General features: G+C 72.6%; 45 protein-coding genes. 23 read left to right on the plus strand and 22 right to left on the minus strand.

Annotation, left to right across the window (positions count from 1 at the left end):
• Positions 1-98: 98 nt before the first annotated feature.
• From ABZW17_RS16750 to ABZW17_RS16765, 4 genes are all read right to left on the minus strand, one after another.
• A complete protein-coding gene (locus tag ABZW17_RS16750; RefSeq protein WP_354814199.1) occupies positions 99-1,241 on the minus strand; it encodes a serine hydrolase domain-containing protein in 1,143 nt (380 codons plus the stop codon).
• A gap of 2 nt (positions 1,242-1,243) precedes the next feature.
• Entirely contained in the window at positions 1,244-3,925 is a 2,682-nt protein-coding gene (locus tag ABZW17_RS16755) for a GNAT family N-acetyltransferase (protein ID WP_354814201.1), read from the minus strand.
• Positions 3,926-3,927: 2 nt separating this feature from the next.
• Positions 3,928-5,097 (minus strand): acetoin utilization protein AcuC, encoded by a 1,170-nt coding sequence (locus ABZW17_RS16760; RefSeq protein ID WP_354814203.1) that lies wholly within the window; start codon positions 5,095-5,097, stop codon positions 3,928-3,930.
• Positions 5,098-5,413: 316 nt separating this feature from the next.
• The gene (locus ABZW17_RS16765; protein ID WP_354814205.1) at positions 5,414-6,259 is read right to left on the minus strand and encodes a sulfurtransferase; all 846 of its coding nucleotides are present in this window, start codon (positions 6,257-6,259) and stop codon (positions 5,414-5,416) included.
• A gap of 198 nt (positions 6,260-6,457) precedes the next feature.
• Here ABZW17_RS16765 and ABZW17_RS16770 point away from each other — a divergent pair, with 198 nt between their 5' ends.
• From ABZW17_RS16770 to galE, 3 genes are all read left to right on the plus strand, one after another.
• Positions 6,458-7,174, plus strand: a complete 717-nt coding sequence (locus ABZW17_RS16770) for a metal-dependent transcriptional regulator (RefSeq protein ID WP_354814207.1) — start codon at positions 6,458-6,460, stop codon at positions 7,172-7,174.
• Complete coding sequence (gene galK, locus ABZW17_RS16775; RefSeq protein ID WP_354814209.1) at positions 7,171-8,355, plus strand: galactokinase; 1,185 nt, start codon at positions 7,171-7,173, stop codon at positions 8,353-8,355. Before ABZW17_RS16770 ends, galK begins: the two co-directional genes overlap by 4 nt.
• Positions 8,356-8,454: 99 nt before the next feature.
• Entirely contained in the window at positions 8,455-9,435 is a 981-nt protein-coding gene (galE, locus tag ABZW17_RS16780) for a UDP-glucose 4-epimerase GalE (RefSeq protein ID WP_354814211.1), read from the plus strand.
• Between the two features lie 62 nt (positions 9,436-9,497).
• Here the strand turns inward: galE and ABZW17_RS16785 are convergent, their stop codons facing one another.
• Together ABZW17_RS16785 and ABZW17_RS16790 are read right to left on the minus strand one after the other, a co-directional pair.
• A complete protein-coding gene (locus ABZW17_RS16785; RefSeq protein WP_354814213.1) occupies positions 9,498-10,550 on the minus strand; it encodes a DUF4192 domain-containing protein in 1,053 nt (350 codons plus the stop codon).
• Between the two features lie 205 nt (positions 10,551-10,755).
• On the minus strand, positions 10,756-11,610 hold the full coding sequence (locus ABZW17_RS16790; RefSeq protein WP_354814215.1) for a M23 family metallopeptidase: 855 nt from the start codon (positions 11,608-11,610) through the stop codon (positions 10,756-10,758).
• A gap of 98 nt (positions 11,611-11,708) precedes the next feature.
• On the opposite strand from ABZW17_RS16790, the gene ABZW17_RS16795 reads away from it, so the two are divergent.
• A complete protein-coding gene (locus ABZW17_RS16795; protein WP_354814217.1) occupies positions 11,709-12,812 on the plus strand; it encodes a histidine kinase in 1,104 nt (367 codons plus the stop codon).
• On the plus strand, positions 12,809-13,450 hold the full coding sequence (locus ABZW17_RS16800) for a response regulator transcription factor (RefSeq protein WP_354814571.1): 642 nt from the start codon (positions 12,809-12,811) through the stop codon (positions 13,448-13,450). The genes ABZW17_RS16795 and ABZW17_RS16800 overlap by 4 nt, the downstream gene beginning before the upstream one ends.
• Positions 13,451-13,454: 4 nt before the next feature.
• Here ABZW17_RS16800 and ABZW17_RS16805 read toward each other — a convergent pair whose 3' ends face one another.
• The 3 genes from ABZW17_RS16805 to ABZW17_RS16815 are packed head-to-tail and all read right to left on the minus strand — an operon-like array spanning position 13,455 to position 17,366.
• Positions 13,455-14,852: an FAD-binding oxidoreductase gene (locus ABZW17_RS16805; RefSeq protein ID WP_354814219.1), complete on the minus strand. Its 1,398-nt coding sequence runs from the start codon at positions 14,850-14,852 to the stop codon at positions 13,455-13,457.
• 55 nt (positions 14,853-14,907) lie between these two features.
• Entirely contained in the window at positions 14,908-15,570 is a 663-nt protein-coding gene (locus ABZW17_RS16810; protein WP_354814221.1) for a YdcF family protein, read from the minus strand.
• Positions 15,570-17,366, minus strand: coding sequence for a Xaa-Pro dipeptidyl-peptidase (locus tag ABZW17_RS16815; RefSeq protein WP_354814223.1), 1,797 nt, complete (start codon positions 17,364-17,366; stop codon positions 15,570-15,572). Before ABZW17_RS16815 ends, ABZW17_RS16810 begins: the two co-directional genes overlap by 1 nt.
• A gap of 84 nt (positions 17,367-17,450) precedes the next feature.
• Here ABZW17_RS16815 and ABZW17_RS16820 point away from each other — a divergent pair, with 84 nt between their 5' ends.
• From ABZW17_RS16820 to ABZW17_RS16855, 8 genes are all read left to right on the plus strand, one after another.
• On the plus strand, positions 17,451-19,001 hold the full coding sequence (locus ABZW17_RS16820; protein ID WP_354814225.1) for a DUF4139 domain-containing protein: 1,551 nt from the start codon (positions 17,451-17,453) through the stop codon (positions 18,999-19,001).
• 239 nt (positions 19,002-19,240) lie between these two features.
• A complete protein-coding gene (locus ABZW17_RS16825; RefSeq protein WP_354814227.1) occupies positions 19,241-20,695 on the plus strand; it encodes a type IV secretory system conjugative DNA transfer family protein in 1,455 nt (484 codons plus the stop codon).
• Between the two features lie 27 nt (positions 20,696-20,722).
• A complete protein-coding gene (locus ABZW17_RS16830; RefSeq protein ID WP_354814229.1) occupies positions 20,723-21,406 on the plus strand; it encodes a VWA domain-containing protein in 684 nt (227 codons plus the stop codon).
• On the plus strand, positions 21,406-22,491 hold the full coding sequence (locus tag ABZW17_RS16835) for a protein phosphatase 2C domain-containing protein (RefSeq protein WP_354814231.1): 1,086 nt from the start codon (positions 21,406-21,408) through the stop codon (positions 22,489-22,491). The genes ABZW17_RS16830 and ABZW17_RS16835 overlap by 1 nt, the downstream gene beginning before the upstream one ends.
• Positions 22,481-24,145 (plus strand): hypothetical protein, encoded by a 1,665-nt coding sequence (locus ABZW17_RS16840; protein WP_354814233.1) that lies wholly within the window; start codon positions 22,481-22,483, stop codon positions 24,143-24,145. Before ABZW17_RS16835 ends, ABZW17_RS16840 begins: the two co-directional genes overlap by 11 nt.
• 24 nt (positions 24,146-24,169) lie before the next feature.
• Positions 24,170-25,393 (plus strand): glycoside hydrolase family 3 N-terminal domain-containing protein, encoded by a 1,224-nt coding sequence (locus ABZW17_RS16845; RefSeq protein WP_354814235.1) that lies wholly within the window; start codon positions 24,170-24,172, stop codon positions 25,391-25,393.
• A 19-nt stretch (positions 25,394-25,412) separates the two neighbouring features.
• Positions 25,413-25,979, plus strand: coding sequence for a hypothetical protein (locus tag ABZW17_RS16850; RefSeq protein ID WP_354814237.1), 567 nt, complete (start codon positions 25,413-25,415; stop codon positions 25,977-25,979).
• The gene (locus tag ABZW17_RS16855; protein ID WP_354814239.1) at positions 25,976-26,323 is read left to right on the plus strand and encodes a hypothetical protein; all 348 of its coding nucleotides are present in this window, start codon (positions 25,976-25,978) and stop codon (positions 26,321-26,323) included. Before ABZW17_RS16850 ends, ABZW17_RS16855 begins: the two co-directional genes overlap by 4 nt.
• 13 nt (positions 26,324-26,336) lie before the next feature.
• Here ABZW17_RS16855 and ABZW17_RS16860 read toward each other — a convergent pair whose 3' ends face one another.
• The 3 genes from ABZW17_RS16860 to ABZW17_RS16870 all read right to left on the minus strand — a co-directional run bounded on the left by ABZW17_RS16860 (position 26,337) and on the right by ABZW17_RS16870 (position 28,723).
• A complete protein-coding gene (locus ABZW17_RS16860) occupies positions 26,337-26,768 on the minus strand; it encodes a CBS domain-containing protein (RefSeq protein ID WP_354814241.1) in 432 nt (143 codons plus the stop codon).
• 102 nt (positions 26,769-26,870) lie between these two features.
• The gene (locus ABZW17_RS16865; RefSeq protein WP_354814243.1) at positions 26,871-27,317 is read right to left on the minus strand and encodes a hypothetical protein; all 447 of its coding nucleotides are present in this window, start codon (positions 27,315-27,317) and stop codon (positions 26,871-26,873) included.
• Positions 27,314-28,723 carry a PLP-dependent aminotransferase family protein gene (locus tag ABZW17_RS16870; protein ID WP_354814245.1) on the minus strand — a complete coding sequence of 470 codons (1,410 nt, stop codon included), beginning with the start codon at positions 28,721-28,723 and terminating at the stop codon, positions 27,314-27,316. Before ABZW17_RS16870 ends, ABZW17_RS16865 begins: the two co-directional genes overlap by 4 nt.
• 83 nt (positions 28,724-28,806) lie before the next feature.
• Between ABZW17_RS16870 and ABZW17_RS16875 the strand changes: the two genes are divergently transcribed.
• Complete coding sequence (locus ABZW17_RS16875) at positions 28,807-29,376, plus strand: TIGR03086 family metal-binding protein (protein ID WP_354814247.1); 570 nt, start codon at positions 28,807-28,809, stop codon at positions 29,374-29,376.
• Here the strand turns inward: ABZW17_RS16875 and ABZW17_RS16880 are convergent.
• Positions 29,369-30,343, minus strand: a complete 975-nt coding sequence (locus tag ABZW17_RS16880) for a neutral zinc metallopeptidase (RefSeq protein ID WP_354814249.1) — start codon at positions 30,341-30,343, stop codon at positions 29,369-29,371. The two genes, ABZW17_RS16875 and ABZW17_RS16880, sit on opposite strands and share 8 nt — an antisense overlap.
• A gap of 112 nt (positions 30,344-30,455) precedes the next feature.
• Between ABZW17_RS16880 and ABZW17_RS16885 the strand changes: the two genes are divergently transcribed.
• Positions 30,456-32,468, plus strand: a complete 2,013-nt coding sequence (locus ABZW17_RS16885; RefSeq protein WP_354814251.1) for a prolyl oligopeptidase family serine peptidase — start codon at positions 30,456-30,458, stop codon at positions 32,466-32,468.
• Here the strand turns inward: ABZW17_RS16885 and ABZW17_RS16890 are convergent.
• Entirely contained in the window at positions 32,458-32,772 is a 315-nt protein-coding gene (locus ABZW17_RS16890) for a multidrug efflux SMR transporter (protein ID WP_354814253.1), read from the minus strand. The two genes, ABZW17_RS16885 and ABZW17_RS16890, sit on opposite strands and share 11 nt — an antisense overlap.
• Before the next feature lie 66 nt (positions 32,773-32,838).
• On the opposite strand from ABZW17_RS16890, the gene ABZW17_RS16895 reads away from it, so the two are divergent.
• Entirely contained in the window at positions 32,839-33,387 is a 549-nt protein-coding gene (locus ABZW17_RS16895; protein ID WP_354814255.1) for a helix-turn-helix domain-containing protein, read from the plus strand.
• Between the two features lie 351 nt (positions 33,388-33,738).
• Here ABZW17_RS16895 and ABZW17_RS16900 read toward each other — a convergent pair whose 3' ends face one another.
• The 3 genes from ABZW17_RS16900 to ABZW17_RS16910 all read right to left on the minus strand — a co-directional run bounded on the left by ABZW17_RS16900 (position 33,739) and on the right by ABZW17_RS16910 (position 38,080).
• The gene (locus ABZW17_RS16900) at positions 33,739-36,552 is read right to left on the minus strand and encodes a vitamin B12-dependent ribonucleotide reductase (protein ID WP_354814257.1); all 2,814 of its coding nucleotides are present in this window, start codon (positions 36,550-36,552) and stop codon (positions 33,739-33,741) included.
• 32 nt (positions 36,553-36,584) lie between these two features.
• On the minus strand, positions 36,585-37,079 hold the full coding sequence (gene nrdR / locus ABZW17_RS16905; protein WP_103351568.1) for a transcriptional regulator NrdR: 495 nt from the start codon (positions 37,077-37,079) through the stop codon (positions 36,585-36,587).
• 539 nt (positions 37,080-37,618) lie between these two features.
• A complete protein-coding gene (locus tag ABZW17_RS16910; RefSeq protein ID WP_354814260.1) occupies positions 37,619-38,080 on the minus strand; it encodes a LysM peptidoglycan-binding domain-containing protein in 462 nt (153 codons plus the stop codon).
• A 360-nt stretch (positions 38,081-38,440) separates the two neighbouring features.
• Between ABZW17_RS16910 and lexA the strand changes: the two genes are divergently transcribed.
• Entirely contained in the window at positions 38,441-39,100 is a 660-nt protein-coding gene (gene lexA / locus ABZW17_RS16915; RefSeq protein ID WP_051736098.1) for a transcriptional repressor LexA, read from the plus strand.
• Between the two features lie 76 nt (positions 39,101-39,176).
• Here lexA and ABZW17_RS16920 read toward each other — a convergent pair whose 3' ends face one another.
• The 3 genes from ABZW17_RS16920 to ABZW17_RS16930 are packed head-to-tail and all read right to left on the minus strand — an operon-like array spanning position 39,177 to position 42,243.
• Positions 39,177-40,196: an esterase-like activity of phytase family protein gene (locus tag ABZW17_RS16920; RefSeq protein WP_354814262.1), complete on the minus strand. Its 1,020-nt coding sequence runs from the start codon at positions 40,194-40,196 to the stop codon at positions 39,177-39,179.
• Positions 40,197-40,248: 52 nt separating this feature from the next.
• Positions 40,249-41,697 carry a GTPase HflX gene (hflX, locus tag ABZW17_RS16925; protein WP_354814264.1) on the minus strand — a complete coding sequence of 483 codons (1,449 nt, stop codon included), beginning with the start codon at positions 41,695-41,697 and terminating at the stop codon, positions 40,249-40,251.
• 42 nt (positions 41,698-41,739) lie between these two features.
• On the minus strand, positions 41,740-42,243 hold the full coding sequence (locus ABZW17_RS16930) for a winged helix-turn-helix domain-containing protein (RefSeq protein WP_354814266.1): 504 nt from the start codon (positions 42,241-42,243) through the stop codon (positions 41,740-41,742).
• 64 nt (positions 42,244-42,307) lie between these two features.
• Between ABZW17_RS16930 and ABZW17_RS16935 the strand changes: the two genes are divergently transcribed.
• The 5 genes from ABZW17_RS16935 to ABZW17_RS16955 all read left to right on the plus strand — a co-directional run bounded on the left by ABZW17_RS16935 (position 42,308) and on the right by ABZW17_RS16955 (position 49,264).
• The gene (locus ABZW17_RS16935; RefSeq protein WP_354814268.1) at positions 42,308-43,561 is read left to right on the plus strand and encodes an MFS transporter; all 1,254 of its coding nucleotides are present in this window, start codon (positions 42,308-42,310) and stop codon (positions 43,559-43,561) included.
• Between the two features lie 9 nt (positions 43,562-43,570).
• Positions 43,571-46,096, plus strand: coding sequence for a valine--tRNA ligase (gene valS, locus ABZW17_RS16940; RefSeq protein WP_354814270.1), 2,526 nt, complete (start codon positions 43,571-43,573; stop codon positions 46,094-46,096).
• A 132-nt stretch (positions 46,097-46,228) separates the two neighbouring features.
• Complete coding sequence (locus ABZW17_RS16945) at positions 46,229-47,566, plus strand: hypothetical protein (protein WP_354814272.1); 1,338 nt, start codon at positions 46,229-46,231, stop codon at positions 47,564-47,566.
• A gap of 19 nt (positions 47,567-47,585) precedes the next feature.
• Positions 47,586-48,341: a hypothetical protein gene (locus ABZW17_RS16950; protein WP_354814274.1), complete on the plus strand. Its 756-nt coding sequence runs from the start codon at positions 47,586-47,588 to the stop codon at positions 48,339-48,341.
• Positions 48,338-49,264 (plus strand): RimK domain-containing protein ATP-grasp, encoded by a 927-nt coding sequence (locus ABZW17_RS16955; RefSeq protein ID WP_354814276.1) that lies wholly within the window; start codon positions 48,338-48,340, stop codon positions 49,262-49,264. The genes ABZW17_RS16950 and ABZW17_RS16955 overlap by 4 nt, the downstream gene beginning before the upstream one ends.
• Here the strand turns inward: ABZW17_RS16955 and dapF are convergent.
• Positions 49,259-50,086, minus strand: coding sequence for a diaminopimelate epimerase (gene dapF / locus ABZW17_RS16960; protein WP_354814278.1), 828 nt, complete (start codon positions 50,084-50,086; stop codon positions 49,259-49,261). The genes ABZW17_RS16955 and dapF overlap by 6 nt on opposite strands.
• Positions 50,087-50,096: 10 nt before the next feature.
• Positions 50,097-50,999, minus strand: coding sequence for a tRNA (adenosine(37)-N6)-dimethylallyltransferase MiaA (gene miaA / locus ABZW17_RS16965; protein ID WP_354814280.1), 903 nt, complete (start codon positions 50,997-50,999; stop codon positions 50,097-50,099).
• 217 nt (positions 51,000-51,216) lie between these two features.
• Here miaA and ABZW17_RS16970 point away from each other — a divergent pair, with 217 nt between their 5' ends.
• Positions 51,217-52,530, plus strand: coding sequence for a DUF349 domain-containing protein (locus ABZW17_RS16970; RefSeq protein WP_354814282.1), 1,314 nt, complete (start codon positions 51,217-51,219; stop codon positions 52,528-52,530).
• Positions 52,531-52,656: the final 126 nt, after the last annotated feature.

Consider the following 52,656-nt stretch of genomic DNA (forward strand, 5'->3'; position numbering starts at 1 on the left):
GGCCGACCTGCCGACCCTGGAGCTGCCGGACCTGACCGAGGGCGTCGACGTCGCCGCCCTCTACGACCTGGTAGGCGGGTTAGAACCCGCCTAAACACTCACGACCCGCTGGGGGCCGCGTGGGTCCAGAACTCCGTCATCAGCGGGGTGGGGGCGGGGCTGGTCAGCTCGACCTGGGTGAGCAGCACCGTGATCGTGCCGGTCGACGGGACCAGGTGCAGGGCCGTGCCCGCGCCGCCGAGCCAGCCGTAGCGGCCCGGGACCTCCCAGGGTTCCGTCGGGTCGACGTCGACCGAACCACCGAACCCCCAGCCCTGGCCGTGCAGGAACAGCCGGGCGGCCTGGCGCTGGGCCGGCGTCAGGTGGTCGGTCGTCATCCGGTGCACCGACTCGCGCGCCAGCAGCCGGTGGCCGTCCGCCGTGCCGCCGTCGCGCAGCAACCGGGCGAACGCCAGCAGGTCGTCGGCCGTCGAGACGAGCCCGCCGGCGCCCGAGGGGAACGGCGGCGGCGCGCTCCACCGGCCCTCCGGCGAGTCGATCAGCCGCAGCCCCTCCTCGCCGCGGCGGTAGGCGCTGGTGAAGCGGCCCAGCGCCGCGGTCGGCACGGTGAACCCGGTGTCGGCCATGCCGAGCGGCTCGAACAGCCGCTCCGCCAGGAACTCCGGCAGCGGGCGGCCGGCGACCCGCGCGATCAGCACGCCCTGGATGTCGGAGGCGGTGTCGTAGAGCCACGCCGCGCCCGGCTGGTGCAGCAGCGGCACCTGCGCCAGCGCCGCCAGCCACGCGTCCGGCGCCAGCGCCCGCGGCGACGCGGCCGGGTGGCCCAGTACCTGCAGCAGCAGGTCGACCGCGGGCAGCGTCAGGTCGGCGGCGAGGCCGTACCCGCAGCGGAAGGTGAGCAGGTCGGCCACGGTGATCGGGCGGACGGCCGGCACGACGTCGTCGACCGGGCCGCCCGGCGTCCGGACGACCACCGGCGACGCCAGTTCCGGCAGCCACCGTGCGATCGGGTCGTCCAGGGCGAGGTCGCCGTCGTCGACCAGCAGCAGGACGGCCGCGGCGGTGATCGGCTTGGTCAGCGACGCGATGCGGAACAGCGAGTCCCGGGCCATCGGCACGGTGCCCGGGGCGTCGGCCGAACCGGCCGCCGCGGCTTCGACGTGGTCGCCGTGCGCCACGAGCGCCACCGCGCCCGGGAGGTCGCCGGTGTGCCGGGTCAGCAGTTCGGACAGTTCGGACACGGTCAGTCCAGGGGGTTGATCGCGCGCAGCCGGCGCGGGCCGGTGTCGGGCCGCGACGGCGGCGGCCCCAGTACCAGGCGGGCGTTGGCGACGAAGGCCCCGTCCGGCGACGCCAGGATCGGGTCCAGCACCAGCGACCGCACCTCGGGGTTGTCCTCGGCCAGCGCGGCCACGCGCAGCACCATGTCCTGCAGCGCGGCCAGGTCGGCGGGCTCGTCGCCGCGGTAGCCGGTGAGCAGCGGCGCCGTCCGCGGCTCACGCAGCAGGGTCGCGGCGTCGACGTCGGTGAGCGGCACGGCCCGGTAGGCGCGGTCGCCCAGCAGCGTGCTGACCAAACCGGACAGCCCGAACGAGACGAGCGTGCCGAACGACGGGTCGTCCTGCAGCCCGATCACGCACGACAGGCCCTTGGGCGCCATCCGCTGGACGTACACCTCGTCGTCGCCGGAGACCTCGCGCAACGTCTCGTAGGCGTTCCGCACCGAGTCCTCGGACGCCAGGTCGAGCCGGACACCGGCCAGGTCGGGGCGGCCGCGCAGCCGTTCGTCGACGGCCTTGAGCGTCACCGGGTAGCCCAGCTCGCCGGCCGCCGCGACCGCTTCGTCCACAGTGGACACGATGCGGAAGGGCACCACGTCGACGCCGTAGCAGTCCAGCAGCCGCACGACTTCGGCGTCGGAGAGCAGCGTCGTCTTGCCGCCGTCGGCGTCGAGAAGCTCGCGCACGATGCCCTGCGCCTGTTCGGTGTGGATGCCCTGCGGCCGCACCAGCGTGCCCTGCGGGCGCTGCCGCCACGCGGCGTACCGCACGACCCGGGCGAGGGCGTTCACCGCGCGTTCGGGGCTCGGGTACGACGGGATCGAGCCCCGCGTCGGCACGCCGTCTTCCGTGAAGACCGCGAGTTCGTCCGGGACGCCTTCGGCGGCGAGGAACGTCGAGACGATCGGCTTGCGCTCCCCCGGTTCGACGACGGTCTCCCGGAGGGCGCGCGCGTACGCGGTGCCGGGGATCGCCACCGGCGGCGCGAACACGACGACCAGCGCGTCGGTCTCCGGCGAGGTGAGGGCCTCGCGGACGGCCTTGGCGAACTCCTCCGGCCCGGCCTGCGGCCCGACGTCCACCGGGTCCGACGCCAGCCGCAGCCCCTGCATCCGCGCGGTGTCGGCGGCCAGCAGCCCGATCGCGCTGGAGTTGCCGACGATGCCGACCCGCGGCCCGGCGGGCAGCGGCTGGTGGGCGAACACGAGCGCGGTGTCGAACAGCTGCGCCAGCGACTCGACGCGCACGACCCCGGCCTGCTCGAACAGGGTCTGGACGCTGGCCTCGTCGATCTCCGTCGACGTCGCCGCCAGCTGCGGCCGGACCGCGTGCCGCCCGGACTTGACCGCGACGATCGGCTTCGTCCGGGCCAGGCGCCGCGCCAGCCGCGCGAACTTGCGCGGGTTGCCGAAGGACTCCAGGTACAGCAGGACGAGGTCGGTGTCCGGGTCGGTCTCCCAGTACTGCAGCAGGTCGTTGCCGGAAACGTCGGCGCGGTTGCCGGCCGAGACGAACGTCGAGAGGCCGAGGCCGCGCGACTCGGCGTCGGCGAGGATCGCGGTGCCCAGCGCGCCGGACTGGCAGAAGAACCCGGTGCGCCCACGGCCGGGCAGCCGCGGCGCGAGGGTGGCGTTGAGCCGGATGCCGGGCGCGGTGTTGAGCACGCCGAGGGCGTTCGGGCCGACCACGCGCATGCCGTGCGCCCGGGCCTCCCCGACCAGCCGCAGCTCGGCGTGCAGGCCGTGCGGGCCGGCTTCGGCGAACCCGCTGGACAGGATCAGCAGCGTCTTCACGCCCTTGGCCAGGCAGGCGTCCAAAACGGACTCGACGGCCTCGGCGGGCACCGCGACGACGGCCAGGTCGACCGGGTCCGGGATGTCCAGCACGGACGGGTACGCGCGGACGCCGCGGATCGCGCGGTGCTCCGGGTTGACCGGGTAGACGGTGCCGGTGAAGGCCGCGGCCAGGAGGTTCACGAAGGCGACGTGGCCGACCTTGCCCGGCTCGGCGGACGCGCCGATCACCGCGACCGAGGCGGGGTGCAGCAGATTGTGCACGCTGCGGGCCTCGGCGGCCTGCTCGCGCGAGCGCGCGACGGCGAGGGACTCCTCGGTCGGGTCGATGTCGAACTCGAGGTGCAGCACGCCTTCCTCGATCTCGCGGCTGACCTGGTAGCCGGCGTCGCGGAAGACGCGCACCATGGCCGCGTTCTCGGCGAGCACCTCGGCGACGAACCGCCGCAGCCCGCATTCCGACGCGGCGGCGGCGAGGTGTTCGAGGAGGATCGAGCCGAGCCCGCGGCCTTGGTGGGCGTCGCTGACGACGAAGGCGACTTCGGCTGACGGCCCGTGGTCGAGCCGTTCGTACCGGCCGACCGCCACGATGTCGTCGCCCAGGAAGGCGGCGAACGCGACCCGGTCGTGGTGGTCGACGGTCGAGAAGCGCTTCAGGTCCTTTTCGGGGATCCGCGGGTAGGCGCCGAAGTAGCGGAAGTAGCGGGTGCGCTCGGAGAGCTTCGCGTGGAAGGCGACCAGGCCGTCGGCGTCGGTGGGGACGATCGGGCGCAGGTGGACGGTGCCGCCGTCGGACAGGACGACGTCGGCCTCCCAGCCGCGGGGGTAGTCGAAGGGGTCCCGTCCGGCCATGGTCAGTCCCTGGGGTCGTCCGGGTCGAGGCCGTGCAGCGGGAAGACGGCGCGGCGGGTGTCCCGGACGGCGATGTCGACCGGGTCGTCCTCGCCGTCGCCCCACGGCTTGAACCCGGTGTCGCGGTCGTCGGACATGGTGCGCGGGAGTTCGGCGTGCGGCGCGGCCCGGGTGACGGTTTCGACCCAGCCGGGCGGCAGCGGCGTCGCCGGGTCGACGTCCCGGTCGAGGACGGTGGCGATCAGGTGCGTCCACGAGCGAGGGACGACCCGGATGAGCTGGTAGCCCCCACCACCGACGGCGATCCACTTGCCGCCGGCGTAGGTCTCGGCGAGTTCGCGGAGGGTCGCGTAGATGGTGCGGTGGCCGTCGACGGACAGCGAGAGGTCGGCCAGGGGATCTTCTTCGTGGGAGTCGACGCCGCACTGGGTGAACAGCAGCTGCGGTTCGAAGTCGGCCAGGAGAGAGGGGACGACGGCGGTGAAGGCCCGCAGCCACCCGGGGTCTTTCGTGCGCGGGGGCAGCGGGACGTTGACGGCGGTGCCGTCGGCCTTCCCGCGGCCGGTCTCGGCGGAGTAGCCGGTGCCGGGCCAGAGCGTGAAGGGGTGCTGGTGCATCGAGATGGTCAGGACGCGCGGGTCGTCGTAGAAGGCGGCCTGGACGCCGTCGCCGTGGTGGACGTCGGTGTCGATGTAGGCGATGCGCTCGAAGCCGTGGTCGAGCAGCCACGAGATGGCGACGGCGCAGTCGTTGTAGACGCAGAACCCGGCGGCCTGGTCCCGCATGGCGTGGTGCAGGCCCCCGGCGATGTTGACGGCCCTTCTGGCTTCCCCTTCGGCGACCTTCCGCGCGGCGAGCAGCGTGGACCCGACGACGAGGGCGGAGGCGTCGTGCATGTCGGAGAAGACGGGGTTGTCGGAAGTCCCGAGCCCGTGCCCGACATCCCACCCGACAAGCGGAGCCTCGCGGACGGCGGCGAGGTATTCGGGGGCGTGGATCCGGAGGAGCTCTTCGTCCCCGGCGGCGGCGGGAACGAGCAGTTCGACGTCTCGGAGCACGCCGAGCTCGGTGGCCAGCCGGACGGTGAGCTCCAGCCGGACGGGATTGAAGGGGTGCTCCCCACCGAGGTCGTAACCCAGCAGAGCACGGTCCCAAACAACGGCCGGCGACATACCACCCGACTGTAGTGCGAACGGCGGCGATCCGTGGAGTGAGAAAGCCCGGCGGGTTGCCGATCAGACCACGGCGGACGGCCGGTGGCGACGCGGCTTGCCCCGGCTTGGCTGGGGCGTGATGCGCGCCGGAGCCGCCCCGGCTCAGTTCGGCCGAGCGCGGATCGCCATGCGCGCCGGAGGTGCCCCAGCTCAGATCGGCTGAGCGCGGGTCACCCAGCGCACCGGAACCGCCCCAGCTCAGTTCGGCCGAGCGCGGGTCGCCCAGCGCGCCGGGGCAGGCGCAGCTGGGCGGGCGCGGCTCGGCCGGTGCTGCTCAGCCGGGGAGGGGGCCGGTTGCTGCCGGGCGGTGGGGGTCGCGGGACCAGTGGGACCACGAGCCCGCGTACAGGCCCGCTGCCGGGTGGCCCGCCAGCTCCAGGGCCAGCACCACCGAACTCGCCGTCACCCCCGAGCCGCAGTACGCGCCGACCGGCTCGCCCGGGCGCAGGCCCAGCTCCGCGAACCTCGCCGCCAGCTCCTCCGGTGTGCGCCAGTGACCGCCGTTGTCCGTGTGGGCCGCAAACGGGGCGTTGACCGCGCCCGGGATGTGGCCCGGGCGGGGGTCCACCGGTTCCGTCTCGCCCGTGTAGCGCTGGGGTGCGCGGGCGTCGAGCAGGAGGCCGTCGCGGGCGAGGGCGGCCGCTTCGTCCGCGTCGAGGACCGGCATCCCGCCCGGGCGGACCGTGATGTCGCCCGGCTCCGGGTGCACCTCCTCCGTGCTCACCGGGTGGCCGCCGGCCGCCCACGCCGCGTAACCGCCGTCGAGGACCGCCACCTCGTCGTGGCCGGCCCAGCGCAGGAGCCACCACGCGCGGGCCGCCACCGAACCGTCCGCGTCGTCGTAGGCCACCACCGGCGCGCCCGCGCGGACGCCGGCCGCGCGCAGGTCGCGCTGCAGGTCCGCCGGGTCGGGCAGGGGGTGGCGGCCGCCGTCGCCCGGCTCGGCCGCCAGCACGCGGTCGAGGTCGGCGAACACCGCGCCGGGCACGTGGCCCTCGCGGTGGGAGTCGGCGCCGGGCGGGCCGGCGAGCCGCCAGCGGACGTCGAGGACCACGGGCCGGTCCCCGGCCGGGCCGGCCAGCGCGGTGGCCAGGTCGGTGGTGCTGATCAGCGGACGCATGCCTCCATCTTCCAGCGGCCGCCCGCCCGGCCGCGCCGGGGTGCGGACCCTCCCCCACCGGCCGGTCGCCGATCCGGCCGGGAGCAGGCCGTCCCCGCTCGGCACGTGACCGTCGCCGCGAAGCCGTCCGGCCGGGTCGGTCACCATGGGCGTTGTTACGCCCGAGGCCCGCCGCCGCTGCCGGGGTCAACGACTACGATGAGCAACGCGGACGAAGGGGACAGCGTGAACGATCTCATCGACACCACCGAGATGTACTTGCGTACCATCTACGAGCTCGAAGAAGAAGGTGTCGTTCCGCTGCGCGCCCGCATTGCCGAGCGCCTGCAGCAGAGCGGCCCGACCGTGAGCCAGACCGTCGCCCGGATGGAGCGGGACGGGCTGGTCGTGGTCGCCGACGACCGGCACCTCCAGCTGACCGACCACGGCCGCGAACTCGCCATCGCGGTGATGCGCAAGCACCGCCTCGCCGAGCGTCTCCTCGTCGACGTGATCGGGCTCGAGTGGGAGCACGTGCACAACGAGGCGTGCCGGTGGGAGCACGTGATGAGCGAGGCCGTCGAGCGCAAGCTGGTCAAGCTGCTCGACCACCCGACCACCTCCCCCTACGGCAACCCGATCCCGGGCCTGGACAAGCTGGGCGACGGCGACCCCGCGCCGCCCGCGGAGGCCGACCTGGTCCGGCTCGACGAGTTCGCCCGCACCGGCGGCGGCCGCGTCGAGATCCGGCGCATCGCCGAACACGTCCAGCTGGACGAGTCGCTGATGACCGAGCTCAAGTCCGTCGGCATCGTGCCGGGCGGCACCGTCACCATCGGCAAGGCCAGCGGCGGCACCATCGAGGTCACCGGCGGGGACACCACCGCCCAGGTCGCCAGCTCCGCGCTGCACGCCGTCCTGGCGCAGGCCCGATGAGCCCCGCTTCGGACGCCGTGGCGGCGTTCCGCACGGTCCACGGCACCGCGCCGGCCGGCGTCTGGTCGGCGCCCGGCCGGGTGAACCTGATCGGCGAGCACACCGACTACAACGACGGCTTCGTGCTGCCGTTCGCCCTGCCGCACCGGCTGGCCGCGGCCGCGTCACCGCGCGAGGACGGCGTCCTGACCGTGGCCACGCTGGGCGACGACGGCCAGATCCAGCGCACCGGCGAGCTCAAGATCGCCGACCTGGCGCCGGGCACGGTGGACGGGTGGGCCGCGTACCCGGCCGGTGTCGCCTGGGTGCTGCGCGACCAGGGCTTCACGGCCGGCGCCGACCTGGTCGTCGCCGGGGACGTGCCGTCGGGGGCGGGCCTGTCCTCCTCCCACGCGCTCGAATGCGCGGTTTCGCTGGCCCTGCTCGGGCTGGCCGGCCTGGAGCTGGACGGCACCGGCGACCGCGTCCCGACACGGCCCCAGGTGGCGCGGTGGGTGCAGCGGTCGGAGAACGACTTCGTCGGGGCCCCGACCGGGCTGCTCGACCAGACGGCGTCCCTCTGCTGCACCGAGTCCCACGTCCTGTTCCTCGACGTGCGCTCGGGCGAGCAGGAGCAGGTGCCGTTCGGCCTGGCCGAGGCCGGGCTGCAGGTGCTGATCATGGACACCCGCACGAAGCACTCGCACGCCGAAGGCGGCTACGGCGAGCGCCGCCGCGGCACCGAACGGGCGGCCGAGCTGCTTGGGGTGAAGGCCCTGCGCGACGTCACCGTCGAGGGCCTCGACGACGCCCTCGGCCGGCTGCCGGCCGAGCTGGCGCCGCTCGTGCGGCACGTGGTCACCGAAAACCAGCGGGTGCTCGAGACGGTCGAGCTGCTGCGCGCCGGCCGGCTCGCCGAGATCGGGCCGTACCTGGACGCCTCGCACGTCAGCATGCGCGACGACTACCGGATCTCCACGGCCGAGCTGGACCTCGCGGTCGACGCGGCACGGGCGGCCGGTGCGCTCGGCTCGCGGATGACCGGCGGCGGCTTCGGCGGTTCGGCGATCGCGCTGGTCCGCGACGCCGACCTGGCCGGGGTCAAGGCAGCTGTCGACGCGGCGTACGAAAAGGCCGGCTACCGGCGCCCGCGGATGTTCACGGCGGTGCCTTCCCGCGGCGCCGGCCGCGACGAGGTCTGAGGCCGCGCGGGTCCGTCCGGGGCAACCCCCGGGCGGACCCGCGCGTCGGCCAGGGGGAAGACTGTGGAGCACAGTCACCCTCGGCAGGAAGGCCTGGACGTGTCGGAGCAGAGCAACGCCCTGAAGCTGGTCGTGACGGGCGGAGCCGGGTATGTCGGCAGTGTCTGTGCCGCCCGGCTGATCGAGGCCGGGCACCGGATCACCGTCGTCGACGACCTGTCCACCGGGCACGCCGACGCCGTCCACCCGGACGCGCGGTTCATCGAGGGCGACGCCGCCGAGGTGGCGGGCAGCCTGCTGGGCGAGGGTTTCGACGGCGTGCTGCACTTCGCGGCGAAGTCGCTGGTCGGCGAGTCGATGACGGATCCGGCGAAGTACTGGGAAGGCAACGTCGTCACGTCGCTGCGGCTGCTCGAGGCCATGCGCGAGCACGGCACGCCCCGGCTGGTGTTCTCCTCGACCGCGGCGACCTACGGTGAACCGGAGCAGTCGCCGATCCCGGAGACGGCGCCGACCCGGCCGACCAACACCTACGGCGCCACCAAGCTGGCCATCGACCACGCGATCACCAGCTTCGCGGGCGCGCACGGCTTGGCCGCGGTCAGCCTGCGTTACTTCAACGTCGCGGGCGCGTACGGCACCTTCGGCGAGCGCCACACCACGGAAACCCATCTCATTCCTCTCGTCCTCCAGGTCGCCACGGGCGACCGCGAGCGCATCCAGATCTTCGGTGACGACTACCCGACGCCCGACCACACGGCGGTCCGCGACTACATCCACGTGGTGGACCTCGCGGACGCGCACCTGCTGGCGCTGAAGCACGCCACGGCGGGTGAGCACCGGATCTACAACCTGGGCAACGGCACCGGATTCTCCGTTCTCGAGGTGATCGAGGCGTGCCGCGAGGTGACCGGCCACGCGGTACCGGCCGCGGTGGCCCCGCGCCGCGCGGGCGACCCTTCGGTGCTCGTGGCGGCCAGTGACCGGGCCCGCGAGGAGCTCGGGTGGAAGCCGGAGCGAACCGACCTGGCGGGGATCGTGCGCGACGCCTGGGAGTTCACCCAGTCGCGGCGAGGCTGACTCACGACCGGCGGCCCTCCACTTCGGACCGGCGCGTCCCGCCGGTCCGAAGTGGACAGCTCTCACACCGCCCGCTCCGCGTCGAAATCCGCCGGTTGCAGGCCCAGCGCCGACACCGGGTCGGCGGCCGCCGCGGCCAGGCCGCGGATGACCTCGGGTGGGGTTCCCCGGTCCAGGACCGTCTTCAGCAACCTCGCCAGCACGTGGTCCGGGGCGGCCGCCAACGCGTTTTCCAGGGCCATCCCGGCGAAGGCTCCGTCGCCGCGCATGTACGCCGTGAAGCCCAGCAACACCGCCGGCTGCGCTCGCTCCGGTGCGGGGATCTCGCGGACCAGCGTCAGCCACACCTGCTCGGCCTCCTGCGCCACCGGTGTCTCCGGGGGTACCGCCATCGCCAGGCACAGGTCGCGGACCTCCGGCAGGGCCAGGGCGCCGGCCACCGTCACCGCTTCCTCGTCCGTCGGCGGGCCTTCGCCGCGGCGGTGGCGCTCGAACGCCGCGCGGATCGCCGAGAGCGCCTCGGCCACGTCCGGGCACGGCACCCGCGCCAACGCTGCCGATCTGCGGGCCAGCGCTTCCGGTGAGCGTGGAGCCAGCAGCGCTTCGAGCTCATCACGGCTGTCGAAGGCCACCGTGCCGCGTTCGGTCGCGGCGGCGGCCGCCACCGTCGTGCGGGGGTCCGGCAGCTCGCCGCCGCACTCCGGGTTCGCGTAACACCTCCAGCGTGCGCCCTCCTTGATGGTCGCCGCCCACAGCGCGTTCACGACCGGGAGATCGAGCCGAGCCAGCTCGTCGGTCAGGACGTCGACGAAGCCCGCGTGCGGTGGCGGGCCGCCGGGTCTTCGCCGGCCGCCCACGATCGCCAGGCTGACGCCCGTGTGCGGGCCCGCGGCGAACCGGGACGCCAGCGCCTGGGCCTGGTGGACGCGGTGTTCCCGGCGCGGGAGATCGCCGCGCAGGATCAGGCCCGCGTCCCGGTCCCCGGGGTCCTGGTGGCCGATCAGGACGACGGACCGTGCGGGCCGGAAGCCCATCAGGTACGGGAGCGCGGCCAGCAGCTGCGCGGGGTTTCGGAGGTCGGCCGGCGGACGGCCGGCCGGGGTGGCGGTGGTCATGCCTCCACGATGGGGCAGGACGGGGCCGGCTGGGGCGGTGGCGGCAAATCTGTGGATGGACGGGGCCGATGTGGACAGAACCCGCCCGGCGGGGGCCGGGCGGGGCGTTCCTGTCGGTGGGGCGGGCTATGCTGCCCGGCCCCACCGGCCGGACACGGCTTCCTTCGCGCGGTCCAGCCGGCCAGGACCCCGCAGGTCAACCGGGTCAGCCGCAGTGCTCGAACCCGCTCTCGTAGGTGTTGCTGCCCACCGAACCGCCCCACTTCACGCAGGTGGCGCCGGCGGTCTTCTTCACCGGCCCCGCGTAGTACGTGAAGCTGCCCGAATCCGTCACCCGCGCCGCCCCCTGGACCTCCAGGAACGCCGAGACCGCGCTGGCCGTGCCGAGCGACGTGGCCTTCAGCGTCGTCACGCAGTTCGCCTGGGTGGACGCGTTGTACAGCAGGTACGCCGTGCCCGACGAGTTCGCCAGGGCCTGCTGGTCGACGACGGAAAAGCCGTCGCCGCAGACCTCTTCGGCGGAGTACGGGTTGCCGCCGCAGTTGTTCTTGCTCGTGAAGTTCGTGTGGCCGAAGTACGGCACCGCCGTGCCGTTCAGCTTCGCCTTCTGCACCACGCCGTTGAGGATCTCCTCGAAGTGCAGGTGCGGCCCGGTGACGCCGCCGGTCGCGCCGGCCTTGCCGATCTCCCGGCCGCCGGTCACGGACGCGCCGACGGACACCTCCTGCACCGACAGGTGCGCGTACCGGGTCTTCCAGCCGCCGCCGTGGTCGACCTCGATCCACTTGCCGTAGCTGGTCGCCCCCTTGTCCTCCACCCGGGTGACGGTGCCGGACGCCGCGGCGAGCACCGGCATGCCCGTGATGCCGTCCTTCTGGAAGTCGACGGAGTACTGCGGGTTGTGGTCGCTGAACGTCGCCGCGGTCACCGTGACCCCGCACTTGAACGGCACCTGGAAGTTGGGCGCGGCCGAGGCGGCCGCCTGGCCGGCGAGGGTGAGGCCGAGCGCGGGCAGCGCCGCGGCGGCGGCGAGCAGGGCGAGCCGTCGCAACCTGGACATGGGAGAACCTCCTGGCAAACGGGACATCTTGACGCCGCCCAGACAAGCCCGCACCGGTACATTTTCCGTACAAGCACCCCGCGGAGGGACTCCCGGAAATGGCCATCGGACGACCCCAGGCGCAGGACTGGCTGCGCTGGGCGCTGGTCGCCGGGCCGATGTTCGCCGCCATGCCCCGCGCGAACACCCTCGCCTGGGTCCTGATCGGGCTCACCCTGGTCCTGTCGGTCCCGGTCCTGTGGCTGCACGACGCCGCCGCGCACCGGTGGGCGCCGGTCGTGGCGCTCGCCGTGATCGCCGCCGCGGCCACCCTGCTGGCGGTCGTGCCGAACAGCTGGGCGTCGGTGACGATGTTCGGCACCACCTTCTTCGTCGTCCTCAAGCAGCGGACCGGCCCGATCGTGCTGGCCGTCGCGATCGACCTGGCCGCGATCACCGGCTGGGCCGTCCTGCACGGCACCTGGCAGGGCGCGCTGCCCACGTACGCGGTCGTCGTCGTGATCGTGCTGCTCGGGCTGAACCGGCGCGCGCGGCTGGCCCGCATCGAACAGACCGAGCTGGCGCTGGCCCGCGCGCAGACCGCCAACGAGGAGCACGCCCGCGCGGCCGCCCTCGCCGAACGCGCCCGCATCGCCCGCGAGCTGCACGACGTCCTCGCGCACTCGCTGGCCGGCCTCTCGCTGAACCTGCAGGGAGCGCGGCTGATGCTGGTGCGCGACGGCGCGAGCCCGGACGCCCTCGCCCAGATCGAACGCGCCCAGGAACTGGCGGCGGACGGCCTGGCCGAGGCCCGGAAGGCGGTGGCCGCCCTGCGCGAGGACGCCGTCCCGGTCGAACGCGCGATCGCCGACCTGCTCACCGCGTACCGGCTCGACAGCGGCACCCGGGCGGACCTGATCGTCGAAGGCGAGCCGCGTGAGCTCGCCCCGGCCGTCGGCACCGCCCTGGTCCGCGCGGTGCAGGAAGCGCTGGCCAACACCCGCAAGCACGCGGCGCACGCCGACGTCGACGTCACGCTGGACTACGCCGAGGCCGCGGTGCACCTGACCGTGGCCGACCGGCAGGGCAGGCGCCCGCCGGACGCGCCGGCGGCAGGCTACGGTTTGCGCGGGATGGGCGAACGGGTCGCGTTGCTCGACGGGCGGCTGGAGAGCGGGCCGGGGGAGGACGGATGGCGGATTCACCTGACGGTGCCGGCGTGACGCTGCGGGTCGTGCTGGCCGACGACCAGGCGGTCGTCCGGGAAGGCCTGGTCACGCTGCTCGGGCTGCTGCCGGGCATCGAGGTGGTCGGCGCCGCGGCCGACGGGCTCGCCGCGCTCGGCCTCGTCGCCGAACACCGGCCCGACGTCGTGCTGGTGGACCTGCGGATGCCGCGCTGCGACGGCGTCGAGACCACCGAGCGGATCCGCGCGGAGCACCCCGGCACCGAGGTCGTCGTCCTGACCACCTACGCCGACGACGAAGCGCTGCTGGCCGCGCTGCGGGCCGGCGCCCGCGGGTTCCTGACCAAGGACGCCGACGCCGAGTCCATCGCGCGGGCGCTGCGCTCGGCCGCCGCCGGCCAGTCCACTGTGGACGGTGAGCTGCAGCGGCGGCTGGTCGAGGCCGCCGCCCGCACCGCCCCGCCGCGCGTCAAGGAGGTCGAAGGCCTGACCGCGCGCGAACTCGAAGTGCTGCGGCTGATCGCGGCGGGCCTGTCGAACACCGAGATCGCCCGGACGCTGGTGGTGACCGAGGCGACGGTGAAGACCCACGTGAACCACCTGTTCGCCAAGGCCGGCCTGCGCGATCGTGCGCAGGCCGTCGCCTTCGCCTACCGGGCCGGCATCGCCGGCTGAGCACTCACGGCGCGGGCGTGATGTTCGCGTTGTGGTGGAAGACGTTCCGCGGGTCGTACGCCGCCTTGATCCGGGCGAGCCGCTCGTACTTGCCCGGCCCGTAGGACGCCCGGACGCGGTCGGCTTCGTACTCGGCCATGAAGTTGACGTAGCCGGCCGGGTTGGTCGCGAACGGCGCCAGCGCCGTCCAGAACTCGCGCACCCACGCCCGGTCCGCAGCGAAGGCCGCCGGGTCGGCGGCGAGTGAGGTGAGGTTCACGACCAGGCTCGTCCGCCGCGGCCCGCCGAACGCCGTCGCGTCGTCGGCGACGTCGGTGTAGGCGCCACGCAGCGCGAACATCGGCACGATCGACGTCGGGGACGCCTTGCGCGGCAGGAACTCCGCGATGACCTCGGCGACTTCGTCGGTGAAAGCGTCGGCGTAGACGGCCCGCTCGTAGCCGAGGATGCCCCACGGCGCGGCTTCGTCGAGCATCCGCTGGAGTTCGACGTACGGGATCGGCGAGACGAACTCGAACAGCGGCGCCGGCCCCGACCGCGCCGCCCGGACGGCCTCGGCGTGCTGCTCCTCCCCCGAGAACCCGGCGATCAGCACGGCGTACCCCGGCCGGAAGTGGAACCGGCCGGGCACGAACGGCGCGGGCGGCGCGTTGAGCCCGGCGACCAGCACGCCCAGGTCCCCCGGCAGCGTGGCGAGCAGTTCGCGGGCGTGCCCGAGGGCGGCCACGCCGTCGTCGAGGCCGTAGAAGAACAGTCCCAGGTGGACGATCGGGCCGACCGGGTGCAGCCGGAACTCGAACTCGGTCACGACGCCGAAGTTGCCCCCGCCGCCGCGCAGCGCCCAGAACAGGTCCGGGTGCTCCGAAGCGGACACGCGCAGGATCTCGCCGTCGGCGGTGACGAGCTCGGCCGAGCGCAGGTTGTCGCAGGACAGGCCGTGCTTGCCGGTCAGCCAGCCAAAGCCGCCGCCCAGGGTGAGGCCGCCGACGCCGGTGTGGCTGACCGTGCCCCCGGGCACCGCGAGCGCGTACTCCTGCGTGGCCGCGTCGAGCCGTGCCCACGTCACGCCGCCGCCGCACCGGGCGGTCCGGCCGTCGGGGTCGACGCTGATCGCGTCCAGCGAGCTCAGGTCGAGGCAGAGCCCGCCGTCCACGACCGCGGCGCCGCCGAAGTTGTGCCCGCCGCCGCGCACCGAGACGTCGAGGCCGGCTTCGCGGGCGTACGCGAGCGCGGTCGCCACGTCCGCGGGTCCGGCGGGCCGCACCACGACGGCCGGGCGGCGGTCGATTTCGCCGTTCCAGACCGCCCGGGCGACGTCGTAACCCGCGTCGCCGTCGATCAACGCGGCGCCGGACAGCCGGGTGCGCAGGCTCTCCAAGGTGGGTTCGGCGGTCGAGGTCATGGCGGGTCCTCTCGCAGCGGACAGTGCCGGTAAGTCGCCTGACCTGCGATGATCGTTACATTGCGTGATCTTCGGGCGCCCGGATCAGCCGCTGCGTGAACCCCGCGTCGGCCAGCCGGCCGGACGCCCGCTCGACCTCGGCGGGGACGTCCTGCGGGATCGCGAAGCCCTGCTCGGCGTACTCGGTGATCCGCTGTGTCTCGCCGACGAGCATGCCGACCACGCGCTCGACGTCTTCTTCACCGGTGAGGTGGTCCTCGAAGGAGACCGCCTTCGACGCGCACACGACGTCGACGTCCGGCCAGAGCCGCTTGGCCGTCGCGTAGGCCCGGCGTTGCGCGTACGGCCGCGTCACCAGCGTCACCGACCGGATCTCGCGCCCGGCCAGCAGCCGCCGGGTGAACGCGATGTTCTCGCCGGTGTTGCGGGCCTCGGGCTCGACCAGGATGACGTCGTCGGGCACGCCCAGCTCGAGCGCGATCTCGCGGTAGTGGACCGCCTCGCCGCGCGGGAAGCGGGCCGCCGTCGTGGGCGCGGTGGCCCCGGTGAAGACGACCAGCGGGAACCGTCCGGCGTGGAACAGTTCCGCCGTGTGGGCGGCCACGCCGGGGTCCCGGCTGCCGAGGCCGATCCCGACGTCCGAGCGCCGCGGCTCGTGCCGCAGGTCGTGGTACTCCCACAGCGTCCGGACGTCGGCGCGCAGGTGCTCCGGCAGCATCAGCCGAACGCGGCTCGCAGGGCGGGCTTGCCGCCGGTGACCGGGAGCGTCACCGCCGTCTTCGTCAGGTCGAGCGCCAGGCCCGCGCCCGGCTTGGGGCGCAGCGTGTAGTCGTGGTCGCTGGAGGCCAGCAGGAACTCCAGCCGGTGCCCGGCCGCGAGGATGTAGTCCTTCGGCATCAGCTCGACGCCGATCCGGTAGGTCTGCCCCGGCGTGATCGGCTCGGTGCGCGCCGGGGACGTGCGGTTCTGCGGGTCGGTCCAGCCGCGGCTGATGATGTGGGACGTGCCGTCGGGGGCGCGGTCGAGCAGGATCGCCGAGACGTTCGCCGCGGGCCGGTCGAACGCCAGCGCCAGGTCGGCCTTCGCGGTGCCCGAGAGACGGACAGCCTGCTTCGCCGCCGAAGTCGCGTACAGCAGGCGGTTGCCGGACGAGGCGAGGCCGGCCAGCTGCTCGATCGTCTTCGACGAGTCGTCGGCGAGGGTTTCGACGGCCGCGGTGCCCGGCACCGGGTTGCGGGTGTCGATCGAGCCCTTCGCGCGGCCGCCCGGCCACGGGTACACGCGGACGTCCGCGGTGCCCGGCGCGGGCCAGTCGGCCTCGTCGGTCCAGGACAGGTCCTCGCGCTGGATCGTCGCCTTCGGCTCGTTCTGGATGCCGTTGTCGATGCCGTAGAGGTAGTGCGACATCCACTTGTTCAGCGTCGTGAGCCAGACGTCGCGCCGCAGCGAGTACGGGTCGGCGTGGCCGGACTGGTGCAGCCAGATCTTGTGCTCGACGCCGCGCGCCTTCAGCGCTTCGTACCACTCGGCGACCTGGTCGGTCTTGACGTTCCAGTCGTTGAGGCCGTGCACCGCGAGCACCGACGCGTGCACCTTCCCGACGTCGTTGCGGTAGTTCCGGACGTCCCAGAACGGCGTGTAGTCGCCGGTCACGCGGTCCTGGTCGCGGGTCAGGCCGTCGATCACCGGGCGGCAGACCTGCCGGTCGGCGCGGGTGTAGACGTACTCGGCGAGCACGTCGGCGTCCTCGCCCTGGTAACCGCCGGCGGCCACGACGGCGCCGTCGTTGCGGTAGTACTGGTACCAGCTGGAGATGGCCGCGATCGGCACGATCGTCTCGAGCCCCGCGACACCCGTGCTCGCGACGGCGTTGGGCAGCGTCCCGTTGTAGGACACGCCCATCATGCCGGTCTTGCCGGTGCTCCAGCCGGCCTTCGCCGCGGCGCCGTTCGCGTCCTTCGCCGGCGTGCGGCCGTTGAGCCAGTCGACGACCGAGCGGGCGCCGATCGTCTCGTTGACGTCACCGGTGGTCGGGCAGCCGGTCGAGAGCCCGGTGCCGAGCGATTCGCCGTAGACGACGGCGAACCCGCGCGCGGTGAAGTAGTCCTGGTAGCGCCAGCCGATCGGGGCGGCCGGGCCGACGCCGTGCGCGGCGACGCGCGGGCCTTCCGGGCCGCGGGCGTACCCGGGCGCGTAGAGCTCGACGTCGACGTCGTGGTTGGCGACGTCGTTGCCGCCGGCGTAGTACGGGCTGGCCTGGTAGACGACGGGCACCTTCAGGCCCTGCTGGGTCGCGCGCGGGCGCACGACCTGGGCGTGCACGAGGTCGTCTTTGCCGTCGTGGTCGCTGTCGACGGGCGCGGTGACCCAGACGTCTTCGCGGATGACGTCGGCCGGGTCGAACACCGGCTGGGCCTGGCCGCCGGTGAAGACCGGGGCCGGTGGCGCGGCTTCGGCGACGCCGGCGGTCAGCGGCAGCGCGAGGACGGCGGCGAGCAGGACTGCGGCTTTCACTCAAACCCCCAAGCCGGGCGAAGCGGACGTCTGAAGACACTTCCGGTCCGCCCGCGGGGGTGTCAAGAGACTAACGTCGGAGGCATGCCGACCGTGGAAGCGCCGATCACCGCCGTCACCGTGTACCCGCAGCAGGCGCGGATCACCCGCCGGGGCAAGGCTCCGCTCGACGGCGGGCCGCGCCTGGAGTTCGCCGGGCTGCCGCCCGCGCTCGACCCGGCTTCGGTGCGCGTCACCGGCACCGGGCCGGCCCTGATCACCGGCGTCGACGTGCGCACCGAATGGCACGCGGCCCCGGCCGACGCGGCCATGGAGACGCTCGTCGAGCAACGGCGTGCCGACCAGGCCACGCTCGACGGCGTCCTGGACGACGAAGCAGCCGAAACGATGAAGGTGGATCTGCTGACTTCGCTCGCGAAGCGCAGCGGCGGCAGCTTCGCGAAGGCCCTCGCCGCCGGCACCGCGGAGCCTTCGCGCGTCGCCGAGGTGACGGACGCGTTGAGCGCCCGGCTGGCGTCCGCGTTGAAGGCGCGGCGGGTGCTGACCGAGCGGATCGCGCGGCTGCGCGAGGACCTCGCCGCGCTCGACCGGCGGATCGAGGCCCAGGGGGCGCAGGCCGGACAGGACAGCACGTCGGTGGTCGTCGAGCTGGAAATCGCGGAGCCGGCCGGGGAAGCCGAGCTGGAACTGTCCTATGTGGTCCCCGGCGCGAGCTGGGAACCGGGCTACGACGTCCGGGTGCGCGGCACCGACGTCACGGTGGTGTCCTACGGGCTGGTGAGCCAGTACACGGGCGAGGACTGGCCCGAGTGCGAGCTGGCGCTGTCGACGGCCCGGCCCGCGGTGTCGGTGGTGGTGCCGGAACTTTCGCCCTGGTACCTGGACCGGGTGCACCCGGTCCCGGTGGCCCCCGCGGCGGCCTACGGCGCGGCGGCCGGCGGAATCCCGGAACACGCGCGGAGGGGTTTCGCGGCGTCGGCGCCGATGGCACCGAAGCTGGCCACGGTGGAGCAAGGGACGACGGCGGTCACGTACCGGCCTTCGCGGCCGGTGGCGGTGCCGTCGGGGGCCTCCGGCCACCGGACCACGTTGGCGCAACTGGATCTCACGGCATCACTGGGCTACGTGACGGCGCCGGTGCTGGCCGAGGAGGCGTACTTGCGGGCCACCGTGGTCAACACCTCGGAGAACGCGCTGCGACCCGGCCGGGCCTCGGTGTTCCACGACGCGGAGTTCGTCGGGACGACGGTGCTGGAGCCGTGGGCGCCCGGGGAGGAACTGGAGCTGGCACTGGGGGTCGACGACCGGATCCGCGTGGAGCGCGAACTGGTCCGTCGGACGGCGTCGAAGGCAACGCTGTCCGGACAGAAGCGGCGGGAGGCGGAGTACCGGATTTCGGTCGGGAACCACGGCCCGCGGACGGCGGTGGTGACGGTGCTGGACCAGGCACCGGTGTCGCGGGACGACGGGATCACGGTGCGGGACGTGAAGACGTCACCGGAGCCGGTGGAGACGTCGGCACTGGGCGAGTTCACGTGGAAGCTGACGCTGGCGGCCGGGGAGAGCCGGGATGTGACGCTGTCCTACCGGGTGGATGTCGGGAAGGGCGTGGAACTGTCGGGCTGGCGGGAGTAGCCAGCTTTTTTCCCACGCCGACGAAGAAAGATTCTGCGAGCAGCCCGTCGAAATCGTGATTTCGACCTTGCTGCCCGGTGACCGGCGTACCGGAAAACCCCCCGATCCGAAAACTTCGCACGCTGTAACAGCCCCCGACCAGCGAGCGACCATGGGTGCACAGGTCACCGCCCATGAGGAAAGCAGGGGCAATGCCGAACCCGGAAGAGCTCATTTGGCAGCTCATGCTGAAAGGTGCGGTGGCCCCGTTCAAAATCGCCAAGAGCGCTTTCGCCGCCAGCGCGCGGGCGAGTTCGAACGCCTCGGCCAGAGCCGCGACGAGGCTACCCCGCGCGGTTCTGCGGCGCGGGTTCCTGGCGCCGGGTGATCCACCGCCGCCGCCCGGACTCGACCTCCTCGACTACCGCGCGACGGCCACGGCGGCGGAGGTCGGTGCGCTCACCGGCGGCCCGGTCCCCCTGGGGCGGTTCCTCGACTGCCGCCGCGGCCTCGCGCAGCCGATCGGGCTCCGGCCGGAAGACCTGCTGAAGCACGCGGCGGTGATCGGGCCACCCGGGTCCGGGAAGACGCACAGCGTCATCGTGCCGTGGATCGTGAGCCTGCTTCGCGCCGGCTGCAGCGTCGCGACCATCGATGTCAAGGGTGACCTGCTCGGCCTGATCAAGGCGCACGCGGCCAGGACGGGCGGTCCCACCGGCGCGCGCCTCTGGCTGTGGGACTACTCGGGCGCACCGTCGCACCGCTGGAACTGGCTGGCCGAAGCCGGCGACCACCGAGCCGTCGAAGCCGCCGTCACCTCGATCCTGGGCAAGCAGAACAAGGCCGATCCGCAGCCGTTCTTCCACCTGCGGGACGTGCGCTGGCTCCGGGCGTTGATCAGGCTGACGCGCCGCCACAGCGCGGGCCTGCCCACCCCGGCTCAGCTCGTCGGCACGCTCGCCGCACAGCCGGCCCTGCAAGCGGCGCTGGTCGGCGCCTCCGTCCAGGACGAGCAGGACCTCCGGGACCTGGCCGAACTCGAGCCGGCCGAATACTCGCGTGCCTGCGCGGGACTGCTGAACTCGCTGACCTTGTTCGCCGAACCCCGGGTGCGCCAGGTGAGCGAGGCGTCCGACATCCGGATGGCCGAGATCTCCGACGTTCCCACCCTGCTCGTCGGCGTGGCTCCGCTGTCCGACGGCAACCTGGGCGAAGTGCTGTCGGGCATCTTCCTCGGCCAGGTGATCATGCAGGTGCTGGGCCGGTTCGGGAAGCAGAAAAGGCCGCTGTTCCTCGTCGTCGACGAAGCACCACGCCTGAAGAACCGGATCGATTTCGAAGAGGTGCTCGCCGTCGCGCGCGGGGCGTCCGCCGGCGTCTGCCTGGCCGGCCAGGACGTCGCTCAGTTCGGCGACGACGCGGCCCGCTCGGCCTTGCTGACCAGTTGCGACACCCTCGTCGTGCTGCCCGGCTCGTCGAGCGAGTCGGCGGCGCACCTGAGCAAGCGCCTGGGTGACCGGCTGATCGAGACGCGGACGGTGAGCCAAACCGGCGGTTCCGGGTTCGTCCCGACCTTTTCCGTTTCCGGGGCGGTGGCCACCGGACCGGTACTGGGAAACCGCGAAATCATGCATCCGCCGTTCGGGCCGCACGTCGGCGTCGTGCACGCGAGGTCGGTCACGCGTGCGCCGATCCTCACCGATTTGTCTCTGTAACCACGATCGAAGAATCGCAGGTGAACCATGTCCGAATTCGCCCAGAGCGAGCGTCACCCGGTTTTCCCGGTGTTCCTCGTCATCGACGTCTCGTACTCGATGGCCGGCGAACCCATCGACGCCGTCAACCGCGCCCTGCCGGAGCTGCGCGAGATGATCGAAGACGACCCGCAGGTCGGCGAGATCGCCCGGATCGGCATCATCACGTTCTCGGACACCGCGACGTCGGTCCTGCCGCTGAGCGACGTGAGCCAGAGCCAGATGCCGGTGCTGGCCCCGGAGTCGGGGACGAACTTCGCCGCGGCGTTCCGGCTCGCCAAGAAGCAGATCGAAGAAGAGATCCGGGGACTCGGCAAGGGAACGCGGTTCTACAAGCCGGTCGTCTTCTTCATGAGCGACGGCGAGCACATCGCCGAAGAGGACTGGCACGGGCCGCTGCAGGAGCTCGTGGACCGGAGCTGGCGGTTCAACCCGGAGATCGTCACGTTCGGCTTCGCCGAAGCCCGCGAGGACACGCTCGGCACCATCGCGACCCGGTTCGCGTTCGTCGCCAAGCAGGGCAAGCCCTCCTCGCAGGTCAAGGAGATCATGTCCGCGCTCACCGCGAGCATCCGGACGACCTCGCGCTCGTTCGGCGAGCCCCAGGGCGGCGGCCTCCAGGTGGAGGTCGACACCAGCAAGTTCACCGTCCTGCCGGTACAGGCGGTCTGATGGCCCTGTCGCGCGGACGCCACCGAGCCGACCGGGCGCAGCTCCGCACCACTGCGGCGCCCGGCTGCCTCCCCGCACCGGTCGCCGATTCCGGCCGCCCGCCACCCGCTCCGGCCGCGCAGCAGCCGGAACCCGAGGCGCGGCCGGCGGGCAACGACACGTTCGAGGTCGCGGACGCGCCGTTCGACGCGCCCACCATCGGCGCCGTGGAACGGCGGCCGCACGCCGCCCGGCTGCCGTCCGCGGCCGGCTGGTCCAGCGCCGGGATCGCCCTCGACGCGGGCCGGGCCGGGCCGTACTGGGTCAGCGCGGGAAGTGTCGTGGGCCGCGGGCACGCCTGGGCCGGCAGCACCCGCCAGGACTCCTACGCGCTGGCCTTCTCGGAAGGCGGGAGTTCCCTGGTCCTGGCCGTCGCGGACGGGCTCGGGTCACGATCGCGGTCCCAGCTCGGCGCGCGTCACCTGGCTGCCGCGGTGGCCCGCGAATTCGTCACGGCCGAGCAGGAACCGGCGGCGCCGGACGACGAAGTGCTCCTGCTCGAAGCCATCACCAGGGCGCAGAACGAACTGACGGAAGTCTGGGCGCCGGCCTACGGGGTCGCGGACACCCGCGCACTGGCCTGCACGCTGGCCGTCGTCGTGCTTCCCGCCGACCTGGGCACCCGGCCGGTACTGGCGGCCCGCGTCGGTGATTCGACGGTCTTCACGGCGACCGATGCCGAGTCGGAGCCGTTCGAGGCGGTGTTCCCCCTCGGCGACGGCCCCATCAACCTGGTGTCGGCGAGTCTCCCCGCCGCCGGTTTCCGCGACGACATCGAGATCCGCCACCTCGATCCGGCCGCCTTCTCCAAGCTCATCCTCTGCACCGACGGCGTCGCCGACGACGTCTACGAGTCCCCCGGTGTGCGTGCGTGGCTGGCCCGGCGCTGGCAGCGTCCGTGCACGGAACGGTGGATGCTCGAGAGCCTCGGCTACGCGCGAGCGGGCTCCCAGGACGACCGCACCGCGGTCGTGGTGTGGCTGCGCCCGGACGCCGGGCCGGCGCGGCCACCGGACGCCGGAGAGGAGGCCGACGGTGCGGATTGACTGCCGGTACAGCTCTTACGAGTTCGAAGACGACGAGTTCGCCCGAGGTGGCGCGGCCCGGCTGTTCCGCGGCGTCGGCCGCCACGCCGGTCTGGTCTACAAGAAGTACCTCGAGCCGATCGACGACGACGAGGCGGCCGCGAAGGTGCACCGGCTCGTGGGCATCGGGCGGAAGGTCTTCGCCGGGGGCCCGGTCGTGCTCGGCGCCACCCCGGAGTCCTCGGTGTGCTGGCCCACCGACGTCGAATGCGACCGGTCGGGCGCCGTCATCGGCGTGGTGATGCCGGTGATCCCGGACGAGTTCTTCCGCAAGCCGGGCAAGGCGAGAACGCTGTCCTACCTCATCCTGGCGCGAACGGATCCGCCCGAATCCTCGGTTCGCGTGTCGGTGCTCATCCGGGTGGCGGAGATCTTCGCCTGGCTGGCGGCCAACAACCTGGCGCACGGTGATTTCTCCGACGCGAACATCGTCTGGCGGCCGGGGCCCCGGCCGGGTGCGGTGCTGATCGACGCCGACGGGCTGCAGCCGGCGGATCGCATCGCGGACAAGGGGATGAAGACGCCGCACTGGATCGATCCGCGCGTGGTCGCGGGCGTCGTGCCGGCCCACGACCAGCTCAGTGACTGGTACGCCCTCGCGCTCGCGATGTACCGCGGCCTGCTGCTGGTTCCGGGCAACCTGGACCGGCAACCCGACGGGTCGTGGCCGAAGCCGTCGCACATCCCGCCGAATTTCCCCAAGGCCCTCCGGCAGCTGTTCGACCGGACGCTGGGTGCTCCGCTGGACGAGCCCGGGCGCGCCGCCCCGGCGGAGTGGGTGACCGCCCTGCGGAGCGCCTACCTCGTGAGCGACCGCAGCTTCGACAGCCTGGCGCTCACCGCGCTCGATCAGGCGGCGGACGGCCACCGGCCGCCCCCGCCGACCATCCAGTTCCAACCGCTGCCGCCGGCGTTTCCGCAGCAGCCCCGGGTACCACCGCCGCCGATCCACCCGCCACCGCCGAACCGGACGCCGGTGGCCCCGTTCGCGCCACCGCGGCTGCCGATCGCCCCACCGGTCACCCGGAGGGCCACCAGTTCCGGGCTCGCCGCCAAGGTGTCGGCCGGCGTGGTCGTCGTCGTGGCGCTCGTCATCGGGCTGAACGCGATGGCGAAGACCGGCACGACCGCGCAGCCCGGAGGCGGCGGCGGTGTTCTCAGTCCCGAGTCGGCCGAGCAGGTCACGTCGTCGGCGCCGGACACGCCGACGTCCGGCACCTCGTCCGTCCCCACGAGCACCGATCCGGCCGTCGCGCTCCAGCAACAGGCCGACGCGGACGCGGCCGACGTCGAAGCGCTCGCCGGCCAGTGGGTCCCCCAGCTGTCGTCCAAGGCGGTCGGCACGCGGGACAACGGCACGGTGTACGACAACGCCTCGATCCTCGAGCACTACCGCACGCTGAAGAACACCTATTCCGGCGCTCTGCTGCTGCGCTCCGACTCCTTCTCCACGTTCAAGCGGAAGGGTTTCTGGGTCGTCGTGGTGCCCGAGCCCGCCAGCACGGGTCCGGCGGCCAACAGCTGGTGCGAAACCCATGGCATCGACGCGAACAACTGTTTCGCCAAGCTGCTGTCCCACACCGCCGGGCCGGAAGGCGCGACCCTCAACCGCTGAGCCACCCGACCAAGGAGTGATCCGATGCGGTACCGGTCGTTCGCCGCGCTGGTCTTCGTCGCGGGCGTCGCCGCGCTGGTGGCCGCACGTCCCACGAACCACGGTCAGGAGCCGCCTCCCCGCTCCGGCACCCCGGACGCGACGACCACGGCACCGGCCGCGGCCGGTCAGCGGCCGCCCTGGCACCACGAACTGCTCGGCGGGAACGCGGAATCCTGCGCTTCGGCCGCCGCACGAACGCTCGATCCGCCCGCATTGGCTTGGCAGCTGTTCCTCGTCGGAACGCCGCTCGGGGCGAAGCCGCCCGCCTTGCCCGCGCCCGGCGCCGGCGGTTTCCTGCTGACCGGAAGGAGTTCGGCCGGTGTGGACGAAGTCGCCCGGTCCACCGCCGTGCTGTCGAACGGCGGCCCGGCCCACATCAGGCCGCTGGTGGCTGTCGACCAGGAAGGCGGGTCGGTGCAGGCGTTGCGCGGTCCCGGTTTCAGCCGCATTCCGCCGGCCACGGTGCAGGGCGGCCGGCCGGGCGACGACCTTCGTGCCGCCGCACAGCGCTGGGGCACCGAACTCGCGCGAGCCGGGGTTTCGCTGGACCTCGGCCCGGTGGTCGACGTCGTACCGGCCGACCGCGCGAAGGCCAACGCGCCGATCGGCGCCTTGAACCGGCAGCTCGGCGCCGACGTCCCGACGGTCGTGGCCGCCGCGAAGTCGATCACCTCGGGCCTTCGCGGCGCCGGGATCGGCGTGGTGTACAAGCACTTCCCCGGGTTGGGAACGGTTACGGCCAACACCGATTTCCGGCCGGGTGTGGTGGACCCCGGCACCGGAGCGGACAGCCCGTCGGTGGACGTGTACCGGCAGGCCCTGCCCGCCAGCGGCGCCTCGGTGATGATTTCCACGGCCGTGTACAGCAGGCTCGACCGGCAGCCCGCCGCCTTCTCGAGAACGGTCGTCACCCGTCTTCTCCGCTCCGAACTGGCCTTCGGCGGTGTCGTGATCTCCGACGACCTGGCCAACGCGGATCAGGTGCGCGACGTGCCGGCACCGGACCGGGCGATGCGTTTCCTGTCGGCCGGAGGGGATCTCGTCATCGCCGCCGACCCACGGATCGGGCAGGCGATGTACCAGCAGGTCGCCGCGACGGCGGCGAAGGATCCCCGGTTCGCCGAACAGGTTCGCGCGAGCGCGGTGCGCGTGCTGACTCTCAAGGCTTCGCTCGGTCTGGTCGATTGCCGGGTCTGGGCCCGGTGAAAGGAACGGAGGTGCGCGGATGGGCGAGGTCAGGCTGCTGCCGATCGGCTTCGGCGTCGGTGACATGTGGGCGGACGACGCCGATTCCGCCCGGCTCGGCAGCCACGTGATCCGGGCCGGCGGCGAGTTCGTCCAGCTCGGTCCGCTGTCCTATGACATCTGGTGGCAGGCCCGCTTCCGGCGCGGACCGGGAGAACTCGTCGAGTGGGTGTCCGGTCAGGGCGTTCCCAGTCCGGCGACCGAAGTCGAGACACTGTTGTCCCGTGGGCTCCTGGTGGTTCTGCGACGCGACCTCAGACCGTTCGCCCGCGAACACCGGATGACCTCCACCGGGCTCGGCGGGGGCCGGCAAGGCGACGGAACGATGCTCGTGCTCGGCGCCGACACCCGGCCCCTGCTCCAGGTCGACCCGGTGACCTACCTCGCCTGGTCGCTCGCCGACGGCTCGACGGTCGGCGAGATCGCCGGGCAGATCGCCGGGAACGACCCGTCGCACCTCGAACGCGTGCTGACGCTGCTCGCCGAAGCACTCCCCGTGCTGGTCGCGCACGGCGCGGTGATCGTCGACCGTAGGGCGGTGAGGTGACGATGAACCGGGACCAGTTCACCGCCACCTCGCTGAAGGTGGTGTCCACTCTGTCCGCCAAGGCCCGGGTGGCGGCCGCGAGCTCGGCGGTCTACCTGCTGGCGAGCGGGCGGACGGCGCAGGGCGCGGCCGCTTCGGCCGTGGCTCCGCTGCTCAAGGAACTGAGCGACCACACGCTGGAAGCGGCCCGGAAGTACAGCGCCCGAGCCGCCCGCTCCGCTCGGACGCACCAGCGAAACCTCGAACCGCCACGGCGGCAAGCCGGCGCAGCGGACGGCAACCCGGCCCGCGCCGAGCGTGCACGCCGGACTCCGGAGCAACCGCGACGCCGGGATCGTCGCTGACGCCGCCCGTGCCCTAACCCTGCGAAATGTAGGCCTGCAGCTGTTCCTGGCTCTGCTCCAGCTGTTCCATCCGGTTCTTCACGACGTCCCCGATGGACACGATGCCCGCCAGGTGGCCGTTCTCCAGGACCGGGACGTGGCGGATGCGGCGCTCCGTCATCAGGACTGACAGCTGGTCCACCGAGTCGTCCGGGGTGCAGCTGGCCACCAGCTTCGTCATGATCTCCGACACCGGGCCGTCGAGGAGGGACGGGCCGTGGTCGTTGAGGCGGCGTACCACGTCGCGTTCCGAGACGATGCCCGCGATCGAGCCGTCGGGGGCGACCACGACCATCGCGCCGACGTTCTTTTCGGCCAGGGCGGCCAGCAGCGTGGTCACCGTCGTCTCGGGGGTGACCGTTGCGACCGCCGTCCCCTTCGTGCGCAGCAGATCCGCAATCCGCATGGCGATCCTTCCCGTCGGTGAGCTGGATCACCACAGGTTAGGGCCCGGCGGCGCCCCGCGAAAGTCCGGCAAACGGGGCGTCTTCGTGGTATTGGAACCGATTCAGCCGAGCCGTTCGGCCAGGCCGTCCAGCGCGAGCCGGATGCCGGCCGCGTAGTCGTCGTCGGCGAGGGCGTCCAGGCGGGTGCGGGCCAGGGCCAGGTGTTCGCGCGCCGCGGGCAGGTCGCCCAGCTTGCGGTAGTCCTCGCCGAGGTTGAGGTGCAGGGACGGGTAGAACCCGCGCACGGCCAGGGACGAGTGGTACTCCTGCGCCCGCGCGTCGGTCAGCGAATCCGCCGCGGCCAGGGCCCGCAGGTCCCACTCGAGCTCCTCGGCCGGGTCGTCGCAGACGTCGGCCATGTGGTGGGCCAGCGCGACGCGGTGCAGCGGGTCGCCGGCTTCGCCGATCGACGCCCACAGCTGCGCGAAGGTCGCGTACGCGCCGGCGCGGTCGCCGCCGATGTGCTGCCGCAGACCGGCGTCGATCGCCACCATCACGTCGTCGGTCATGCCGCTCCCCCGTCCGCCAGCGCCCGCAGCCGGGCCAGTCCCGGCTCGATCCGCTCGGCCGCGACCGCACCGTAACCGAAGACGAGCCCGTGCCGCCGCTCCCCCACCCCGAAGTCCCCCAGCGAGTACAGCCGTACGCCGTGCCGGCGGGCCGCGCGGACCAGCGGACCGCAGTCCGCCGCGGCGACCGCGCTGAGGTGCAGGCCCGCCGACGACGGCAACGGCGTCAGGAAGCCGGACGCGGCCAACGCCCGGCTCAGCAGATCGTGCCGAGCGAGGTAGACCTTCCGCATCCGCCGGATGTGCCGGGCGAAGCCGCCTTCGGCCATGAACGCCGCCAGCGCCGCCTGTTCGACGTTCGGCGCGTGCCAGTCGGTGAGGTAGCGGGCCTTGACCAACGCGGGCACCAGCGACGGCGGCGCGACGAGGAAGCCCAGCCGCAGGGCGGGCGAGAGCACCTTCGAAAACGATCCGACGTACACGACACGGCCCCGGGAATCCAAGCTGTGCAACGGTTCCAGGGGACGGCCGGTGTAGCGGAACTCGCTGTCGTAGTCGTCCTCGACGAGCACCGCGTCGGTGCGCTCGGCCCAGTCCAGCAGTTCCAGCCGGCGCTCCAGCGACATCGACAGGCCGAGCGGGTACTGGTGCGACGGCGTCACGTACACCAGCCGCGTCCCGGCCGGGATGGCCTCGACGACGATCCCGGACGCGTCCACCGGCACCGGCGCGACGCGGATGCCGCGGGCGCCGAGGACCAGCCGCGGCGGCGGGTAGCCGGGGTCTTCGACGGCGGCGAGGTCGCCGTGGCGCAGCAGCACCCGCGCGACGAGGTCGGTCGTCTGCTGGGCACCGGCGGTCACCACGACCTGCGCCGCGCTCACCCGGACGTCCCGCGAGACGCCCACGTGCCGGGCGATCTCGGCCCGCAGTGCGGCGTGGCCCTGCGGGTCGCCGTAGGTCATCAGGTCGGCTTGGCCGGCGCGCAGCCGCTGCGTGATCAGCCGCCGCCAGGTGTCGAACGGGAACATTGAGAGGTCCGGGACGCCCGGCCGGAAGTCGAACTCCGGCGCCGGGGCGAACGGCGCGGGCGGCGACGGCACGGCGTCCCACTCCGGGAGCGGCTGCACGCCCGGAGCGTCCAGAACCGGCGAAGGACGCTCCGCGGGCGAAGCCGTCACGAACGTGCCCGCGCCGACGCGCCCGGTGAGGAAGCCTTCGGCGGTGAGCCGGTCGTAGGCCGCGCTGACCGTCGTGCGGGAGACCGCCAGCCGCTGCGCGAGCTCGCGGGTCGGCGGCAGCGCCTCGCCGGGCCGGATCCGGCCGGCCAGGATGGCCGCGCGCAGCTGCCGGTAGATCGCGTCGCGGTGGCCGCGGGTGCCGGTCAGGTCGATGTGGATCTCCACCGGCCCGAGTCTAGATTGGCCCACGAAGGTTGCGCCAGATTTGGCACTGTTCGTGGTCCGCTGCGCGGCTTAGCGTGCCAGGCATGGATCTCCGCGAACTCGACCGCCGCACCCTGCTCGTCCTCGACGAGCTCGTCGCCGCCGTGACGCCCGCCGACCTCACCCGCCCCACGCCGTGCGCCGGCTGGACCCTGGCCGACCTGCTCCGCCACCAGGTCAGCGAAAACCACGCCTTCGCGACGGCGGCCCGCGAAGGCTCGGCCCCGGACTGGGACGCCGGTGACCTGGGCGACGACGCCCGCGCCGCGTACCGCGCGTCCGTCGACGACTTCCTCGCCGCCTTCGCCGGCGACGCCGTGCTGGAGCGGCAGCTGACCATCAACCACTTCGGCACGTTCCCCGGCTCGATCGCCGCGCACATGCACCTGGTCGACACGATCGCGCACGGCTGGGACCTGGCCCGCGCGCTCGGCCTGCCCTACGAGCCGGACGCCGAAGCCGTGTACGTCGCCACCAAGCTGGCCGAGCGGATCCCGGACGAGGGCCGCGAGAAGAACGGCTCGTTCGCCCCCAGCGTCGAGGTCCCGAAGGACGCGAGCGCCCTCGACCGGTTCCTCGCCCTCCTCGGCCGCGACCCGGCCTGGGTCAGCTGACTTCGGAGACCGGCGCGCTCCAGGTGTTGCACGCCTTTGTGGCCTTGCCGTCATAGCCGGCCTTCGCCCAGGACAGCTGGTGCTCGCGCGAGCCGTGGGTGTCGCTGTTGTCGGCGCGCCCGTAGTCGGCGACGGCCGCGTTCGCCAGCGACCGGCTGATCGAGCCCGAGCCGGCGACGGCGGCCAGGAACAGCGCGCCGAAGCAGTTGGCCTGCAGCTCGATCCGGCGGACGACCTCCTTGTCGGCCGTGCTGTTTTCGTCCGGCGAGGTCATCTTGTCCGCCGCCGCGGCCAGGATGCCGCTTTCGCGCTGCACGTGGTGGCCGTATTCGTGGGCGATGGTCGCGATGTGCCGGGCCTTGTTGAGGCCGGCGTCCGAGAGCATCCAGTCGGTCGGGGCGTAGATCGTCGTGTCGCCGCCGCAGTAGTACGCGACGGCTTCGTTCTCCGTCGGCGCCGCGCCGCACGCGCTGTGCTCCGGCAGCTTCACCGAGACGGAGACGAGCAGCCTCGGCTCGTTCGCCTTGTCCAGGGCCGGGCGCCAGGACTCCTGCAAGCAGTCGACGAGCTTGCCGTAGTACGCCTCGAGCTGGTCGGCGGCCCGGCCGAGGTCGGGGAGCGTGCACGTCGACGGCCCGGGCGTGATGCCGGCGTCGAGCAGCGGGTTGCGGGCCAGCTCCGGCACGGGCTTCACTTCCGAGCCGCCGCTGTAGGTGCGGCCGGTGTCGGCCCCTTGCGCGGCGAAGGCCTGCCCGTCGACCCGGCGCGGCATGGTCGCGGCGATCAGCGAGAAGGTCAGCACGGCGACCAGCACCCCGCCGACGGCGCCCCAGAGCCGGCTGCGCGGCGGCGCGATCGGGACGGGCGGCGCGGCGGCCCAGCTGGGCGCCCACGGGTTCGGCTCCGGCACCCACGCGGGTGCCGGCGGCCGGGCCGTCCCCGGCCACGGCGGTTCGGCGTCGTTCACGATCTCCCCCTGCTGTGTGGGACCAGCATACGGACCACCCGGGAGGCCGGGATCACGAAACGAACACGCCACCGGCTGGCTTCCCGGCCCTCGCGCAGGCGAAACTGTGGTCATGAGTGTGGAGGATCCTTACCTGTGGCTGGAAGACGTGACCGGCGAGGACGCGCTGGACTGGGTGCGCGCCCGCAACGACGAGACGCTGGACGAGCTGACGACGGGTGCGCGCTTCGCCGAGCTGCGTGACGAGTTGCGCGAGGTGCTCGACGCCGACGACCGGATCCCGTACGTGCGCCGCCGCGGGGCGTTCTTCTACAACTTCTGGCAGGACGCGAGCCACCCGCGCGGCCTGTGGCGCCGGACCACGCCGGAGTCCTACCGGCAGGCCGAGCCCGAGTGGGAACTGCTGCTCGACGTCGACGCGCTGGCCGAAGCCGAGGGCGAGAACTGGGTCTGGCAGGGCGCCACCGTGCTGCGCCCGGACTACCGGCGCGGGCTGGTCGAGCTGTCCCGCGGCGGCGCGGACGCCACCGTCGTCCGCGAGTTCGACCTCGACGCGCACGAGTTCGTCGAGGACGGCTTCACCGTGCCGGAGGCGAAGACGCGCATCGGCTGGATCGACGAGGACCGCGTCTACCTCGGAACGGACTTCGGCCCGGGTTCGCTGACCAGCTCCGGCTACCCGCGGCTGGCCAAGGAGTGGCGCCGCGGCACGCCGCTCTCCGAAGCCGTCACGGTCTTCGAGGGCAAGCCCGACGACGTCTCGATCGGTGCGTCCCACGACCCGACCGAGGGCTTCGAACGCGACTTCGTCAGCCGCGCGATCGACTTCTACCGCTCCGAACTGCACCTGAAGACGGCCGGCGGGCTGGTCAAGATCGACGTCCCGGACGACGCGAGCGCGTCCGTGCACCGCGAGTGGCTGCTGGTGCGGCCGCGGACCGCGTGGACCGTCGGCGGCACCGAGCACCCGGCCGGCTCGCTGATCGCCATCGGCTTCGACGCCTTCATGGCCGGCGACCGGGACTTCACGACGCTGTTCACGCCCGACGAGCACACCTCGCTCGGCTACTGGGCCTGGACGCGCCACCACCTGCTGCTCGGCACCCTGCGCGACGTCCGCACCGAGCTGCGCACGCTGACCCCGGGCCCGGACGGCTGGCAGGAGGCGCCGCTGGCCGGCGGGCCGGAGTTCGGCAGCGCGGACATCTTCGACACCGACCCCGACGTCAGCGACGAGTACCTGATCGACTCCAGCGGCTTCCTCCAGCCGTCGACGTTGAGCTTCGGGCACGTCGGCGAAGAGGTCGAAGTGCTGAAGCAGGCTCCGGCATTCTTCGACGCTTCGGGCATGAACGTCGCGCAGTACTTCGCGACGTCGGAGGACGGCACGAAGATCCCGTACTTCGTCGTCCGGCCGTCCGGCGCCGAAGGCGGTCCGACGCTGCTGACCGGCTACGGCGGCTTCGAGATCTCGCTGACGCCGTCCTACAGCGGGATGATCGGCCGCGGGTGGCTGGCCCGCGGCGGCACGTACGTCGTGGCGAACATCCGCGGCGGCGGCGAGTACGGGCCCGGCTGGCACACCCAGGCGATCAAGGCCGAGCGCCACCGCGTGTACGAGGACTTCGCCGCGGTGGCCGCGGACCTGGTCTCACGGGGCATCACGACACCGGCGAAGCTCGGGATCCAGGGCGGCAGCAACGGCGGCCTCCTGATGGGCGTGATGCTGACGCGCTACCCGGAGCGGTTCGGCGCGATCGTCAGCCAGGTGCCCCTGCTGGACATGCGCCGCTACCACCTGCTGCTGGCCGGGGCGTCCTGGATGGCCGAGTACGGCGACCCCGACGACGCCGCGGAATGGACGTACATCTCGCGGTACTCGCCGTACCAGAACGTCCACAGTGGACGCGACTGTCCGCCGTCGCTGTTCGTGACGTCGACGCGCGACGACCGCGTGCACCCCGCCCACGCCCGCAAGATGGTGGCGCGGATGAGCGAGCAGGGCCACGACGTCCGTTACCACGAGAACATCGAAGGCGGCCACGGCGCCGCCGCGGACAACGAGCAGCTGGCGTTCAAGTGGGCGCTGGTGTTCGAGTTCCTGTGGGAGCAGCTCACGAAGTGACCCACGCGAGCACGACGCCGCCGACGATCAGGGCCAGCGCGGCCGCCCGGCCGAGGCTCATCGGGTCCTTGTTGACGACGACGCCGAGCACGATCGCACCGACGGCACCGATCCCGGTGAACACCGCGTAGGCGGTGCCCACCGGGACGGTGTCCATCGCGCGCGACAGCAGGTAGACGGCCGCCGCGCCGAGCACGAAGCACAGCAGCGTCGGCCAGGGCCTGGTGAAGTTCTCCGTCGGTTTGATGCTCTGCGACCAGGCGATTTCGACGAGCCCGGCGACGACCAGCGTGATCCAGCCCATGGGGGCCTCCTCCCAGTTACCTTCCTCAACTGGACACGGTGTCCACTTATTCCTAAGGTCGGTCAGATGCCCGAACGCGCCGACGCGGCCCGCAACCGCGCCAAGATCCTCGCGGCGGCCGAGGAGCTGTTCACCACCCGCGGCGCGGCCGAGGTGACGATGGACGACATCGCGCGGGCGGCCGGCGTCGGCCGCGGGACGCTGTACCGCCGCTACCCGGACCGGGCGGCGATCGCCGTCGCCCTGCTGGACGAGCACGAGCACCGGCTGCAGTCGTCGGTGCTCCGCGGCGACCCGCCGCTGGGCCCCGGCGCCCCGCCGGCCGAGAGGCTGGCCGCGTTCTACACGGCGATGGTCGAGCTGCTGCAGCGGCACGCACCCCTGGTGCTGGGCGCGGAGGTCGGCCACTCCCGCTTCACGACCGGCGCGTACGGGTTCTGGCGCGCGCACGTCCGGGTCCTGGCGGAGGCGGCCGGCGCGGCCGATCCCGACGTCCTGGCCGACGTGCTGCTGGCCCCGCTGGCGCCGGAGCTGTTCTTGCACCAGACGTCCCGGGGCGTGCCGCCGGAGCGGATCGCCGCGACGCTGAGAACGCTGGCGACGCAGTTGCGCTGACCCGGTTTCCGAACCGGTCGAAGGTCAGCGGCGCCCGGACGGAGTCGGGCACCTCGCGGATTTCGGGCCGGGTCAGGGCCCGCTGCGCGGCCGCGATGGATTCCGACCAGACGAGCTCGTGCCGGCAGCAGGGTCGGCCGGACGCGGTCCGGGCTGGTGGTGGCGTGCCGGACCAGCTGCGGTGCGGAGGACGATCAGGCCGTCGTCGCAGGCCCAGCGGCGTTGCCAGGCCAGAACGGCGAAAATCGCGATGACAAGGAATTCAAAGCGTGGCGTTTCTCGCGGCGTAACGCGGTTTTCGCGCGCCGTGCGGCCGGCCGGGGTGGTGGCCACCCCGGCCGGGTGCAACCGTCAGCTACAACCCGAAGTCGCGCCGCAGCCTTCGCAGGCGTAGCACGAGCCTGCCGGGCGCATCTTCGTGCCGCACGTCATGCACAGGGGCGCGTCCGCCGCCTTGCCGAGGCGGAGCTCCATCAGCTCCGTCGTCGTCTGGGCTTCGCGGTGCGGGTGGTCCGGCTCCTCCGCGTGCGGCTCCGGGGAGGCGTCCACTGTGGACTGCAGGGCCTCCAGGTCGACGCCCGGGTTGCCGTACGTCGCCTCCACCTCGGCCGACCGCTCGTCCGCCGAGAGGATGCCCAGCTGCGAACGCTTTTCGTACGGCAGGTAGTCCAGGGCCAACCTGCGGAACAGGTAGTCCATCACGCTCGTCGCGATGCGGATGTCCGGGTCGTCGGTCATGCCCGCCGGCTCGAAGCGCAGGTTGCTGAACTTCGAGACGTAGAACTCGAGCGGGATGCCGTGCTGGAGGCCGACCGAGATCGACATCGAGAACGCGTCCATCACGCCCGCCAGGGTCGAGCCCTGCTTGCCGAGCTTGACGAAGATCTCGCCGAGGCCGTCGTCCGGGTACGAGCCCGCCGTCAGGTAGCCCTCCGCGCCGCCGACCGTGAACGACACCGTCTGGCTCGGGCGCTTCTTCGGGAGGCGCTTGCGCACCGGGCGGTACTCGACGACCTTCGCCGGCTCCGCGGTCTCCGACGGCTTCTTCGCCGTCGACAGCGGCTGGCCGACTTTGCAGTTGTCGCGGTAGATCGCGAGGGCCTTGAGGCCGAGCTTCCAGCCCTGGAAGTAGATCTCCTCGACCTCTTCGACCGTCGCCGACTCCGGCATGTTGACCGTCTTGGAGATCGCGCCGGACAGGAACGGCTGCACCGCGGCCATCATCCGGACGTGCCCCATCGGCGCGATCGAGCGCTCGCCGACCGCGCAGTCGAACACCTCGTAGTGCTCCGGCCGCAGCCCCGGCGCGTCGACCACGTGACCGTGCTGCGCCACGTACTCGACGATCGCCTCGACCTGCTCGTCCAGGTAACCCAGCGCGGTCAGCGCGCGCGGCACCGTCTGGTTGACGATCTGCATCGACCCGCCGCCGACCAGCTTCTTGAACTTGACCAGCGAGAAGTCCGGCTCGATGCCGGTCGTGTCGCAGTCCATCATGAAGCCGATGGTGCCGGTCGGGGCGAGCACCGACGCCTGCGCGTTGCGCCAGCCGTGCTTCGTCCCGATGTCGATGCCCTTCTTCCACTCCTCGGTCGCCAGCGCGCGGACGGCGGCGTCGTTCGAGTGGTAGGTGCGGACCAGCTCGTTCGCCGCCGCGTGCTTGCGCATGACGCGCTGGTGCGCCTCGGCGTTGCGGGCGTAACCCTCGTACGCGCCGACCGCCCGGGCCAGCTCGGCCGAACGCCGGTAGGAAACGCCCGTCATCAGCGACGTGATCGCCGCCGCGAGCGCGCGGCCGCCTTCGGAGTCGTACGCGTGGCCCAGCGCCATCAGCAGGGCGCCGAGGTTGGCGTACCCGATGCCGAGCTGGCGGAACTTCCGCGTGGTGTCGGCGATCGGCTCGGTCGGGAAGTCCGCGAAGCAGATCGAGACGTCCATCGCCGTGATGACGAACTCGACGGCGCGGGCGAACAGCGGCGCGTCGAACGTGCCCTCGGGCGTGACGAACTTGAGCAGGTTCAGCGACGCCAGGTTGCAGCTGGAGTTGTCGAGGTGCATGTACTCGCTGCACGGGTTCGACGCGGTGATCCGGCCCGACTCGGGGCAGGTGTGCCAGTCGTTGATCGTGCCGTCGTACTGGATGCCGGGGTCGGCGCACTCCCACGCGGCCTGCGCGACGTCGCGGAACAGCTTCTTCGCGTCGGTCCGGTCGATGACCTCGCCGGTGAGCCGGGCGCGCAGGCCGAAGTCGGTGCCGTTCTCGACCGCCTGCATGAACTCGTCGGACACGCGGACCGAGTTGTTCGCGTTCTGGTACTGCACGGAGGAGATGTCCGCGCCGGAGAGGTCCATGTCGAACCCGGCGTCGCGGAGGACCTTGATCTTCTCCTCTTCGCGGGCCTTCGTCCGGACGAACTCCTCGATGTCCGGGTGGTCGATGTCGAGCACGACCATCTTCGCCGCGCGCCGGGTGGCGCCGCCGGACTTGATGGTGCCCGCGGACGCGTCGGCGCCGCGCATGAACGAAACCGGGCCGGAGGCGGTGCCGCCGGAGGTGAGCAGCTCCTTCGAGGAGCGGATGCGGGAGAGGTTGAGGCCGGCGCCGGAGCCGCCCTTGAAGATCAGGCCCTCCTCGCGGTACCAGTTGAGGATCGACTCCATCGTGTCGTCGACGGCGAGGATGAAGCACGCGCTGACCTGCTGCTTCGACGGCGTGCCGACGTTGAACCAGACCGGGGAGTTGAAGGAGAAGACCTGGTGCAGCAGCATCCAGGTGAGCTCGTGCTCGAAGATCTCGAGGTCCTGCGGCGCGGCGAAGTAGCCGTGGTCGCGCGCGGCCTTGACGTAGGTCTTCACGACCCGGTCGATGAGCTGCTTGAGGCTGCGCTCGCGCTGCGGGCTGCCGACGGCGCCGCGGAAGTACTTGCTGGTGACGATGTTGGTGGCGTTGACCGACCAGAAATCGGGGAACTCGACGCCGCGCTGCTCGAAGTTGACCGAGCCGTCACGCCAGTTCGTCATGACGACGTCCCGCTGCTCCCAGGTGACCTGGTCGTACGGGTGCTGCCCCTCGGTGGTGAAGACGCGCTTCACGCTGATCGCGCCGGACGGCTTGCTCTTCTTGCCGGCGGCCGCGCCGGCTCCCGTGTCCACGGTTTCGGTCATCGGTTGAACCCTCACTCCCGCAGCGGGACGGCTCAGTCGCCGTCTTCGCGCTGATCGCTCTCCTCCTGGGCAGCAGCACCCGCCATGGCCTCACGGAGATCGGCGATCTCCTTCTCGAAGTCCTCGACCGACGAGAAGGAGCGGTAGACACTGGCGAACCGGAGGTAGGCGACCCCGTCGAGCTCACGCAGCGGGCCCAGGATGGCCAGGCCGACCTCGTGACTCGGGATCTCCGCCAGCCCGGCGGAGCGGATCGACTCCTCCACGCGCTGCGCGAGCTGCTGCAGCGCGTCGTCGTCGACCGGCCTGCCCTGGCAGGCGCGGCGGACGCCGCTCACCACCTTGTCCCGGCTGAACTGTTCGGTGACCCCGGACCGCTTGACGACGGCGAGCACCATCGTCTCCGAAGTCGTGAACCGCCGTCCGCACGACGCGCACGAGCGCCGCCGGCGGATCGCCTGGCCTTCATCCACCTCTCGGGAGTCGACGACCCGGGAGTCCGCATGCCGGCAGAACGGGCACCTCATCCGCCGATCACCTTCCCCTCACGGCCGGCCGCCCCGGTCGACGTCCCGCGGCCACCATGCACCCCTGCACCTGGTGATCGTTTTGTGGACATCCGGTGGGTAAACGCCGACCAGCTGTGGACAACTGCTGCCCAGTCTACCCCAACCTGTGGACCAACTACAGCGGTGTAACTACTACATATAGCGGGGGAGAGTAGAACTCGGCGGGGGCGTGCGCAAGCCGCCGGGGCGTGTCGGGCCACGCCCGGGTGAGAACGAGGCCGCCTCGCCGCGGTGACGGGATCGCGCCGGTGCGCGGAGCCGGACGACGGAGGTGGCCGCCACCCAGGTGGAGCAGTGGGCCGGGGGCGGTTCAGGCGGGTTCGGGGGCCCGGCTGGGCGCGGTGGCGGATTCACTGGAGCGGGTGATCTTCAGCCGGACGGGGGTAGGGGTCGGGGGCTCGGGTAAGCCGCGAGCATCACGACAGACCGCCCGCCTTCACAGCGCAGCGTCGGCAACCCGGGTCCGGCCTGCCTGGCGACCGCGGAACCGCCCGCCGTCACGGTGCCGGGTCGGCGGCCGGGACCGTCAGCGGCAGACCCGGCACGAGAACACCGCGGTCCAGCCGGTTGAGCTCCTTGATCCGTGCGACCACCGCGCCCGGCTCGCTCTCCGGTGCGAACCGTGCGGCCAGCGATGCGAGCGTGTCGCCCTGCTTGACCGACACCGTCGCGGTCCGCTCGGGCACCGGGGCGCTCTGCGCGCCGCCGCCGAACAGGCCCAGGCCCGTCACCACCAGGCAGCTGCCCACCGCGAGGGCGGCCAGCCACGGCCACCGCACGCCCACCCGGCGGGGCGCCGCGCAGGGTGAGCCGGCCGGGCGGCGGCCCGCGACGACCCTCGCGCGGGTCGGCGGGCGCTGGACCTCGCCGCGCCGCCCGCGCAGTACGCGCACGGGACGGAGCGGCGCCGGGACCGGGGTCGCCGGGCGGGCGTGCCCGCGTTCGGCCAGAATGGACATCCGAACCTCCTCGAAACCCTGGTGTCCGCCCGATTCCCGGACCGGGAGCGGCCCGTGGATCAAGGTCGAACAGGCGTTCTATCGAACGCCCGTGCGAAGGTCTACCACCTGCCACCGACAAAATCGAGCGGACACGGCGTGTCGATCGAACAGATGTTTGAAATCGTCGTGCCCGGGGGCTAACGTCGGTGACCAGGGCATCTGCCGGGCAGATGCCGCCGGCGAGCGTGCCCGCACCCCGCGGGCGGCGGCCGGCGCGCAGATACGTGCAGCGAACGTCTGGGAGGCGACGCAGTGGCGAAGGAGAACAAGGCGGGCAGGACCAGCGGGTCCCCCGGCGACTCGGGCAAGGTGCACGCCATGCCCGAGGTGTACGACGTGGACGAGACCCTCACCGTCCGCCAGCAGCAGGTCCTCGACGTGATCCGCTCGTGGGTGAGCCGGTTCGGCTACCCGCCGAGCGTGCGCGAGATCGGTGAGGCGGTCGGGCTGACGTCGACGTCGTCGGTCTCCCACCAGCTGCGTGCCCTGCAGCGCAAGGGCTACCTGCGCCGCGACGCGAACCGCCCGCGCGCGGTCGGGGTGCTCTCGGCGACCGACGACAACCCCATGGGCATCGAGATGGACCAGCAGCCGGTCATGCCGAAGGCGGCGTACGTGCCGCTGGTCGGCCGGATCGCCGCCGGTGGCCCGGTGCTGGCCGAGCAGGCCATCGAGGACGTCTTCCCGCTGCCGCGGGAGATCGTCGGCGAGGGCGAGCTGTTCCTGCTGAAGGTCACCGGCGACTCGATGGTCGACGCGGCCATCACCGACGGCGACTGGGTCGTGGTCCGGCAGCAGCCGGACGCGGACAACGGCGAGATCGTCGCGGCGATGATCGACGGCGAAGCCACGGTCAAGACGTTCAAGCGCAAGGGCGGCCACATCTGGCTGATGCCGCACAACGAGGCGTACGAGCCGATCCCCGGCGACGACGCCACGGTGCTCGGCAAGGTCGTGGCCGTACTGCGCCGCCTCTGAGGAACCGCTCCCGGGCTTTCGCACGGCCCGGGAGCTTCACCGGATCGGATGATCTTCGGCCGTGGGGAGCCGAGGGTCAGCGGCGGGTGCGGCGACGCAGCTTGCCGAAGCCGAACCAGCCGAGACCGACCACCGCGAGCGTGATCCCGGCCGCGGGCAGGATGGGGAGCCCGGCCCCGTCCCCCGCCGAACCGGACGACGCGCTCGTGCCGTTCGAGGTCGTTCCCTCCGCCGGTGCGCCGGACTGCGCGGCCAACGCCGCCGCGCCCCGCACCGCGCGGAGGGGCTGGCCCACCCCTTCACTGCCGGAGAGCAGCGTCCCGTCGGGGTCGAAGGCGATCGCCTCGCCCTGCTTCTCCCCCGGCAACGGGATGCGGACCGGCCGGCGCCGCAACGCCGCCGGCACGTCCCCGTCCGGGGCCGCGTAGACGTACGCGTCCGTGTACGTCCGCAGGGCCACCACTGTGCCGTCCGCCGACGAGGCGCCGCCCGTCACCAGGACCGAGCCGATCGAACCCACCGGGCCGCCCTGGGTGTCCGTCTCCGGGATCTTGACCGTGCCGACCTTCTCCAGGTTGGTCGGCCCCGGGCTCGCCAGCGGCCCCGACGGGCGGTACACCCGGGCCTCGCCCAGGATGTCCTTGGTGATCAGGTACGGCGTGCCCGCCTTGTCCATGATCAGCGCTTCGGTGTCGTGCTGGCCGTCCGGGTACGTCAGCCGGTGCAGGGTGAGCTTGCCCTGCGGGCTCAGCTCCAGCAGGGCGACCGTCAGCCGGCCTTTCTTGTTGTCGCCCGTGTCGGACAGCCACAGCGTGCCGTCCGGGGTGCGGGCCAGGTCCTCGACGTCGAACGGGTCCGTCTTGTCGGTCAGGACCTGCTGCACCTTGCAGTCGCGGCCCAGCACGAACACCTGGACCTTGCTGCCGCCGTCGTTGATCGCGTACAGCCGCTCACCGTCGGAGGCCAGGCCCGACAGCTCGCCGATGCGGCTGTCCTTCACCGTGCACAGGGACTCGGGGGCCGGCGCCGCCGAAGCCGGCACCGGCCCGCCGAACACGGTCAGAGACACTGCCGCAAGAGCGACGACCCAGCGCACCCAGCCACCTCCGTAGTGTGCGACCTCTCCAGCCGCACCCTACGGAGACGTCTCAGGCCCCGGTCGAGTTGGTCTCGTACTCGCGCAACGCCGCCGCGAGGTCCGGGCGGACCCGCACCAGCAGGCGCGTGCCCTCCTCGGCGTGCTGCTCTTCGAGGACCTCGCCGTCCGCGTGGGCCCGCGCGACCAGCTCGCCGCGCGCGTACGGCACCAGCACGTCGACCGTGACCTCCGGGCGCGGCAGGCGCTCGGCGATCACCTCGACGAGCTCCGCGATGCCCGCCCCGGTCCGGGCCGAGACCTGGACCGAACCGGCCAGCGCGTGCCGCAGCCGGGCCAGGCTGACCTCGTCGGACGCGTCGGTCTTGTTGATCACCAGCAGCTCCGGCGGCAGCGGCTCCTTGCGCTTGCGGGTGATCTCGCCGAGCACCTCGCGCACCGCGCTGACCTGCTCTTCGGGCGCCGGGTCGGACCCGTCCACCACGTGCACGAGCAGGTCCGCGTCCGCGGCCTCCTCCAGCGTCGAGCGGAACGCGTCCACCAGCTGGTGCGGCAGGTGCCGCACGAACCCGACGGTGTCGGTCAGCGTGTAGCCGCGGCCGTCCGGCGTCTGCGCGCGCCGGGTGGTCGGGTCGAGGGTGGCGAACAGCGCGTCCTCCACCAGCACCCCGGCCCCGGTCAGCGCGTTGAGCAGGCTCGACTTGCCGGCGTTGGTGTAGCCGACGATCGCCACGCTGGGCACCTCGTTGGCCAGCCGCCGCCCGCGCTTGGTCTCGCGGATGGTGTCCATCGCGGCGATCTCGCGGCGCAGCTTCGCCACGCGCTTGTTGATCCGCCGCCGGTCGGTCTCGAGCTTGGTCTCACCGGGACCGCGCAGGCCCACGCCGCCGTTCGCGCCCCCGGCGCGGCCACCGGCCTGCCGGGACAGCGACGCACCCCACCCGCGCAGGCGCGGGATCAGGTACTGCAGCTGGGCCAGCTCGACCTGCGCCTTGCCCTCCTTGGACCGGGCGTGCTGGGCGAAGATGTCGAGGATCAGCGCGGTCCGGTCGATGACCTTGACTTTGACCTTCTCCTCGAGCTGCCGCAGCTGGCCCGGCGAGAGCTCGCCGTCGCAGATCACGGTGTCGGCGCCGGTGGACCCGACGATGTCCCGCAGCTCCCGCACCTTGCCCGAGCCGATGTAGGTGGCCGGGTCCGGCTTGGTCCGCCGCTGGATGAGTCCTTCGAGGACCTCCGAGCCCGCCGTCTCGGCCAGGCGCGCCAGCTCGGCCAGCGACGCCTCGGACTGCAGGGCCGTGCCCTCGGTCCACACGCCGACCAGCACGACGCGTTCCAGCCGCAGTTGCCGGTACTCGACCTCGGTGACGTCGTCCAGCTCCGTGGACAGTCCCCGGACCCGGCGCAGCGACGCCCGGTCTTCGAGCTCCATTTCGCCTGTCGACGGGTCGCCGTCGTACAGGTCGTCGTCGTGGTCTCCGGTGTGTGTCAGTTCTGTCATCGTGCCTCCATGTTCCCACGACTCGGCGCGGGAACCGAACTATTACGTGCTGGGATAGGTGGCGAGGTAGATCGCGGTGCGCTCGGCGCCGGGACGGCGGGGACGCGCGCGGAACTCCTCGAGCAGGGCGTTGAGCCGGGTTTCCAGCTCCGCCCGCTCCTCGGGGGCCACCTGGACGACCAGGCGTGTCTGGTGCACGCCCTCGAATCCGGTCTCGGCGATCTCGGCGAGGTACGCCTCGAGCATCGCCTGGTCCAAGCCGTTGTCACCGCATGAGTCGAGTGTCCACGAAAGCCCCGTCGAAAGATACGGGATTTCTCTGGCGCCCCGGGCTCCGCGGCGCGGCGGCTGGGCGGCGAGGAACCCGGTCTCGACGAGTTTGCGCACGTGGTGCAGGGTCGTCGCCGGGTCGCGGCCGAGCCGCTGCGCGAGCTCCTTGTTCGTCAGCGCCTCCGAGAAGGTCAACCGGATGATGCGCAGCCGTATTCCGGAAGCCAGCGCGGCAGCCTCGGCTTCGGTGGCGGGACGTCGATTCTCGGGTGGCACGGCGGACAGCTTAGAGCGAACAGTGATTGACACTTTCCAATCACTCACGCCACACTCGGGGACCATGCACAGGGGGTCACTCTTCCGCCACGCCGACTTCAGACGGCTCTTCGCCGGCGACACGGCCAGCCAGTTCGGGGTGTTCGTCGGCAACACCGCCGTCCCGCTGCTGGCCGCCGTGACGCTGGCCGCGACGCCGTTCGAAATGGGCCTGCTGACCGCGGCCGAGACGCTCGCGTTCCTGCTGATCGGGCTGCCCGCCGGCGTCTGGGTGGACCGGCTGCGCCGCCGCCGGGTCATGCTCACCGCCGACTTCATCCGGTTCGCCCTGCTGCTGAGCGTGCCGGTCAGCTGGTGGGCCGGCGTGCTCACGCTCGCCCAGCTGCTGGTCGTGGTGCTGTTCGTGGGCATCGCGACGGTGTTCTTCGACATCGCGTACCAGTCGTACCTGCCCTCCCTCGTCGGGCGGGAGCACCTCATGGAAGGCAACGCGAAGCTGCAGGCCGTCCAGTCGACCGCGCAGATCGCCGGGCCGAGCGCCGCCGGCGTGCTGGTCCAGCTGGTGAACGCGGCGAGCACGGTACTGGTCACCAGCCTCGGCTTCCTGACGTCGGCGCTGTGCCTGCTCCGCATCCGGACGCGGGAACCGGTGCCGGAGCGCGACGGCCACGCCCGGCTGCTGCCGCAGATCGCCGAGGGACTGCGGTTCGTCTTCTCCGACAAGCCGCTGCGGGCGATCGTGGGCACCACGGCGACCGCCAACTTCTTCGGTGGCGCGTTCGCCGCCGTGCAGGTGCTGTTCCTGACCCGGACCGTCGGGCTGCCACCCGCCGCGGTCGGCGTGCTGCTGGCGATCGGCGGCGCGGGCGGGATCCTCGGCGCGCTCTGCTCGGCCGCGGTCACCCGCCGGCTCGGCCAGTCGCGGGCGATCTGGCTGGTTCCGCTGGTCACCATGCCCGGCCACCTGCTGATCCCGCTCGCCGGGCCGGACTGGCGGCTCGGTCTCGCCGGGCTGGGGCTCGTCGCCGGCGGGTTCGGGATCATCGTCTACAACGTCGCGCAGGTCTCCTACCGGCAGGCGATCTGCCCGGACCGCCTGCTCGGCCGGATGAACGCGAGCGTTCGGTTCGTCGTGTGGGGCACGCTGCCGCTGGGCGGCCTACTGGGCGGCGCGCTCGGCGAAGGACTGGGGCTGCGGGGCGCGATGTGGGTGGCGGTCGCCGGTGAGGTCGCCTCGGTGCTGTGGGTGGTCTGCTCGCCGCTGCGGAAGATGCGCGACCTGCCGACCGAGGCGAAAACCGGTTCCGGCGCCGCCTAGAGTTGCTTCATGAGTACCCCGTACGAACGCCCGCGAGTCCCGGACAAGGTCGGTGTCGACGGTCTGGAGGCCAAGTGGGTACCCGTATGGGAATCCACCGGTGCCTACCGCTTCGACCGGACGAAGACCCGGGACGAGGTCTATTCGATCGACACTCCCCCGCCGACGGTCAGCGGGTCGCTGCACATCGGGCACGTCTTCTCCTACACCCACACCGACGTCCTCGCGCGGTTCCGGCGGATGCGCGGTCGCGAGGTCTTCTACCCGATGGGGTGGGACGACAACGGCCTGCCGACCGAACGCCGGGTGCAGAACCACTTCGGCGTCCGCTGCGACCCGTCGCTGCCCTACGACCCGGACTTCCGCGCCCCGGAGAAGCCGGGCAAGGACGTGGTCTCGATCTCGCGGCGCAACTTCGTCGAGCTGTGCGAAACCCTGACCGAGACCGACGAGAAGGTCTTCGAAGAACTGTGGCGGCGGCTCGGGCTGTCGGTCGACTGGACGATGACCTACCAGACGATCGGCCACGACTCGCGGCTGATCTCGCAGCGCGCGTTCCTGCGCAACCTGGAGCGCGGCGAGGCGTACCAGGCCGAAGCGCCGACACTCTGGGACGTCAGCTTCCGCACCGCCGTCGCCCAGGCCGAGCTGGAGGACCGCGAACGCCCCGGCGCCTTCCACGACCTGGCGTTCACCGGGCCGGACGGCGAAGACGTGGTGATCGCCACGACCCGGCCGGAGCTGCTGCCCGCCTGCGTGGCCCTGGTCGCGCACCCGGACGACGAGCGGTTCCGGCCGCTGTTCGGGAAGACCGTGCGGACGCCGGTGTTCGGCGTCGAGGTGCCCGTGGTGGCGCACCACCTGGCGGATCCGGAGAAGGGCCGCGGCATCGCGATGGTGTGCACCTTCGGCGACACCACCGACGTCACGTGGTGGCGCGAGCTGCGCCTGGCGACGCGGGTGGTGCTGGGCCGCGACGGGCGGTTCCTGCCCGACGCGCCGCACGGCGTGCCCGCGGCGGCGTACGCGCCGCTGGTGGGCAAGACCGTCCACAGCGGACGCGAGATCGTCGTCGGCCTGCTGCGCGAAGCCGGTGCCCTGCGCGGTGAGCCGCGGCCGATCACACACGCGGTGAAGTTCTACGAAAAGGGCGACAAGCCACTGGAAATCGTCGCCAGCCGGCAGTGGTACCTCCGCAACGGCGGCACCGACCCGGTGTTCCGCGAGAAGATGCTCGCCCGCGGCGAAGAGCTGAACTGGGTGCCGAAGCACATGAAGGTGCGCTACTCGTCGTGGGTCGAGAACCTCGCCGGCGACTGGCTGGTGAGCCGGCAGCGGTTCTTCGGCGTGCCGATCCCGCTGTGGTACCGGCTCGACGACCAGGGCGAGCCCGGGTACGACACGCCGCTGCTGCCGGACTCCCTGCCGGTCGACCCGAGCAGCGACGTCCCGCCCGGGTACACCGAAGACCAGCGCGGTGTGCCCGGCGGGTTCACGGCCGACCCGGACGTGATGGACACCTGGGCGACGTCGTCGCTGACGCCGCAGATCGTCGGCCGGTGGAGCGTCGACGACGACCTCTTCGCCCGGATCTTCCCGATGGACCTGCGGCCGCAGGCGCACGAGATCATCCGCACCTGGCTGTTCTCGACGGCGGTGCGCGCGGAGCTGGAGCACGGCGTGCTGCCGTGGCGGGCGACGTCGATCGCGGGCTGGGTGCTCGACCCCGACCGCAAGAAGATGTCGAAGTCCAAGGGCAACGCGACGACCCCGGTGGACATGCTGGAGCGGCACGGTTCGGACGCGGTGCGCTACTGGGCGGCGAGCGCGCGGCCCGGCGTCGACACGGCGGTGGACGAGGCTCAGATGAAGGTCGGCCGCCGGCTGGCGACGAAGCTGCTCAACGCGAGCCGGTTCGTGCTCGGCCTCGGCGTGCCGGTGCCGGGCGCGACCGCCACCGAGCCGCTGGACCGGGCGCTGCTGGCGGCGCTGGCCGTCGTCGTCGAGCAGGCGACCGCGGCGCTGGAGGACCTGGACTACGCGCGGGCCCTGCAGGTCACCGAGACGTTCTTCTGGACGTTCTGCGACGACTACGTGGAACTGGTGAAGGGCCGGGCCTACGGCGACCGGGGTGACGACGCGGCCCAGTCCGCGCGGGCGGCGCTGGTGACGGCGTTGTCGGCGTTGCTGCGGCTGTTCGCGCCCTTCCTGCCGTTCGCGACCGAGGAGGTCTGGTCGTGGTGGCGGCCGGGGTCGGTGCACCGGGCGGCGTGGCCGGTCCCGGAAACCGGCGACGGTGACCGGGAGCTGCTGCCGCTGGCGAGCCGGGTGATCGCGGCGGTGCGGCGGGCGAAGACGGACGCGAAGGTGTCGATGCGCTCGGCGGTGGACGTGCTGACGGTGACCGGCCCGGCCGAGGTGCTGGCCGGGTTCGCGCTGATCGAGCCGGACGTCCGCACCGCGGGTGCCATTGCCGGCGTCACCACCGGCGAAGGGGATTTCTCCGTCGAAGCAAAGGTCGGCGAGCCGTCGTAGTATCGCCGGGAAAACAATCGGGAAGAAATTCATTCACGGCTGCAAAAGAATCATGGCCGTGAATGTATCAGGGCGGGTGCACCGGGCGTCTCTACCTTCGATCGTCGCGCGACGATCGATCGGAGGTGCAGCATGGCCACAGTGGACGAGCTCGTCGCCATCAAGGAACGAGTCGAACGGGAACTGCTCGGCCGGCCCGGCGTGACCGGCGTCGACGTCGGCTACAAGGAGGTCGGCGGGGAACGGACCGACCAGGTCGCGATCCGGGTGCACGTCGCCCGGAAAACCGACGACATCCCGCACGAAGAACGCATTCCGGAACAGATCGAAGGAGCCGTCACCGACGTCGTGGAACGCCGGTACGAACTGCACGTCGCCAGCCTGGAACTCGACGTTTCCGCGCAGGCGGACACCACGCACTACGCCACGCTCCAGGGCGGCATCAGCATGGGCCCGAGCCGCGTGATCGACAACCACATCTTCGCCGGCACGCTCGGCGCGATCGTGATCGACAACGCGACCCGGGCGCACGCCGCGCTGACCAACTTCCACGTGGCGGCGGTCGATTCCGGCTGGCACGCCGGGGACCGGATGGTGCAGCCGAGCCGGATCGACACCGGCGTCGTGCCCGGCGACGAGTTCGGCGCGATCCTGCGCGCCACGCTGTCGGGCAACGTCGACGGCGCGGTCGTCTCCATCGACGCCGGCAAGGCCACTTCGTGCACGGTCGCCGAAATCGGCGACGTCCGGGGCAGCAAGGCGGCCACGCTGGGCATGGCGGTCCGCAAGCGCGGCCGCACGACCGGCCTGTCCTACGGCACCGTCGACGGGATCGCCGCCACGGTCAACGTCGACTACGGCGACGGGCTCGGCGTGCACACCCTGGCCAACCAGGTCAGCATCGCCGCCGACACCGCGCACAACGCGATCTTCTCCGACCACGGCGACTCCGGCTCGGTGATCGTCGACTCCGCCGGGTACGTCGTCGGCCTGCTCTTCGCGGGCGCCGGGGCCAGCACGGTCGCCAACCCGATCAGCGCGGTGCTGTCCGAGCTGAACGTCTCCCTCTGCATCGGGAAGTCGATCATCAAGGACATCAAGGACGGCCGGAAGGACTTCATCAAGGAAAAGGAGCTGCGCAAGGAGCTCCAGAAGGAGTTCGTGCTCGACAAGCGGATGAAGGACATCCGGGACATCTTCAAGGACCGGGAGCACGGCCCCGGCCCGGGTCCGGACCCCGGCCCGCTCGGCCCCGGGCAGGGCCTGGAAGAGCGGCTGCGCGCGGTCGAGGAGCAGCTGAGCCGGCTCGGCGGGTTCGTCGGCCCGGAACTGCGTCCCGACCTCGTCACGCCGCTCACCGGCCAGGAGCCGCTGACCGACGCCGAGACCCGGCAGCTGCGGGCGGAGCTGGAGCAGCAGGTCGCCGACGCCGTCGCCGCGAAGACGGAATTCGACGCGCCGCCGGCGTGACGACCCAGGAGGCGCCACCGTGCTGCTCGTCCTCTGTTCGCTCGACGACACCGACAGTCAGTGGTTCGCCCGCCGGGCCACCCGGGCCGGGCGGGCGTGCGTCGCGGTGACGACCGAACACCTGTCGTTCGCCCGCCGGCACGACCACCGGATCGGCCCGGCGGGCGACGTCGGCACCACCATCGAGCTCGCGAACGGCGTCGTGCTCGACGGCGAGGCCCTGACCGGGGTGCTGAACCGCGTCCGCGAGCCGCCCGCGCTCGCCTGGTACCGGGCCGACCCCGCCGAGCGTGACTACGCCTCGGCGGAGCTGTTCGCGTACACGCTCAGCTGGCTGGCGGGCCTGCGCTGCCCGGTGCGCAACACGCCGACCCCGCAGTGCCTGGCCGGTCCGGCGCCGGACCCGGTGCGGGCGTGGGCGGCCGCGCACGCCGCCGGCCTGCGCTGCGCCCCGATCCGGCTGGGCACCGGCACGCCGTGGCCGCCCGGGGACGCCGCGCTCGCCGGCGCCCGGGTGGCCGCGGCGGGGCCGGTCCGGCCGCGGCAGGTGATCTGCCTCGACCAGGAGGTGCTCGACCCGGACGTGCCGCCGGTCACGGCGACCGGGGTGCGCCGGCTGACGAAGCTGCTCGGCGCCGAAACGGCGTTGCTCGGCGTCGACTTCCTGGTCGGCGACGACGACTGGTGGTTCGCCGGCCTCACCGCGGTGCCCGCCCTCCGCCCCGGCGGCGACCTGCTGGTCGACCGGCTGCTGCACGCTCTGGAGACACCATGACGGTGCTGCTGTGGGGGCTCCCCGACGAGCCCCCGGTCCACCGGGTCGCCGACGAGCTGCGGGCCCGCGCCGCCGACGTCGTCCTCGTCGACTCCCGCGCCGCGGTCCGCGACACGATCGACCTCCGGCTGGACCCGGGGGCCGACGTCGGCGGCGTGCTCCGCACCGGCGACCGGACGGTCGAGCTCGCCCGGGTCACCGGCGTGTACGTGCGGCCGGTCGAGCCCGAGCTCTTCCCCGGCCTCGAGCCGGCGGAGCTGGCCCACGCCCGGCGGTTCTGCGACGCGCTGACCGCCTTCACCGAGCTGACCGGCAGTTCGGGGCAGTGCCGGGTCGCGAACCGGCTGCTCGCGATGGGCTCCAACGTCTCCAAGCCGTACCAGGCGCAGCTGATCACCCGGCACGGCTTCGGGACGCCGTCGACGCTGGTGTCCAGCGATCCGGCGGAGGTGCTGGCGTTCGCCGGGGAGCACGGCCCGCTGGTGTACAAGTCGATCAGCGGCGTCCGGTCGATCGTCACCGCGTTCGACCCGGTCGCGGACGCGGCGAGGCTGGCGCGGCTGCGCTGGTGCCCGGTCCAGTTCCAGGAGCACCTCGACGGCCCCGACGTCCGCGTGCACGTCGTCGGCGACCGGGTCTTCGCGACCGAGATCACGACGTCGGCCGTCGACTACCGCTACGCACACCGAGGCGGGACGACGGCCACGCTGCGCGCCCACGACCTCGACCCGGAGGTCGCGGACCGGTGCGTCGGGCTCGCCGCGGCACTCCGGCTGCCGTTCGCCGGGATCGACCTGAAGCTGGTGCCCGACGGCCGGGTCGTGTGCTTCGAGGTGAACCCGTCGCCGGGGTTCACCTACTTCGAGCAGGGCACGGGGCAGCCGATCGCCGCCGCGCTGGCGGCCTGGCTGACCGGGTCATGACCCGGCGGCGGCCCACCAGGCTTCGTCGAGTTCGCCGCGCGCCACGATCTCCGCCGGGCCCGACAGCGTCGACGCGCCGCGGGAGACCGTCACCTCGACCCGGCCGCCCGGGATGTCCACCGTGGACGCGCCGGTGTCCGTGCCCGCCAGGTGGAAGGCCGCCGCCACCGCGGCGACCGTGCCGGTGCCGCACGCCCGCGTCTCCCCCACGCCGCGTTCGTGCACGCGCATCCGCAGCGCGCCCGCGCCGAGGCGGTTGACGAACTCGAGGTTCACCCCGTGCGGGAAGACGTCGTGGTCGAAGTCGGGCTGGTCGCGCAGGTCGAGCTCGGCGACGTCGTCGTCGAGCAGGGACACCAGGTGCGGGTTGCCGACGTCGACCGCCACGCCGGAGAACGGCCGGCCGGCCACCACCGTGACCGACGTGCCGGTGATCGTGGCCGGTCCCATGTGGACGGTCACCGTGCGGTCCGGGTGCACCACCACCGGGCGGTCGCCCGCCCGGGTGCCGACGGCGAACTCGCCCTCGGCGGCCAGGCCCGCGTCGACCAGGTACCGGGCGAACACGCGCACGCCGTTGCCGCACATCTCCGCGATCGAGCCGTCGGCGTTGCGGTAGTCCATGAACCACTCGCCGGCGGACGGCTCGTCGAGGGCGGCGGCGCGCACGACGCGCAGCACGCCGTCGGCCCCGAGGCCGCGGCGGCGGTCGCACAGCGCGGCGACCCTCGCCCCGGTCAGCTCGAGGCGGCCCGCCGGATCGGGGAGCAGCACGAAGTCGTTCTGCGTGCCGTGCCCCTTGAGGAACTCGATTCCGCCCATGGGGGCAAGATTACCCGCCGAGGGTATCCAGGACGCGCGCGGCCAGCCCCGGATCGGCGCCGTCGAACCAGTGGATCCGCTGGTCGCGCCGGAACCAGGAGCGTTGCCGCCGGACGAAGCGCCGCGTCGCCTGCGCGGTCGCCGCGGCGGCCGCCTCGAAGTCGCCCTCACCGTCGAGTTCGGCGAGCACCTGCTGGTAGCCGAGCGCCCGCGCCGCCGTCTTCCCCTCGCGCAGGCCCTGCTTCTCCAGCTCGCGCACTTCGTCGACGAGGCCGGCGGCGAACATCCGCCGGACGCGCTCGTCGACGCGCTCGTCGAGCTCCGCGGGCTCGCGGTCGACGCCGACCAGGACCGTGCCGTAGCGCGCGGGTCCCGGTTCGGGCAGGTTCGCCGAAAACGGCTCGCCGGTGATCTCGATGACCTCGAGGGCGCGCACGATCCGCCGGGTGTTGGTCGGCAGGATGGCGGCCGCGGCCACCGGATCGCGGTCACCCAGCCGGGTGTACAACGCGGCCGTGCCGAGCTCCGCCGCCTCCGCGTCCAGCCGGGCCCGGATCGCCGGGTCGGTGCCCGGGAAGCGCAGGTCGTCGAGCACGGCCTGGACGTAGAGACCGGACCCGCCGGCCAGCACCGGCACCCTGCCCGCGGCGAGCAGCCGGTCGATTTCGGCGCGCGCTTCGCGCTGGTAGACGGCGACGGACGCGGCCTCGGTCACGTCCAGCACGTCGAGCAGGTGGTGCGGGACGCCGCGGCGCTCGGCCGCGGTGGCCTTGGCGGTGCCGATGTCCATGCCCCGGTAGAGCTGCATCGCGTCGGCGTTGACGACCTCGCCGCCGAGTTCTCGGGCGAGGTCCACGGCCAGCGCGGTCTTGCCGGTGGCCGTCGGGCCGACGACCGCGACTGGGCTGTTCACGGCGGTCGACGATACCGGCGGGCCGACACGCAGCGTCCACCGGAAGTAGGATCACGAGCTTCGGGTGGCTCATCCAGTACCACGGTGCGCGCTGAGCTGCTTGAATGCCGCGTGGGGCCGTAGCATCCGAGCACGGCCCGTGACGACCGCATTACCCGGCCCCGCTCCACGGCGGGGCGCCCGCGCGAGCGGGCGTACAGGCGATAAGGAGCCTGCGATGGCCCAGGAGAACACTTCCACCGGTACCCCGGCCCCGCACCCGGTGCCGCACGCGCTGCACGCCGGGCACGCCGCCCCGCCCGTGCCGCCCGCCGAACCCACCCCCGCGACCTGGGGCCGGATCGACGACGAGGGCACGGTCTACGTCATCACCGCGGAAGGGGAGCGTGCCGTCGGCGTCTGGCAGGCCGGCAGCCCCGACGAGGGCCTGGTGCACTACGCCCGCCGCTTCGACGACGTGCGCACCGAGGTCGAGCTGCTGGAGACCCGGCTGATCTCCGGCGCGGGCGACCCGAAGCACGCGCTGTCGAGCGCCACCCAGATCCGCGACGGCCTGCCCGAGGCGGCCGTGGTCGGCGACCTGGCCGCGCTCGCCGCGCGGCTGGAGTACGTCATCGCGCACGCCGAGAAGGCCCTGGCCAGCGCGAAGGCCGAGCGTGAGGAGGCCCGCGCGGCGGCGATCACCCGCAAGCAGGCCCTGGCGGAGGAGGCCGAGAAGATCGCGGCCGACTCCACCCAGTGGAAGGCGGCGGGCGACCGGCTGCGCACGATCCTGGACGAGTGGAAGACGGTCAAGGGCGTCGACCGCAAGACCGACGACGAGCTGTGGAAGCGGTTCTCGAAGGCCCGTGAGGGGTTCAACCGGCGCCGCGGGTCCCACTTCGCCGAGCTGGACAAGCAGCGCGCCTCGGCCAAGCAGCGCAAGGAAGAGCTGATCGCCGAGGCCGAGGCGATCAGCGAGTCCGAGGACTGGGGCGAGACGGCGGGCCGGTACAAGGACCTGATGACGGAGTGGAAGGCGGCGGGCCGGGCGCCGAAGGACAGCGACGAGGCGCTGTGGCAGCGCTTCCGCGCGGCACAGGACAAGTTCTTCGCCCGCCGGTCGACGGTGTTCTCCGAGCGCGACGCGGAGTTCGGCGCCAACGCGGCCCGCAAGGAGGAGCTGCTGGTCGAGGCGGAGAAGATCGACGCGGCGGCCAACCTCGACGCGGCGAAGAGCGCGTTGCGCCGGATCCAGGAGCAGTGGGACGAGATCGGCAAGGTTCCGCGCGAGCGCATCCGCGAGCTGGACGGGCGGCTGAAGGCGGTCCAGGACGCGGTGAAGTCGGCGGAGGACTCGCGCTGGCGGCGGACGGACCCGGAGGCGCAGGCCCGGGCGGCGCAGTTCCGGGAGCGGGTGGAGCAGTTCGAGTCGCAGGCCGCGAAGGCGCGCGCTGCCGGGGACGAGCGGCGGGCGAAGAAGGCCGACGAGCAGGCCGCGCAGTGGCGTGAGTGGCTGCAGGCCGCGGAAGCGGCGGTCGCGGACCGCTGAGCCTGCCACGGTCGTGGGGGGGGGGGGGGGGGGGGCCCCCCCCCCCCCCACCACTCGGGGCGGGGGGGGGGGGGGGGCGGCGCCCCGGGGGGGGGGGGGGGCGGCGCCGGGGGGGCCGCCGCCCCC

Source organism: Amycolatopsis sp. NPDC004625, from assembly GCF_040609695.1.
Classification (GTDB): Bacteria; Actinomycetota; Actinomycetes; order Mycobacteriales; family Pseudonocardiaceae; genus Amycolatopsis.

Excerpts from the sequence above, each read along its gene's own strand:
- ABZW17_RS16755 (WP_354814201.1), bottom strand. The coding sequence starts at position 3,925 with ATGGCCGGACGGGACCCCTTCGACTACCCCCGCGGCTGGGAGGCCGAC.
- ABZW17_RS16760 (WP_354814203.1), bottom strand. The coding sequence starts at position 5,097 with ATGTCGCCGGCCGTTGTTTGGGACCGTGCTCTGCTGGGTTACGACCTC.
- ABZW17_RS16765 (WP_354814205.1), bottom strand. The coding sequence starts at position 6,259 with ATGCGTCCGCTGATCAGCACCACCGACCTGGCCACCGCGCTGGCCGGC.
- ABZW17_RS16770 (WP_354814207.1), top strand. The coding sequence starts at position 6,458 with ATGAGCAACGCGGACGAAGGGGACAGCGTGAACGATCTCATCGACACC.
- galK (WP_354814209.1), top strand. The coding sequence starts at position 7,171 with ATGAGCCCCGCTTCGGACGCCGTGGCGGCGTTCCGCACGGTCCACGGC.
- ABZW17_RS16785 (WP_354814213.1), bottom strand. The coding sequence starts at position 10,550 with ATGACCACCGCCACCCCGGCCGGCCGTCCGCCGGCCGACCTCCGAAAC.
- ABZW17_RS16790 (WP_354814215.1), bottom strand. The coding sequence starts at position 11,610 with ATGTCCAGGTTGCGACGGCTCGCCCTGCTCGCCGCCGCCGCGGCGCTG.
- ABZW17_RS16795 (WP_354814217.1), top strand. The coding sequence starts at position 11,709 with ATGGCCATCGGACGACCCCAGGCGCAGGACTGGCTGCGCTGGGCGCTG.
- ABZW17_RS16805 (WP_354814219.1), bottom strand. The coding sequence starts at position 14,852 with ATGACCTCGACCGCCGAACCCACCTTGGAGAGCCTGCGCACCCGGCTG.
- ABZW17_RS16810 (WP_354814221.1), bottom strand. The coding sequence starts at position 15,570 with ATGCTGCCGGAGCACCTGCGCGCCGACGTCCGGACGCTGTGGGAGTAC.
- ABZW17_RS16820 (WP_354814225.1), top strand. The coding sequence starts at position 17,451 with ATGCCGACCGTGGAAGCGCCGATCACCGCCGTCACCGTGTACCCGCAG.
- ABZW17_RS16830 (WP_354814229.1), top strand. The coding sequence starts at position 20,723 with ATGTCCGAATTCGCCCAGAGCGAGCGTCACCCGGTTTTCCCGGTGTTC.
- ABZW17_RS16835 (WP_354814231.1), top strand. The coding sequence starts at position 21,406 with ATGGCCCTGTCGCGCGGACGCCACCGAGCCGACCGGGCGCAGCTCCGC.
- ABZW17_RS16845 (WP_354814235.1), top strand. The coding sequence starts at position 24,170 with ATGCGGTACCGGTCGTTCGCCGCGCTGGTCTTCGTCGCGGGCGTCGCC.
- ABZW17_RS16850 (WP_354814237.1), top strand. The coding sequence starts at position 25,413 with ATGGGCGAGGTCAGGCTGCTGCCGATCGGCTTCGGCGTCGGTGACATG.
- ABZW17_RS16860 (WP_354814241.1), bottom strand. The coding sequence starts at position 26,768 with ATGCGGATTGCGGATCTGCTGCGCACGAAGGGGACGGCGGTCGCAACG.
- ABZW17_RS16865 (WP_354814243.1), bottom strand. The coding sequence starts at position 27,317 with ATGACCGACGACGTGATGGTGGCGATCGACGCCGGTCTGCGGCAGCAC.
- ABZW17_RS16875 (WP_354814247.1), top strand. The coding sequence starts at position 28,807 with ATGGATCTCCGCGAACTCGACCGCCGCACCCTGCTCGTCCTCGACGAG.
- ABZW17_RS16885 (WP_354814251.1), top strand. The coding sequence starts at position 30,456 with ATGAGTGTGGAGGATCCTTACCTGTGGCTGGAAGACGTGACCGGCGAG.
- ABZW17_RS16890 (WP_354814253.1), bottom strand. The coding sequence starts at position 32,772 with ATGGGCTGGATCACGCTGGTCGTCGCCGGGCTCGTCGAAATCGCCTGG.
- ABZW17_RS16895 (WP_354814255.1), top strand. The coding sequence starts at position 32,839 with ATGCCCGAACGCGCCGACGCGGCCCGCAACCGCGCCAAGATCCTCGCG.
- ABZW17_RS16900 (WP_354814257.1), bottom strand. The coding sequence starts at position 36,552 with ATGACCGAAACCGTGGACACGGGAGCCGGCGCGGCCGCCGGCAAGAAG.
- nrdR (WP_103351568.1), bottom strand. The coding sequence starts at position 37,079 with ATGAGGTGCCCGTTCTGCCGGCATGCGGACTCCCGGGTCGTCGACTCC.
- ABZW17_RS16910 (WP_354814260.1), bottom strand. The coding sequence starts at position 38,080 with ATGTCCATTCTGGCCGAACGCGGGCACGCCCGCCCGGCGACCCCGGTC.
- lexA (WP_051736098.1), top strand. The coding sequence starts at position 38,441 with ATGCCCGAGGTGTACGACGTGGACGAGACCCTCACCGTCCGCCAGCAG.
- hflX (WP_354814264.1), bottom strand. The coding sequence starts at position 41,697 with ATGACAGAACTGACACACACCGGAGACCACGACGACGACCTGTACGAC.
- ABZW17_RS16935 (WP_354814268.1), top strand. The coding sequence starts at position 42,308 with ATGCACAGGGGGTCACTCTTCCGCCACGCCGACTTCAGACGGCTCTTC.
- valS (WP_354814270.1), top strand. The coding sequence starts at position 43,571 with ATGAGTACCCCGTACGAACGCCCGCGAGTCCCGGACAAGGTCGGTGTC.
- ABZW17_RS16945 (WP_354814272.1), top strand. The coding sequence starts at position 46,229 with ATGGCCACAGTGGACGAGCTCGTCGCCATCAAGGAACGAGTCGAACGG.
- ABZW17_RS16955 (WP_354814276.1), top strand. The coding sequence starts at position 48,338 with ATGACGGTGCTGCTGTGGGGGCTCCCCGACGAGCCCCCGGTCCACCGG.
- dapF (WP_354814278.1), bottom strand. The coding sequence starts at position 50,086 with ATGGGCGGAATCGAGTTCCTCAAGGGGCACGGCACGCAGAACGACTTC.
- ABZW17_RS16970 (WP_354814282.1), top strand. The coding sequence starts at position 51,217 with ATGGCCCAGGAGAACACTTCCACCGGTACCCCGGCCCCGCACCCGGTG.